49 protein-coding genes, 3 tRNA genes and 4 pseudogenes (1 of these 56 running past the window's edge) are annotated in these 56,423 nt (G+C 69.9%); 27 read left to right on the top strand and 29 right to left on the bottom strand.

Annotated features, from left to right (window positions below; genetic code table 11):
* The 6 genes from ACGFSA_RS02505 to ACGFSA_RS02480 all read left to right on the top strand — a co-directional run.
* Positions 1 to 624 carry the 3' portion of a hypothetical protein gene (locus tag ACGFSA_RS02505; protein ID WP_393298551.1) on the top strand. Its footprint begins 570 nt before the window's first position, so the window shows 624 of its 1,194 coding nt (coding positions 571-1,194); its start codon lies beyond the left edge, outside the window; the stop codon is at positions 622 to 624.
* On the top strand, positions 615 to 2,228 hold the full coding sequence (locus ACGFSA_RS02500; RefSeq protein WP_393298548.1) for a hypothetical protein: 1,614 nt from the start codon (positions 615 to 617) through the stop codon (positions 2,226 to 2,228). Before ACGFSA_RS02505 ends, ACGFSA_RS02500 begins: the two co-directional genes overlap by 10 nt.
* Positions 2,225 to 3,559, top strand: coding sequence for an AAA domain-containing protein (locus ACGFSA_RS02495; protein WP_393298545.1), 1,335 nt, complete (start codon positions 2,225 to 2,227; stop codon positions 3,557 to 3,559). Before ACGFSA_RS02500 ends, ACGFSA_RS02495 begins: the two co-directional genes overlap by 4 nt.
* Positions 3,560 to 3,943: 384 nt before the next feature.
* Positions 3,944 to 4,285 carry a hypothetical protein gene (locus tag ACGFSA_RS02490; RefSeq protein WP_393298542.1) on the top strand — a complete coding sequence of 114 codons (342 nt, stop codon included), beginning with the start codon at positions 3,944 to 3,946 and terminating at the stop codon, positions 4,283 to 4,285.
* Positions 4,286 to 4,497: 212 nt separating this feature from the next.
* Complete coding sequence (locus tag ACGFSA_RS02485) at positions 4,498 to 5,238, top strand: bifunctional DNA primase/polymerase (protein WP_393298539.1); 741 nt, start codon at positions 4,498 to 4,500, stop codon at positions 5,236 to 5,238.
* Positions 5,229 to 5,302, top strand: a tRNA-Lys gene (locus tag ACGFSA_RS02480). Before ACGFSA_RS02485 ends, ACGFSA_RS02480 begins: the two co-directional genes overlap by 10 nt.
* Before the next feature lie 59 nt (positions 5,303 to 5,361).
* On the opposite strand, the gene ACGFSA_RS02475 is transcribed toward ACGFSA_RS02480, so the two are convergent.
* Positions 5,362 to 6,603, bottom strand: coding sequence for a M6 family metalloprotease domain-containing protein (locus ACGFSA_RS02475; RefSeq protein WP_393298536.1), 1,242 nt, complete (start codon positions 6,601 to 6,603; stop codon positions 5,362 to 5,364).
* A gap of 490 nt (positions 6,604 to 7,093) precedes the next feature.
* Here ACGFSA_RS02475 and ACGFSA_RS02470 point away from each other — a divergent pair, with 490 nt between their 5' ends.
* Entirely contained in the window at positions 7,094 to 8,959 is a 1,866-nt protein-coding gene (locus tag ACGFSA_RS02470) for a putative bifunctional diguanylate cyclase/phosphodiesterase (RefSeq protein WP_393298533.1), read from the top strand.
* Between the two features lie 120 nt (positions 8,960 to 9,079).
* Here ACGFSA_RS02470 and ACGFSA_RS02465 read toward each other — a convergent pair whose 3' ends face one another.
* Positions 9,080 to 10,198 carry an LLM class flavin-dependent oxidoreductase gene (locus tag ACGFSA_RS02465; protein ID WP_393298530.1) on the bottom strand — a complete coding sequence of 373 codons (1,119 nt, stop codon included), beginning with the start codon at positions 10,196 to 10,198 and terminating at the stop codon, positions 9,080 to 9,082.
* Positions 10,199 to 10,298: 100 nt separating this feature from the next.
* Positions 10,299 to 11,042, bottom strand: coding sequence for a decarboxylase (locus ACGFSA_RS02460; RefSeq protein WP_393298527.1), 744 nt, complete (start codon positions 11,040 to 11,042; stop codon positions 10,299 to 10,301).
* Positions 11,043 to 11,210: 168 nt separating this feature from the next.
* Between ACGFSA_RS02460 and ACGFSA_RS02455 the strand changes: the two genes are divergently transcribed.
* The 3 genes from ACGFSA_RS02455 (at position 11,211) to ACGFSA_RS02445 (ending at position 13,323) form a co-directional block, all read left to right on the top strand.
* Positions 11,211 to 12,200 (top strand): D-2-hydroxyacid dehydrogenase, encoded by a 990-nt coding sequence (locus tag ACGFSA_RS02455; protein ID WP_393298524.1) that lies wholly within the window; start codon positions 11,211 to 11,213, stop codon positions 12,198 to 12,200.
* A 228-nt stretch (positions 12,201 to 12,428) separates the two neighbouring features.
* Entirely contained in the window at positions 12,429 to 13,187 is a 759-nt protein-coding gene (locus ACGFSA_RS02450) for an IclR family transcriptional regulator (RefSeq protein WP_393298522.1), read from the top strand.
* A 62-nt stretch (positions 13,188 to 13,249) separates the two neighbouring features.
* Positions 13,250 to 13,323: transfer RNA gene (locus ACGFSA_RS02445), tRNA-Lys, on the top strand.
* On the opposite strand, the gene ACGFSA_RS02440 is transcribed toward ACGFSA_RS02445, so the two are convergent.
* A complete protein-coding gene (locus ACGFSA_RS02440) occupies positions 13,289 to 13,522 on the bottom strand; it encodes a hypothetical protein (protein WP_393298519.1) in 234 nt (77 codons plus the stop codon). The genes ACGFSA_RS02445 and ACGFSA_RS02440 overlap by 35 nt on opposite strands.
* 197 nt (positions 13,523 to 13,719) lie before the next feature.
* On the opposite strand from ACGFSA_RS02440, the gene ACGFSA_RS02435 reads away from it, so the two are divergent.
* The 5 genes from ACGFSA_RS02435 (at position 13,720) to ACGFSA_RS02415 (ending at position 20,494) form a co-directional block, all read left to right on the top strand.
* Entirely contained in the window at positions 13,720 to 15,324 is a 1,605-nt protein-coding gene (locus tag ACGFSA_RS02435) for a glycosyltransferase family 2 protein (protein ID WP_393298516.1), read from the top strand.
* The gene (locus ACGFSA_RS02430) at positions 15,324 to 16,331 is read left to right on the top strand and encodes a glycoside hydrolase family 26 protein (RefSeq protein ID WP_393298513.1); all 1,008 of its coding nucleotides are present in this window, start codon (positions 15,324 to 15,326) and stop codon (positions 16,329 to 16,331) included. The genes ACGFSA_RS02435 and ACGFSA_RS02430 overlap by 1 nt, the downstream gene beginning before the upstream one ends.
* Entirely contained in the window at positions 16,331 to 18,277 is a 1,947-nt protein-coding gene (locus ACGFSA_RS02425) for an ArnT family glycosyltransferase (RefSeq protein WP_393298510.1), read from the top strand. The genes ACGFSA_RS02430 and ACGFSA_RS02425 overlap by 1 nt, the downstream gene beginning before the upstream one ends.
* 133 nt (positions 18,278 to 18,410) lie before the next feature.
* Positions 18,411 to 19,727 carry a UDP-glucose dehydrogenase family protein gene (locus tag ACGFSA_RS02420; RefSeq protein WP_393298507.1) on the top strand — a complete coding sequence of 439 codons (1,317 nt, stop codon included), beginning with the start codon at positions 18,411 to 18,413 and terminating at the stop codon, positions 19,725 to 19,727.
* Positions 19,724 to 20,494 (top strand): polyprenol monophosphomannose synthase, encoded by a 771-nt coding sequence (locus ACGFSA_RS02415; protein WP_393298504.1) that lies wholly within the window; start codon positions 19,724 to 19,726, stop codon positions 20,492 to 20,494. The genes ACGFSA_RS02420 and ACGFSA_RS02415 overlap by 4 nt, the downstream gene beginning before the upstream one ends.
* A 31-nt stretch (positions 20,495 to 20,525) precedes the next feature.
* Here ACGFSA_RS02415 and ACGFSA_RS02410 read toward each other — a convergent pair whose 3' ends face one another.
* The 3 genes from ACGFSA_RS02410 to ACGFSA_RS02400 form a co-directional block, all read right to left on the bottom strand.
* Positions 20,526 to 21,101 carry a GtrA family protein gene (locus ACGFSA_RS02410; RefSeq protein WP_393299442.1) on the bottom strand — a complete coding sequence of 192 codons (576 nt, stop codon included), beginning with the start codon at positions 21,099 to 21,101 and terminating at the stop codon, positions 20,526 to 20,528.
* 213 nt (positions 21,102 to 21,314) lie between these two features.
* Entirely contained in the window at positions 21,315 to 22,994 is a 1,680-nt protein-coding gene (locus tag ACGFSA_RS02405) for an SPFH domain-containing protein (protein ID WP_393298501.1), read from the bottom strand.
* A gap of 85 nt (positions 22,995 to 23,079) precedes the next feature.
* On the bottom strand, positions 23,080 to 24,468 hold the full coding sequence (locus ACGFSA_RS02400) for a peptidoglycan-binding protein (RefSeq protein ID WP_393298498.1): 1,389 nt from the start codon (positions 24,466 to 24,468) through the stop codon (positions 23,080 to 23,082).
* Positions 24,469 to 24,650: 182 nt separating this feature from the next.
* Here ACGFSA_RS02400 and ACGFSA_RS02395 point away from each other — a divergent pair.
* Both ACGFSA_RS02395 and ACGFSA_RS02390 read left to right on the top strand, forming a co-directional pair.
* Positions 24,651 to 24,724: transfer RNA gene (locus ACGFSA_RS02395), tRNA-Lys, on the top strand.
* Between the two features lie 476 nt (positions 24,725 to 25,200).
* A pseudogene (locus ACGFSA_RS02390) lies at positions 25,201 to 25,918 on the top strand (glycosyltransferase family 2 protein); the annotation flags it as partial.
* Here the strand turns inward: ACGFSA_RS02390 and ACGFSA_RS02385 are convergent.
* From ACGFSA_RS02385 to ACGFSA_RS02325, 13 genes and pseudogenes are all read right to left on the bottom strand, one after another.
* A pseudogene (locus tag ACGFSA_RS02385) lies at positions 25,914 to 26,315 on the bottom strand (glycoside hydrolase family 6 protein); the annotation flags it as partial. The pseudogenes ACGFSA_RS02390 and ACGFSA_RS02385 overlap by 5 nt on opposite strands.
* Before the next feature lie 29 nt (positions 26,316 to 26,344).
* Positions 26,345 to 27,028 (bottom strand): class F sortase, encoded by a 684-nt coding sequence (locus tag ACGFSA_RS02380; protein WP_393298495.1) that lies wholly within the window; start codon positions 27,026 to 27,028, stop codon positions 26,345 to 26,347.
* A complete protein-coding gene (locus tag ACGFSA_RS02375) occupies positions 27,025 to 27,612 on the bottom strand; it encodes a hypothetical protein (protein ID WP_393298492.1) in 588 nt (195 codons plus the stop codon). Before ACGFSA_RS02375 ends, ACGFSA_RS02380 begins: the two co-directional genes overlap by 4 nt.
* Before the next feature lie 186 nt (positions 27,613 to 27,798).
* Positions 27,799 to 28,587 (bottom strand): HAD-IIA family hydrolase, encoded by a 789-nt coding sequence (locus ACGFSA_RS02370; RefSeq protein WP_393298490.1) that lies wholly within the window; start codon positions 28,585 to 28,587, stop codon positions 27,799 to 27,801.
* 249 nt (positions 28,588 to 28,836) lie between these two features.
* Entirely contained in the window at positions 28,837 to 29,898 is a 1,062-nt protein-coding gene (locus tag ACGFSA_RS02365) for a 2-aminoethylphosphonate ABC transporter substrate-binding protein (RefSeq protein ID WP_393298487.1), read from the bottom strand.
* 80 nt (positions 29,899 to 29,978) lie between these two features.
* Positions 29,979 to 30,776 (bottom strand): ABC transporter permease, encoded by a 798-nt coding sequence (locus ACGFSA_RS02360; protein ID WP_393298484.1) that lies wholly within the window; start codon positions 30,774 to 30,776, stop codon positions 29,979 to 29,981.
* On the bottom strand, positions 30,763 to 31,602 hold the full coding sequence (locus ACGFSA_RS02355) for a 2-aminoethylphosphonate ABC transporter permease subunit (protein ID WP_393299439.1): 840 nt from the start codon (positions 31,600 to 31,602) through the stop codon (positions 30,763 to 30,765). Before ACGFSA_RS02355 ends, ACGFSA_RS02360 begins: the two co-directional genes overlap by 14 nt.
* A gap of 76 nt (positions 31,603 to 31,678) precedes the next feature.
* The gene (locus ACGFSA_RS02350) at positions 31,679 to 32,770 is read right to left on the bottom strand and encodes an ABC transporter ATP-binding protein (protein WP_393298481.1); all 1,092 of its coding nucleotides are present in this window, start codon (positions 32,768 to 32,770) and stop codon (positions 31,679 to 31,681) included.
* Positions 32,767 to 33,465, bottom strand: a complete 699-nt coding sequence (locus ACGFSA_RS02345) for a phosphonatase-like hydrolase (protein ID WP_393298478.1) — start codon at positions 33,463 to 33,465, stop codon at positions 32,767 to 32,769. Before ACGFSA_RS02345 ends, ACGFSA_RS02350 begins: the two co-directional genes overlap by 4 nt.
* Positions 33,466 to 33,470: 5 nt before the next feature.
* Positions 33,471 to 34,595 (bottom strand): TIGR03364 family FAD-dependent oxidoreductase, encoded by a 1,125-nt coding sequence (locus ACGFSA_RS02340; protein WP_393298475.1) that lies wholly within the window; start codon positions 34,593 to 34,595, stop codon positions 33,471 to 33,473.
* A 133-nt stretch (positions 34,596 to 34,728) separates the two neighbouring features.
* Complete coding sequence (locus ACGFSA_RS02335; RefSeq protein ID WP_393298472.1) at positions 34,729 to 35,493, bottom strand: GntR family transcriptional regulator; 765 nt, start codon at positions 35,491 to 35,493, stop codon at positions 34,729 to 34,731.
* Positions 35,494 to 35,548: 55 nt separating this feature from the next.
* Positions 35,549 to 36,661 (bottom strand): hypothetical protein, encoded by a 1,113-nt coding sequence (locus ACGFSA_RS02330; protein WP_393298469.1) that lies wholly within the window; start codon positions 36,659 to 36,661, stop codon positions 35,549 to 35,551.
* 157 nt (positions 36,662 to 36,818) lie between these two features.
* Positions 36,819 to 38,027 carry an ROK family protein gene (locus ACGFSA_RS02325; protein WP_393298466.1) on the bottom strand — a complete coding sequence of 403 codons (1,209 nt, stop codon included), beginning with the start codon at positions 38,025 to 38,027 and terminating at the stop codon, positions 36,819 to 36,821.
* Between the two features lie 56 nt (positions 38,028 to 38,083).
* Here ACGFSA_RS02325 and ACGFSA_RS02320 point away from each other — a divergent pair, with 56 nt between their 5' ends.
* Both ACGFSA_RS02320 and ACGFSA_RS02315 read left to right on the top strand, forming a co-directional pair.
* Complete coding sequence (locus ACGFSA_RS02320; protein ID WP_393298463.1) at positions 38,084 to 39,211, top strand: Gfo/Idh/MocA family oxidoreductase; 1,128 nt, start codon at positions 38,084 to 38,086, stop codon at positions 39,209 to 39,211.
* Positions 39,208 to 39,687, top strand: a complete 480-nt coding sequence (locus tag ACGFSA_RS02315; protein ID WP_393298460.1) for a heme-degrading domain-containing protein — start codon at positions 39,208 to 39,210, stop codon at positions 39,685 to 39,687. Before ACGFSA_RS02320 ends, ACGFSA_RS02315 begins: the two co-directional genes overlap by 4 nt.
* Positions 39,688 to 39,775: 88 nt before the next feature.
* Here ACGFSA_RS02315 and ACGFSA_RS02310 read toward each other — a convergent pair whose 3' ends face one another.
* From ACGFSA_RS02310 to ACGFSA_RS02295, 4 genes and pseudogenes are all read right to left on the bottom strand, one after another.
* Entirely contained in the window at positions 39,776 to 40,636 is an 861-nt protein-coding gene (locus ACGFSA_RS02310; protein ID WP_393298457.1) for a fumarylacetoacetate hydrolase family protein, read from the bottom strand.
* A 155-nt stretch (positions 40,637 to 40,791) separates the two neighbouring features.
* Entirely contained in the window at positions 40,792 to 41,562 is a 771-nt protein-coding gene (locus ACGFSA_RS02305; RefSeq protein ID WP_393299436.1) for a YidC/Oxa1 family membrane protein insertase, read from the bottom strand.
* A gap of 133 nt (positions 41,563 to 41,695) precedes the next feature.
* Entirely contained in the window at positions 41,696 to 42,031 is a 336-nt protein-coding gene (locus ACGFSA_RS02300) for a DUF6412 domain-containing protein (RefSeq protein ID WP_393298454.1), read from the bottom strand.
* Positions 42,032 to 42,128: 97 nt separating this feature from the next.
* Positions 42,129 to 42,828: pseudogene (locus ACGFSA_RS02295) on the bottom strand (class E sortase).
* A gap of 177 nt (positions 42,829 to 43,005) precedes the next feature.
* On the opposite strand from ACGFSA_RS02295, the gene ACGFSA_RS02290 reads away from it, so the two are divergent.
* Positions 43,006 to 44,004 (top strand): SEC-C metal-binding domain-containing protein, encoded by a 999-nt coding sequence (locus tag ACGFSA_RS02290; protein WP_393298451.1) that lies wholly within the window; start codon positions 43,006 to 43,008, stop codon positions 44,002 to 44,004.
* Positions 44,005 to 44,096: 92 nt separating this feature from the next.
* On the opposite strand, the gene ACGFSA_RS02285 is transcribed toward ACGFSA_RS02290, so the two are convergent.
* Positions 44,097 to 44,909: a hypothetical protein gene (locus ACGFSA_RS02285; RefSeq protein ID WP_393298448.1), complete on the bottom strand. Its 813-nt coding sequence runs from the start codon at positions 44,907 to 44,909 to the stop codon at positions 44,097 to 44,099.
* The gene (locus tag ACGFSA_RS02280; RefSeq protein ID WP_393298445.1) at positions 44,906 to 45,457 is read right to left on the bottom strand and encodes a SigE family RNA polymerase sigma factor; all 552 of its coding nucleotides are present in this window, start codon (positions 45,455 to 45,457) and stop codon (positions 44,906 to 44,908) included. Before ACGFSA_RS02280 ends, ACGFSA_RS02285 begins: the two co-directional genes overlap by 4 nt.
* A gap of 159 nt (positions 45,458 to 45,616) precedes the next feature.
* On the opposite strand from ACGFSA_RS02280, the pseudogene ACGFSA_RS02275 reads away from it, so the two are divergent.
* A pseudogene (locus ACGFSA_RS02275) lies at positions 45,617 to 45,829 on the top strand (hypothetical protein); the annotation flags it as partial.
* Between the two features lie 28 nt (positions 45,830 to 45,857).
* A complete protein-coding gene (locus ACGFSA_RS02270) occupies positions 45,858 to 46,388 on the top strand; it encodes a hypothetical protein (RefSeq protein WP_393298442.1) in 531 nt (176 codons plus the stop codon).
* Positions 46,389 to 46,516: 128 nt separating this feature from the next.
* On the opposite strand, the gene ACGFSA_RS02265 is transcribed toward ACGFSA_RS02270, so the two are convergent.
* Positions 46,517 to 46,936: a RidA family protein gene (locus ACGFSA_RS02265; RefSeq protein ID WP_393298439.1), complete on the bottom strand. Its 420-nt coding sequence runs from the start codon at positions 46,934 to 46,936 to the stop codon at positions 46,517 to 46,519.
* A 470-nt stretch (positions 46,937 to 47,406) separates the two neighbouring features.
* Between ACGFSA_RS02265 and ACGFSA_RS02260 the strand changes: the two genes are divergently transcribed.
* The 4 genes from ACGFSA_RS02260 to ACGFSA_RS02245 all read left to right on the top strand — a co-directional run bounded on the left by ACGFSA_RS02260 (position 47,407) and on the right by ACGFSA_RS02245 (position 53,346).
* Positions 47,407 to 48,936: an ATP-binding protein gene (locus tag ACGFSA_RS02260; protein ID WP_393298436.1), complete on the top strand. Its 1,530-nt coding sequence runs from the start codon at positions 47,407 to 47,409 to the stop codon at positions 48,934 to 48,936.
* Positions 48,937 to 48,960: 24 nt separating this feature from the next.
* Entirely contained in the window at positions 48,961 to 51,885 is a 2,925-nt protein-coding gene (locus tag ACGFSA_RS02255; RefSeq protein ID WP_393298433.1) for a Z1 domain-containing protein, read from the top strand.
* A 123-nt stretch (positions 51,886 to 52,008) separates the two neighbouring features.
* On the top strand, positions 52,009 to 52,827 hold the full coding sequence (locus tag ACGFSA_RS02250; protein WP_393298430.1) for a NaeI family type II restriction endonuclease: 819 nt from the start codon (positions 52,009 to 52,011) through the stop codon (positions 52,825 to 52,827).
* Between the two features lie 60 nt (positions 52,828 to 52,887).
* The gene (locus tag ACGFSA_RS02245) at positions 52,888 to 53,346 is read left to right on the top strand and encodes a very short patch repair endonuclease (RefSeq protein ID WP_393298428.1); all 459 of its coding nucleotides are present in this window, start codon (positions 52,888 to 52,890) and stop codon (positions 53,344 to 53,346) included.
* Here the strand turns inward: ACGFSA_RS02245 and ACGFSA_RS02240 are convergent.
* Both ACGFSA_RS02240 and ACGFSA_RS02235 read right to left on the bottom strand, forming a co-directional pair.
* Positions 53,281 to 54,606: a DNA cytosine methyltransferase gene (locus ACGFSA_RS02240; RefSeq protein ID WP_393298426.1), complete on the bottom strand. Its 1,326-nt coding sequence runs from the start codon at positions 54,604 to 54,606 to the stop codon at positions 53,281 to 53,283. The genes ACGFSA_RS02245 and ACGFSA_RS02240 overlap by 66 nt on opposite strands.
* 92 nt (positions 54,607 to 54,698) lie before the next feature.
* On the bottom strand, positions 54,699 to 55,508 hold the full coding sequence (locus tag ACGFSA_RS02235) for an HNH endonuclease (RefSeq protein ID WP_393298423.1): 810 nt from the start codon (positions 55,506 to 55,508) through the stop codon (positions 54,699 to 54,701).
* A 43-nt stretch (positions 55,509 to 55,551) separates the two neighbouring features.
* Between ACGFSA_RS02235 and ACGFSA_RS02230 the strand changes: the two genes are divergently transcribed.
* Positions 55,552 to 56,352, top strand: coding sequence for a DNA cytosine methyltransferase (locus ACGFSA_RS02230; protein WP_393298420.1), 801 nt, complete (start codon positions 55,552 to 55,554; stop codon positions 56,350 to 56,352).
* Positions 56,353 to 56,423 lie beyond the last annotated feature (71 nt).

Raw genomic sequence — 56,423 nt, 5'->3', positions numbered from 1 at the left:
ACGGTCGTGGAGATCAAGTCGTTTCCCATGATCGACAGTTCGGCGGACGCGGCGAAGGTCGGTGCGGCGGCCCGGCAGTCGGCGGTGTATGTGCTGGCGCTGGAGCACGTCGCGGCGGTCACGGCGGGGGCTGAGGTCGGCCACCGGGTGCTGCTGGTCTGCCCGAAGGACTTCTCCAACCTGCCGACGGCGTCGGTCGTCGACGTGCGCAAGCAGCGCGCGGTCACCCGCCGCCAGCTGACCCGGCTGACCCGGGTCGAGGACATCGCGACCGCCCTGCCCGAAGGCACCACCTTCGACCCGGAGTGCTCCGCGCAGGAGCTGACGGCCGCGGTCGACGCGGTCACGGCGGCGTACGCACCGGAGTGCCTGGCCGCGTGCGAACTGGCCTTCCACTGCCGGGCGAAGGCGCGTGCGGCCGGTGCGGTGGAGGCGCTGGGGCGGAGCGTACGGGGTGAGCTCGGCGGTCTGACGACGGTGGGCGCGGTACTGGCCGCGGCGGCGGGCAAGGAAGGCGATCCGGCCGACCCCACGGTCGCCGCCCTGCGCCGCGCCGCGGCCCTGCGCGCGGAGGCGCTGGAGCACCTGGGCGCGCCCCTGGAAGGAAGCCCGGCATGTCGCTGATCAGCACCCTGGCTCGGCTGGAGGCCGTGGAGAGCGGGCGGGCACAGCCGATGGCCACTGTCCGGCACCGTCATCTCACCGGTGCGCCGCTCGTTCTCGTACCGCTGACCACCGCCGGTGAGGCGGGCGCCCCGCTCGGCGCCCTCGTCGGAACGGACCGGGACGCGCCCCGGCTGCTCGCCGTGGCCCAGCCGCGCGACCGCGACCTGCGGTTCGCTTTCCTCGCCGAGCTGGCCGAGGTGGTCCTGCCGCACATCGAGACGTACACGGACGTGGTCGAGCCCGCCGAACGCAACGAGACCGATCCCGAGACCGGAAAGAAGGTCAAGGTCGAGGTCGAGTTGTGCACGGACGCGCCGCAGTTGATCGTGCCGAGCCGGGCGGGTCTCGACTTCGTACGGCTGCTGGGCCGGTCCATGCGGTTCCGGCGCACCGCCGAGGACGACCCGGACACTCCGTACCCGGCGCCGGCCAGGGTCCCGCTGCTGGGCCGCTGGCTCACGCATTACGGGGAGCGGGCCCGGGTGCCCGGTTCCTCGCTGCTCCTCGCCATGACCGATCTGCTGAACCGGCACTGGGCGACCGGGCAGTCCACGCTGGAGGACCAGCATCTGGGGGCGCTGCTCGCCTGGATCGACCCTGCGGTGGGCGAGTCCGGTGCCCAGGCCGCGCTCCGGGCGGAGCTGCAGCGGGACGCCGGTGGCCAGCTGCTCTGCCCGCCCGCCGGTCCGGCGACGGACCCGGCGTTCGACAACCGGCTGCTCGCGCCCGCGATCGAGAGGTACGACCGGGCGCGCACGTCGCTCGCGGCGGCCGAGGACGGTCTCGTGGCCGATGCCCGGCTCGCCGGACTGACCGCCGCCGAGCGGGAGATCAGGTCGCTGCTGGCCGGGGTGACGCGGCCGACCTGGGACGCGGTGTGGCGGGGGCTCGATCTGATGCGGCAGCTGCCGGCCGGGTCCAGGACCGAGGACCGGTGGACCCGGGACCGGTGGTCGTTCACCGGCCACCGGGACCGGGTGCGGGCCGGGGAGCCGCCGCAGCCGCGCCGGGACGACGCGGTGACGGCAGCGGCGAAGCTGGCTTCGCGGGAGACGGCGCAGGCGCAGTTGGAGGCGCAGGAGGCACTGGACGACCCGCTGGTGCTCGCCGGGCGCCGGCTGGCCGGTGAGGCGTTCGTCGGGGAGGTGGCCGAGGTGGTGATGGCGTACAGCGAGTCGAAGCGGCCCTCGCCGCGTCCGCTGGTCACGGTCCGGACGGGCGAGCGCCCTCATCTCGGTGAGCGCACGAAGGTGTACCGCACGCTGGACGGCAAGCCGCAGACCGCCGAGTTCGTGGCGTACGCCTGCGAGGATCTCCCGGACGCGGAGGAGCGGCTGCTGGTGCTGCGGATCACCGACCGGATGGGCCGGAGCAGGGAACCGGCCCCGGGGTCGCTGCCGGAGCCGGGCGACCGGATCGTCTGGACCCTGTTCGAGCACGACCAGCGCAGCGGCCCGAAGCTGCCGGACCCGGAGGAGACGCCGTGGACGCACGGCGGCCCGCCGGGCGCCGCCGGACATTCCGAGAACCCCGACCCCGTGACCCCGGAGGACCTGTTGTGACGGCCGTATCCGATCCGGGCGCCGAGGCGGGGCGGGCCACCGCCCAGATCCTGGACGACACGCTGAACGGCACGGCCCGCGGCATCGTGGTGGACTCCCCGCCGGGTGCGGGAAAGTCGACGCTGGTGGTGCGCGCCGCGCTCGAACTCGCCTCGGCAGGGCGCCCGTTGATGGTGGTCGCGCAGACCAACGCCCAGGTCGACGACCTGGTGGTGCGGCTGGCCGAGAAGGACCCGGGGCTGCCGGTCGGGCGATTGCACAGCAACGACGCGGACCCGTACGACAAGGTGCTGGACGGCCTGGTCAACGTACGGAAGTCGGCGAAGGCCGGAGATCTGGCCGGACTTGATGTCGTCATCTCGACGGCCGCCAAGTGGGCTCATGTGAAGAACGTCGAGCCGTGGGGGCACGCGATCGTCGACGAGGCGTACCAGATGCGCTCGGACGCGCTGCTGGCCGTCGCGGGGCTCTTCGAAAGGGCGCTGTTCGTCGGCGATCCGGGCCAGCTGGACCCGTTCTCGATCGTCGGCGCGGACCAGTGGGCGGGGCTGTCGTACGACCCGTCGGCGAGCGCGGTCTCGACACTGCTGGCGCACAACCCCGAGCTGCCGCAGCGCCGGCTTCCGGTGTCGTGGCGGCTGCCCGCGTCGGCCGCGCGGCTGGTCTCGGACGCGTTCTACCCGTACACCCCGTTCCGCAGCGGTACGGATCACGGCGACCGGCGGCTGGCGTTCGGGGTCCCGTCGGACGGCTCCGCCCCGGACCGGGTGCTGGACGAGGCCGCGGAGTCCGGCTGGGGCCTGCTCGAACTCCCGGCCCGGCACACCCCGCGCACGGACCCGGAGGCGGTGCGGGCGGTGGCCCTGGTGGTCCGCCGGCTGCTGGACCGGGGCGGCGCGGCGACGAGCGAGCGCTCCCCCGACCCGGCCCCGGTGACGGCGGACCGGGTCGCGGTCGGCACGGCCCACCGGGACCAGGCGGCGGCGGTGCGGGCGGCGCTCGCCGAGCTCGGTGTGACGGGTGTGGCGGTGGACACGGCGAACCGGCTCCAAGGCCGCGAGTTCGATGTGACGGTGGTCCTGCACCCACTGTCCGGCCGCCCGGACGCCACGGCGTTCCATCTGGAGACGGGCCGGCTGTGCGTCCTGGCGTCGCGCCACCGTCACGCCTGCATCGTGGTCTGCCGCGCCGGCGTCGCGGACCTGCTGGACGAGCACCCGTCGACGGAACCGGTCCAGCTCGGCGTCACGGTCAAGTTTCCCGACGGCTGGGAGGCGAACCACGCGGTCCTGGCCCACCTCGCGGAACACCGCGTCCGGTGGCGCCCGTAACGGCCTCCCCCGCGGTAGGGAGTGGATCAGCGAGCGGCGTCCTGCGGCTTCGACGGCAAGGCGGAGGACGGAGTCGACGCACAGGGGGTCCCACCATGCCTTTCGCGCTATGGGGGAGTCGGTGACCGACGACAACGCCGAAGGGGCCCCTCCCTGCTCGAGCGAAGCCGAGAGCTTGGGGGAGGAGCCGCAGGGCGTCGGGAGCCCACTCCCTACCCCGGGGGAGGCCGTAACACTGCCGAATCACGGGCGATGGGCCGTCGGGGGGCGTGCGCCGTGCCGGGCGGTGACCCGGCGCGCCCCGCGCACCGCCACCGAAGCCCACTTGCGGGCGGTTGGACAATGGAGGGTGGCCGTCGGGCCCACCGAAGGAGGAAACACCACATGGCACAACCCGAGCGGAAGGAGCAGCAGCGGCTGCGCCCCGCGCCCCTGCTCTTCGAGCCGACGGAGGCGGTCGCCGACCCCGAGCACTTCTTCGACCTGGAGTCGATGGACGACCCTGAGGAGCTGCTGGCCCGCGCCACCGAGCTGACGCTGGCCTTCCGCGCCGCGACCGACCGGGCGGCCGAGTACCAGGCGATCGCCGCCGCGCAGCTGGCCGATCCGCGCCGGTTCGACCGGCTCACCACGGCGGACATCGCACAGCGCGCGGAGTGGACCGAGGACTACGCGAGGAAGATGGTCGAGTTCGGCTGGAGTCTGCTGGGCGGCGCGCGGCCGTGACGCCGGAGCGTCCGGCCCCTGGCCGCCTCCGCTTCCGACTCCGAATCCGACGACGGGGACTCCGGGTCCGGCACCGGCTCTCGCTCCGGATCTGACTCCGGGCACAACCGGTGGCATATGCCCGCGGGCAAGATACTCCTCCTCACCCCACCCTGTCCGGATTTCCGACAACTCTTGCAATCCACAGCGTCACCACCGGTAAACCGGTAGTCATGAGCGCATGGCTGCCAGACGAGACCACCCTGCATCCCGGCACCGGAACCTGCGCCGGGCCCCGCGCCGGCACCCGCCACGGTGCCGATGTCTTCGCGGTCCTGCGGGACCGAGCCGGTGACCAGACCGCTCAGGTCACCGCGGCCGGAGCGGCCTGGCTGGCCGGTGCCGCCGCGTATCCGCGCTCCACGCTCGCCCAGTGGCAGGCCCACCCCGGCTCCCCCGGCGTGCTGCCGTGCGGATCGGCGTTCGACGTGGTCAATGTGCCGACGCTCTTCGGGCGGCGGATGCTGGAACACCTGTGGGCCGACGGCCCGGGTTCCGGCCCGGTCGCCACGCACTGCGGGCGGATGCTGCTGTTCGCCGCCCCCGGCACCGCCCAGCGGCTGCCGTCGCTGCTCGACTGGGAGGAGTGGGGCACCAGCCACGAGCAGGCGGGCCGGCACGGCCGCGAGGCGCTCCGGGAGAGGGAGGACCGCGAGTGCAGGGTCCCGCCGCTGCTCTGCCACGGCACCGGTGACGCGGTGACCGTCCCGCCCCTGGCCTGCGACTCCTCCTCGTCAGGGCCCCGCTGGGTGGTCGCCCCCGACACCCGTACCCCTTGGCTGCCGGGCCCCGACGTACTGCTCTGGGCCTGTGTGCGCGTGGCCCGCTCCGCGCCCACCGGGTCGGCTCGGATTTCGATTTTTCCTCCCGCCGATCAGGGTGCTAATGTCTACGACGTCAGCAGGCGCCGCTAGCTCAGTTGGTTAGAGCAGCTGACTCTTAATCAGCGGGTCCGGGGTTCGAGTCCCTGGCGGCGCACAGACGGAAGAAGCCCCTCGCGGAAGCGAGGGGCTTCTTCGTTTACCGTCACGGCAGCGTTACGTGCCCGTGGCGATACGGACTGTCCACGCACCCGACGGCGTCCGGTCCGCGACCTCGATCCGGGTGTGCTCACCGGGGACGGAGTACGTCTCGCCGACCCGCAGCGGGGCGTCCGCGAGCGGCGGGTAGACCGACCGGTCCCAGCAGGCGTCGGTATGGGGGTGGGTGTCGATGACCTGGATCGGCCCGCCGCCGGACGGTGTCTCGTTGCGGACCCGGTAGATCAGCACCCCCTCGCTGCACGTCGCCCGGTCGTTGCCGGTGGCACTGCGGGCCTCCAGCGCCACGGCACTGCCCTCACCGGTCCTGATCACCGCGAGCCGCGTGCCGATGGACGCGCCGGGCACCGGTACGGCGGCCATCGGCTCCAGGGTGATGTCCTGGTTGTGCTGGATACACGCCACTTGCCTGCGGTCCAGCCAGCCCAGCTTCCACTTGTGCCAGCCGAACAGGTCCGGCGAGAGACCGAACTGGCTGCCCATCACGTCCCAGTCGCCGACGTACGTGTCCCAGTCGCCCTTGCCGTCCGACGGCCGGTGATAGAGGTCCGGCAGGTCGAAGAGGTGCCCGGTCTCGTGGGCCAGCACGTTCCGGTCCGGCGGATGCTGCTCGAAGACGGTGACGACACGCCTGATGTCCGTGCCGTCGGCGTGCAGCGGCTGGTCGAAGTTGACGACCTTGGTGGCGTCGGAGTCGACGCCGGGCGCGTCCGGGTCGGCGACCAGATAGACGATGTCGTACTTCGAGAAGTCGACCTGGTCGTCGGCCGCGGCGATCGCGTCGCGCAGATAGGAACTGCGCTGCTTGTCGCCCCAGTCGCGCTTCATGCCGTACGACGTGGAGCTGTGGGGCATCTGGACCCACTGGTGCTGCGGGTGCGGGCGCAGGGTGAACTTCCCGTACGAGGCGCGCCGGAAGAACTGCGTGGTGGCGGGGAAGTAGTCGGCGGCGAGCTCGGCGGGGGTGGTGACGGGGCGGGCGTCGGGGAACGAGAGAAAGATCATGACCGCGTCGAGGGCGTGGTCGGGGCGCGGGTATGCGCCGTCCCATTCGTCCAGGCCGAGCGAGTGGTGTGCCCCCGTCCTGGGCAGGGCGCAGGGCCCGGCTTCACCCGTGGCCGCCACGGCCGGACCCGCAACGAGGGAGGTGGAGGCGAGCGCCAGGAAAGAGATCAGACCGGCCACCACACCACGCGGGCTCGGTCTCTCCCATCCCCCGAGCCTGCGCTGAGGCGGCACATCGACCTCCGGGTGCGGGATGCGGATACACGCAATCCACCCTGTGCCGGTTCGGGGGTATTCGCCCTGTTGTGCTGCCCCACTCGGGTCAGCGGTCAGCCTCTCGGAGCCCTTTCACGGACAGTCACAAATGATCACTGCGGCAACGTGAAGGAGACTCAAGATCGACGTGAGGGAACAGAGCCGAGCAGAAATAATCAATCACGGGCAAACCGGAAAGACGCGCGAATGACCCATGCGGGGTGCTCCCCGGGGTCACAACGGACGGGAAGCTGGAACGGGCCAGACAACAGCATCTATGCTTCACCACGCTTTCCTGCGCGGTTCCCGCCTCAGACGACGGCGCTCCGCGCGGCGGGCCAGTCCGACCACAACTGTTCAGGACAGAACTGCACGGCGGGAGCGAGCGGTGAGCGGAACCTCCGAAGGGCCGAGGCCCGCGGCAGGCACAGCGCCCCCTACCGTGCGACCGTCCATCACGGAGCGTCACATGGAACCGGTCGGCCCGGGAGCCGTCGACTCCCGTCCGGCCGATTACCGGGCCGCCTTCCGGGGCGCCATGCTGCCGATGGCCGTCGTCGACCACGAGGGCCTGGTCCTGTGCGCCAACGACGCTCTCGGCGGGCTGCTCGGCGCCGACGCAGCGGCGCTGACCGCCCAGTCCGCGTCCGATCTGCTCGACCTCTCCGCCGACGTCCGGACCTGGCATGCGTACCGCGAGGTGCTGCGCGGCCGGCGATCCCGGTTCCGCTGCACCCGCAGGCTCAAGCACCCCGACGGACGCTCGTTGTGGGCCGAGATCACCGTCGTGCCGATGCCGGAGGCCGGGGCGACAGGCGCGAAGACGGGCGCAGGGACAGAGCCGGGGGCCGGGACGGGCGCGCAGACCGGGACGGGCGCGGCAACCGGGACGAGGATCACTCCGGGCGCCTCCCCCGTGCTGCTCTCCGTCGCCGACATCAGCGATCGCCGCGAGCTGCAGAAGCGGCTGCGCCACCTCCAGACGCACGACCCGGTGACCCGGCTGCCCAACCGGACACTGTTCTTCGAGCGGCTCTCCGCCGCCCTGGAGACTCCGCCGTACCAGGACGACAGCCTCCCGCGGCACGGCCGGATCGGGCTCTGCTACCTCGACCTGGACGGCTTCAAGGCCGTCAACGACACGATGGGGCACCGGATCGGCGACCGGCTGCTCGCCGCCGTCGCCGCCCGGCTCACCGACTGCGCCGAGCAGGAGAGCCTGCACCGCACCGGCGGCACACTCGTGGCGCGCCTCGGCGGCGACGAGTTCGCGATCCTGGTCGAGGAGTCCGCCGGGACGCAGCAACTCACCGATCTCGCCCGCGCGGTGCTCGCCGCCCTCCAGAAGCCGTTCGACCTGGCCGGGACACGGCTGGCCGTGTCGGCGTCGATCGGGGTGGTGGAGCGGGGCGTCGCCGGGACCTCGGCCACCGGTCTGATGCAGGCCGCCGACACCACGCTGTACTGGGCGAAGGCGGACGGCAAGGCACGCTGGACCCTCTTCGACCCCGAGCGCAACGCGCACCGGATGACACGGCAGGCGCTCTCCTCCACGCTCCGGCCCGCCGTCGAGCGCGGCGAGTTCACCATCGAGTACCAGCCGCTTGTCGGGATGGCCGACGGAGTCGTACGAGGGGTGGAGGCTCTGGTCCGCTGGAACCACCCGCAGTTCGGCATGCTCTCACCGAATCGGTTCGTCGCGATCGCCGAGGAGGACGGCTCGATCGTCCAGCTCGGCCGCTGGGTGCTCCGGTCGGCCTGCCGTCAGGCCCGGCGCTGGCAGCTGGACCATCCGGCCGAGCCGCCGCTCTTCATCAGCGTCAATGTCGCCGTACGGCAGGTCTGGGACTCCGACCTGGTCACCGATGTCGCCGAGATCCTCGCCGAGACCGGCCTGGCCCCCGGACTGCTGCAACTGGAACTGACCGAGTCAGCGGTGATGGGCTCGGCGGGCCGCCCGCTGGAGGCGCTCCAGACGCTCAGCGACATGGGCGTCCGGATCGCCATCGACGACTTCGGGACCGGCTACTCGAACCTCGCCTATCTGAGCCGGCTGCCGGTCTCCGTACTGAAGCTGGACGGATCGTTCGTACGCGGCTTCCGGTACGAGGACGGGGCGCACCCCAGCCCGGCCGACGAGACGATCGTCGAGGCGATGGTGCAGCTGGCGCACCGGCTGGGGCTGACCGTCACCGCGGAGTGCGTGGAGACCGTGAGCCAGGCGGAACGGCTGCGGCGGATCGGCTGCGACACGGGGCAGGGCTGGCTCTACTCCCGGGCGGTGGCCCCGGAGCGCATCGCAGAACTCATCGGGACGAGCCCCCTGGGGCTCTGAGAGAGCCACGCCCCGGAACCCGGAGCCGACTCCGTGCCCTCGAGCGCCGGGCGGGCCGGTGTTCAGGCCCGCCCGGCGCTCGAGGGCAGAACGGTCAGCACCGACCGGCCCGCACGGACCTCAGCCACGCAGCCCGTACGCGTCCGCGATCAGGTCGTAGCTGCGCAGCCGCGCCTCCCCGCCATGCGCATTCGCCGTGATCATCAGCTCGTCCGCCCCGGTCCGCTTGGCCAGGTCGTCCAGACCGCTGCGCACCTCGTCCGCCGTCCCGTGGATGACGTTGCCGAGCCAGCTGTCGACGAACTCCCGCTCCATCGGGCTGAAGACATAGGCCTCCGCCTCCTCCGGCGTCGGGATCAGACCGGGCCGGCCGGTGCGCAGGCGGACCATCGACAGGGCACCGGTCAGGACCTGGCGGCGGGCCTCGCGCTCCTCGTCGGCTGCCAGCGCCGAGACGCCGATCAAGGCGTACGGGGCGTCCAGCACCGCGGACGGCTTGAACGAGTCCCGGTACAGGTCGAGCGCCGGAATCGTGTTCTGCGCCGAGAAGTGGTGGGCGAAGGCGAACGGCAGACCCAGGACCCCGGCCAGCCGGGCGCTGAAGCCGGAGGAGCCGAGCAGCCAGATCGGCGGGCGGCCCGCGGGACCCTGCACCGGGCCCGGAACCGCGTGGATCCGGGCGTACGGGTGGCCGTCCGGGAAGTCGTCGTCCAGGAACCGGGTCAGCTCGGCGAGCTGCTGCGGGAAGTCTTCGGCGCCCTCGCCCAGCCGGTCCGTGCGGCGCAGCGCGGCGGCGGTCGCACCGTCCGTGCCGGGAGCCCGCCCGAGGCCGAGGTCGATGCGGCCGGGGGCCATGGCCTCCAGCGTGCCGAACTGTTCGGCGATGACCAGCGGGGCGTGGTTGGGCAGCATGACCCCGCCGGAGCCGAGCCGGATCCGCTCGGTGCGGGCGGCGAGGTGGGCCAGGATCACGGCCGGGGACGACGAGGCGACGCCGGGCATGGAGTGGTGTTCGGCGACCCAGAGGCGGTGGTAGCCGCAGCGCTCGGCGAGCTGGGCGATGTCCACGCTGGTGCGCAGCGCCTGGGTCGCGGTGCGGCCCTGGCCGACGGTCACCAGGTCGAGCACCGACAACGGCACCGAGGCCGTTCCCTCGGCCCTGCCCCGAATGCCGTCGCCGCGACTCTCGTCGCCTCGGTTCTCGTCGCCTCGGTTCTCGTCGCCTCGGTTCTCGTCCACGTGAAGGCCTCTCCAGTGATGCTCGTGCGTCCGGGGAGACCTAACAGGAGGTTGTCTCCGTTTATTCCCGGCCGGTCACGGCCTACCGCGGGGGAGGCCGTCACCTCCCGACCGGTGCGGGCGGCGCCTCCCGGGTGGCGAACAGCGTGCCGAGCTGGGGCGCCCAGGTGCGGCGCCGGGCCAGCCGCAGAGCCTCGTACACCGCCACCTGGTTCGCGGTGAGGACCGGCTTGGCGAGGAGTTCCTCCAGGTCACGGACGTGCGCGGCGGTGTGCACGGCGTTGTCCGGCAGCAGTACCGCCTCCGCGTCCGGCCGGTCCGCGGCAACCGCGAGCTCCTTCAGCCGGTCCAGCCCCCACCCCGCGGCCGCGGCCGCGGAGGTGACGCCACCGCCGCGCACGGCGACCACCTCGACGCCCGCGGCGGCCAGGAAGTCGCCGAAGAGCCCGGCGATCTCCTCGGCGTACGGAGCGGCGACCGCGACACGCGCGGCGCCCAGCGCCCGTACCGCGTGGACGAAGGCGAGCGACGTACTCGACGCGGGCAGCCCCGCCGCCCTGGCCAGAGCGGTGCTCTGCTGATGGGCGCCCTCCCACCCGTACACGAGACTCCCGCCGGTGCTGGCCCAGACCACCGACTCGGCACCGGCGCGCCGCAGCTCCTCGACTCCTGCGGCGAGGCGTTCGGGTGCGCCCCGCTGCCGCAGAGTCTCGGTGCGGCGGTCGTCCTCGCCCGGCTCCGTGCGGTTGACGACGAGCCTGATGGTGGTGTCGAGGATGACCTCCGTGCGTGGGAAGTCGTCGTCCGCGAAGTGGCCCGGGTAGAGGAAACCGACGGTCGTCATATTCACGCTCCTGCACTGCTGGACCGGTGCACTGCCGCTGCCCTCCCCACTGCCCAGTATTCCTCCGGCGCCCGCACCCCTGCCGACCTTGGCGTTGACGGGCGCGGCCCCGGGTGCAAGCGTGGTCAATCCGCACATCTCAGACGTTGACGAGGTGACCACTCCCTGATGTCAGAGCCCACCCTCCTCGTACTCGACGCCGCCCCGTCGCCGCGCCTCGGCCGGCTGACCGGCCGGGTCCGGATCCGCTACGTGGACGAGGCCGGCCTCGCCGGGGAGCTGCCGCACGCCGACGCCCTGCTGGTGTGGGACTTCACCTCCGACGCGGTACGCGCCGCCTGGCCCGGCGACGGACCGCGGCCCCGGTGGGTGCACATGGCCAGCGCGGGAGTGGACCGGCTGCTCTGCCCGGAGCTGGCCGGGTCCGACACCGTGCTGACCAACGCGCGGGGCATCTTCGAGCGGCCGATCGCCGAATACGTGCTGGTCCTGGTGCTCGCGTTCGCCAAGGACGTCCCCGGCACGCTGGAGCTGCAGCGCCGGCGGCGCTGGCGCCACCGTGAGTCGCAGCAGCTCGCGGGCACCCGAGCGGTCGTCGTCGGGGCCGGGCCGATCGGCCGGGAGATCACCCGGCTGCTCAACGCGCTGGGCGTCCAGGTGGCGCTCGTGGGGCGTACGGCGCGGCGCACCATCCATGGCGCCGAGGATCTGGACCGGCTGGCGGCGCTCGCCGACTGGGTGATCTGCGCGGCGCCCCTGACGGAACAGACGCGCGGGATGTTCGACGCGCGGTTCTTCGGGCTGATGCAGCCTTCGGCCCGCTTCATCAATGTGGGGCGAGGCCCGATGGTCGTCGAGGACGATCTCGCCGACGCGCTGCGCCGACGGTGGATCGCGGGCGCGGCGCTCGACGTCTTCCAGCACGAGCCGCTCGCTCCGGGCAGTGGACTGTGGGACGTACCGGGGCTGATCGTCTCCCCGCACATGAGCGGCGACACCATGGGCTGGCGGGACCGGCTGGGCGAGCAGTTCGTGGAGATGTACGAACGGTGGGCGGCCGGGGAGCCGTTGCCGAACGTGGTCGACATGCGGCGCGGATACGTTCCCTCCCCGGATGTCCCCGACGCCCCGAACGGCGTTGGCATGTCTCCGAGTTGAGAGGCGGAGAGGCCACCTTCCGGACACGAACGTACGCGCGAGCTCCTCGACGCGGTGCCGTGACCTCGCCGTCCGTCGATCATCATTGACTCTGACATATGCCAATCGGGTGCACTCCTGCTGACAGCGCCGGGGCACACCGAGAACTCATCAACAGGCCCCCATCAAAAGCCTCTTGGCGGCTATCGTGGTACCAAAGCTTGCGGTCACAACCTGGTGGGGGAAACCGTGACGTTGAAGCCCGAACCGACCGCACCGTGCCACTCGGTGCAGTACGCCTTTCGTGTTCTCGAAACGGTCTCCAAGCACGGCGCCGGCGTGACGGACACCCAGATCTCCCGGGAGACGGGACTGCCGGTGGAGCATCTCGCCCCACTGCTGCTGACGCTGCGCCGCGAGGGCTACGTCGTGCAGGTGTCCGACGGCGCCTATGTGATCGGCGCCTCACTCCTGCTGCTCGGCTCCGGGGCCGCCCGCAGGCAGGCGCTGGAGAACAAGCTCCAGCAGATCCTGGACCAGCTGCGCGATTCGGTCGGCGCCGCGGTGTACATAAGCCGGTACGTCGACGGCGAGGTCCGGGTCACGCAGTACGCCGACGGTCCGCGCACCCCCGCGGTCAACGAGTGGGTGGACTTCCGGTCCGCCGCGCACGCCAGCGCGATCGGCAAGTGCCTGCTGACCCAGCTCGACCAGAACGGCCGCCGCGACCATCTCGCGCGCCACAAGATCGCCCGGCTCACCTCGCGGACCATCACCAGCGAGAAGGTCCTCTTCTCCAAGCTGGACAGCCAGCCGGCGACGGTCCCGGTGCTCGACCTCCAGGAGTACGCGATGGGCACCGTCTGCGCGGCCGTGCCACTCACGGCGGGCTCCTCGGCGGGCTGCCTGGCACTGTCGCTGCCGATCGAGCACGCGCACCGGCTGCGCTCGGCGGCGGACACGCTGAACCGGCGGGCGGTTCCGGTCCTGCTGTCACTGGCCCTCTAGGGCCTCGGTCGGCACGTGTCATCAGCACCCCTGAGGACCAGGTATTATTTTCGAGTCAGCAGGCGCCGCTAGCTCAGTTGGTTAGAGCAGCTGACTCTTAATCAGCGGGTCCGGGGTTCGAGTCCCTGGCGGCGCACAGACAACGCCCAGGGCGGTTCACGTACACACGTGGACCGCCCTGGGCGCTTTTCGCCGGACGACACCAGGTGGGCGCGCCCGTGCGCCTCGTAGGAGCCGAGCAGGGCAGCCAGGTCCTCGCTGTCGGCTCGCAGCCGGTCGTCCGTCCGGCCCACGCAGTAGAGGAAGCCGGCCGCGGGATTGATGCGGTCCGCCATGTTTAGCCTTCATGAACAAGACTTCAACTGATTCCTTTAATCTTCATGCAATATAAGGTCAAATTACTATTTATTGCCCATAGGGCCCCTGGCGCCCGTTGAAGGTTTAGGTATGCTTCCGCGGATCGGCCTTTTGTTCGACATGGGGTGGCCGGGGCAAGGTGGCGGTATTGCGGCCATTCGGGCCGGGGGGTTTTATGATGAGTTCAGTCGAGCATGCCCGCGCGGGCAGGCACAGGGGGCGACAGCCCGGCCAGGACGGAGGGCGCGGCGGGGCCACGCTGGGGTTGCTTCCCAAGCCGCCGTCGGACACGGAGAAATACGCGTACGCCAGACGGCACCTGTGGATCCTGACCATCAGCTCGCTGGTCAGCTTCTGCTGTCTGACCGTCAGCCAGTTCAAGCTGGCGCAGTCCACACCACTGCTGTGGATCTATACGCCCCTGCTGGTTTTCACGGTCATTTACTATCTGGTGTCGCTGCGGGTCAACGCGTTCACGCGGGACTTCGACATCAAGCACCACCGCAAGCTCGTACTCGGCTGGCGGCCCGAGGTCTATCCGTCCGTGGACGTCTTCCTCCCTGTGTGCGGTGAGCCCATCGAGGTGCTGCACAACACCTGGAGCCATGTTCGTGCGCTGGCCGACAGGTATCCGGGCGTCTGTGTACCGTTCGTCCTGGACGACGGGGCCAGTCCCGAACTGGAGGCCATGGCCGCCGACTTCGGGTTCCGTTACGGCACCCGCCCCAACCGCGGCTGGTACAAGAAGGCCGGCAATCTGCACTTCGGCTTCGGCCAGTCCGACGGGAAGTACGTCCTCATCCTCGACGCCGACTTCACCCCGCGCGCCGATCTGCTGGAGGAACTACTGCCGTACATGGAGGCGGACGACCGGATCGGTATCGTCCAGTCCCCCCAGTACTTCCGCGTCCTCGACTCACAGAACTGGATCGAGCGCGGCGCCGGCGCCGTACAGGAGCTGTTCTACCGCTCCGTGCAGGTCTCCCGCCAGGGCAGCGACGGCGCGATCTGCGTCGGAAGCTGCGCCGTCTACCGGCGTGTCGCGCTGGAGACCAACGGCGGTACGACGCTGATCGAGCACTCCGAGGACGTCCACACCGGATTCGACCTCCGCGGTCTGGGCTGGGACCTGCGCTATGTGCCGGTCGCGGTTTCGACCGGGGTGTGCCCGGACAGCGCGGGGGCCTTCTTCAACCAGCAGTACCGCTGGTGCTCCGGCTCTATGAGCCTGATGGGCAGCGCGAAGTTCTGGAAGGCCAAGATTCGGATGTCCAGCCGACTTTGCTATATGTCCGGCTTCTTCTACTACATCCACACGGCGCTGTTCACCTTCGCCGCCCCGGTGATCCCGATCGTGCTGCTGCTGACCATGCCGGAGAAGCTCAAGGTCGAGCATCTGCTGCTGGTGCTGCCCAGCATCGTGTACACCACCATCATCTTCCCCATGTGGCACAAGGCGCCCTACCGCCTGGAGGCCTGGGCAACCCGCATGATGTACGGCTGGGCCCATGTCTTCGCCATCTGGGACATCCTCCGCAAAAACCGTATGGGCTGGCAGCCCACCGGATCCTCCGGCGCCAAGAAGAACAAGACCCGCCGCTTCTGGATCGGGATGTGGGTGTGGAGCGGCGGGACCGCACTGGTCTGGGTCTGTGCGTCGGTCTGGCGGATGTTCTCCATGAACGCCCCGGACTTCGCCCTGATCCTGTCCTCCGGTCTCTTCTACGCACTGGTCGTCGGCCGGGTACTCGTACAGCCCCGAGTGGAGAGCGCTGCCTGATGACACGTTCCGGAATCACCCTTGCCGGCTGCTCACTGCTCGCCGCCGCCCTGCTTGCTCTCACCGGGTGTTCGTCCTCGGGCGACACCCCCGGTACGGGCCATCAGCCGGCCCAGGGCACGACTGCGCCGCAGGCCGGCGAGGCAGACCTCCCGTTCGACGTCCGTCCGCTGCTTGCCCCGAAGAAGAAGTACTTCGGCGTCGCACGCGAAGGGGCGCCGAACTCGATGGCGCCGATCGACGAGTACCGCACGATGGTCGGCAAGCAGCCGAATCTGATCGAGTACTACGCGGCCTTCGGCGACGGCTTCGATGCCAAGGGCGTACGCAATGCCTGGAACGCCGGCGCGCTCACTGTCATGTCGTGGGAACCGTTCGACGCCCCGCTCGCCGACATCGCCGACGGCAAGTCCGACGCGTACCTGAAGAAGTACGCGGCCTCTGTGCAGAAGCTGAATCTTCCGGTGGCGATCAGCTTCGCGGACGAGATGAACGGCCAGTGGGAGAAGTGGGGTACGAAGTACGCCACTCCCGACGACTACGTCCGTGCCTGGCGCCATATTCACAACCTCTTCATCGAGGCCGGTGCCGCGAACGCGATCTGGGTCTGGTCGCCCAACATCATCAATCCCGTCAAGTCCGTGGACGTGGAGAAGTACTACCCGGGCGACGCGTATGTCGACTGGGTCGGCATGGTCGGCTACTTCACACTGCCGGAGGACAACGCCTTCGACAGTGTCTTCGGGCCGACGATCGAAAAGATCCGCAGCTTCTCGAAGAAGCCGATCCTGATCCTGGAGACCGCCGCCGAACCCGGCCAGCGCCGCCGCGAGGACATCCACCAGCTCTACACCGGTGTCAAGGACGACGACGGGATCATCGGTTTCGTCTGGTTCGATTACCGCAAGCGAGGCGACTGGCGGCTTTCTGCCAGTCCGCTGGCACTGGCCGAGTTCAAGAAGCTGGCCGCCGACGGCCAGTTCGGTTTCGACGTCCGAGAGCCGTGATGACTTCTCCGTACGACTCGCACAACGCGCAGAACGCGCAAGACCCGCACGATCCGCGTAACGAGGAGGAAGCCTTCACCTGGTTCAACACCAACGACCAGCCGCCCACGATGTCCACGCCGGTCGTCCCCGAGGAGTACTACCCGGGTCAGCGCGGCGAGAAACCGGCCGTCCCCGACCAGCGCGGCCAGGACCCGCACGGGCAGGACCGGCGCGCCGGGTGGCACTATGCCCAGCCTCGTTACGACCAGGGCCGGTACGGCTCGGACCAGGGCGCCCATCAGCAGATCTCAGGCGCCCTCGTCCCCGCACAGCGTGACCAGGAGACCCACGCGCTGCGCACCGTGGCAGAGCCGGTAGCGGCCGGACCGGCCACTGCGGAGCCGGCAGCGGCCGAGGCCGCGTACCACATCCCGGAGACCCCGGAAGCGGGCTGGGACATGGGCGCCAGCTCCCGTCGAAGCTGGGTCAGCCGGTGCATCCTGCTCTGCGTCCTCGCCATTCAGGCCGTGCTCTCGCTCCGTCTGTCCAACACGGCCTTCCAGGACGAGGCGCTGTATTTGAGTGCGGGGCACGCCGAGTTGGCGCACCTCCTGCACGGGGTGCCACTGCCCGTGGACTACGGCAGCTACTTCTCGGGGGCACCTCAGCTGTATCCGGTGGCCGCGGCGCTGGCAGACGACAGGTTCGGGCTGACCGGGGCGCGGGTTCTGAGCCTCGTGTGCATGCTCGGGACGACGGGACTGCTGTATTCGTTCGCGCGCCGCCTGTTCAACGAGCGGGCCGCCCTCGCCGCCGCGGCGCTGTTCGGGGTGACCCAGTCGACGATTGTCCTCGGCTATTTCGCCACGTACGACGCCCCGGCCGTACTGCTGCTCGCCTTTGCCGCCTGGCTCGTCGTCCGCCTGGACCGGGCCCCGATCGTCGCGGTGCTGCTGGCCGCGCCGCCTGCCGTCCTCGCGGTCGGTGTCAAGTACGCCTCCGCGTTGTATCTGCCGAGCCTGGTGGGGATCGCCCTCCTCGTGGCCTGGCCGCACCGGGGCAAGGCTGCGTTCGGTCGGGCGGTGCTGCTCGCGCTCGGCATGGGCGCGCTGCTCGGATGCGGCCTGTACTTCACCGACGTATTGGACGGTGTACGGGCCACGACCACCGCGCGTGAGCACGGCACCGACTCTGCGGCCGAACTGCTCAGGTCGTCGGCGCTGTGGAGCGGCCTCGTGGTCGCCACGGCGGTCGGGGGCGCCATCTCCTACGTCCGGCGCGGCCGCATGTTCGAGTCGCCGCTCTCGCACAATCTCGCCGGGCCCGGCTGGCGCTGGCGCCTGCTGGTGGGCCTGTTGCTGTGTGGCACAGCCCTGCTCGCCCCTGCCTACCAGATCCATCTGTCCACGTCGGTCGCGCTCTACAAGCACCTCGGCTTCGGTCTGCTCTTTGCGGCACCGATGGCGGGCGTCGGTGTGACCCGGCTCATGGGCGCGCACTTCCGATACCCCCAGTTGGGCATCATGCTCTGGGTCGCCACGCTGTGCCTGGGTATTTCGCAGTCGCAGGAGCGCTTCTCGTCCTGGGCGCCGCAGCCGGACGCGTACACCCAGTTGCTGCGCAACCTCGTCAAGCCGGACAAGGGCCGCTATCTCGCCTCCACGCCGAACGTCCCGGTGTACTACCTGAGTGACATCACGGACCAGTCGCACTGGACCTCGCTGTACGGCATCGGCTACAAGGACGTCAAGGGCGTGACGCACCGCGGCAACGACGGATACCGCACGGCGATCAAGGACGGCTGGTTCGACCTCGTCGTCCTCGACGGAGTGGCCACACCCGAGGAGGACAAGGTGGTCGCCGCCGCACTGAAGGCCAGCGGTCGCTACCGGCTGATGGGCACCGTCCCGTTCACCGCGGGCGGGATGCCCGGCGAGTACCGGGTCTGGTCCAAGACCGGCTGAGCTCTCGTCCCTGCCACCGGCGCCGTACCGCATCGGTGTCCGACCGGGGCGCCCCTTTCCTTTCCTTACCTCTCTCCTCCTCTCTTCTCCTGTGTCTTCTTCCGTTCTGGGCACCGCTGCTGGAGGCATTCCCATGAGACTCACCGTCATCGGCACCGGCTATCTCGGTGCCACCCACGCCGCCTGCATGGCGGAGCTCGGCCACGAGGTGATCGGTGTCGATGTCGACGCCGACAAGATCGCGGCGCTGAGCTCGGGGCGTATCCCTTTCCACGAACCGGGACTTGAGAAGCTGCTCGGCAAGCACCTCGCGTCGGGGCGACTGCGCTTCACCACGTCGTACGAGGAGGCGGCGGCTTTCGGGCAGGTGCACTTCGTGTGCGTCGGCACGCCACAGAGCTACCGGTCCGACGCCGCCGATGTGCGGTACGTCGACGCGGCGTTCGCCGAGCTCGCCCGGCACGCGGCGCCCGACGCAATACTCGTCGGCAAATCGACCGTGCCGGTGGGGACTGCGCGACGACTCGCGGACGCGCACGCCGTAGAGGTGGCCTGGAACCCGGAGTTCCTGCGCGAGGGCTTCGCCGTGCAGGACACACTGCGGCCCGACCGCCTGGTGTTCGGGGTGGAGTCCGAGCGCGCAGGCGCGCTGCTGCGCGAGGTGTACGCGCTGGTACTCGCGGCCGGGACGCCGCTGGTCAGCGTAGACTTCCCGACCGCGGAGCTGGTGAAGACGGCCGCCAATGCCTTCCTCGCCACGAAGATCTCCTTCATCAACGCAATGGCGGAGGTGTGCGAGGCGGCCGGTGGCGACATCGGCAAGCTGGCCGAGGCGATCGGGCACGACGACCGCATCGGCGCCAAGTTCCTGCGCGCGGGTGTCGGCTTCGGCGGCGGCTGTCTGCCCAAGGACATCCGCGCTTTCGCGCACCGCGCCGAGGAGTTGGGGGTGTCGCTCGGCTTCCTGCGGGAAGTCGACGCGATCAACATGCGTCGCCGCGACCGGGTCGTGGAGCTGACCCGCGAGCTGTGCGGGGGCTCGGTCATGGGGGCCAGGGTCAGCGTGCTCGGCGCCGCGTTCAAGCCGGACTCGGACGACATACGCGACTCGCCCGCGCTGAACGTGGCCGCGCGCCTCCAGCTCGACGGCGCCGACGTCACGGTCCACGACCCGGTGGCGATGGACAACGCCCGCAAGGCGTTTCCGCTGCTGGGCTACGCCCTGTCGGCCGAGGAAGCGATCCGTGGCGCGGATGCCGTACTGCATCTGACCGAGTGGGCGCAGTACGGGGAGCTGGATCCGGTCCGGCTGACAGGGCTCGCCCGCACCCCGCGGCTCGTGGACGGCAGAGGCACGCTCGACGGTGCCCGTTGGACCGCCGCCGGATGGGACTTCCGCGCGCCGGGCCGACCGGCCCACCCCCACGCCGCGGTGATCAAGGAGAGATGATGGACCGTCACATGCCCACGGTGTGGGGGGGCACGCCGCTCACTGTGGTCATGCCGACCTACAACGAGGCCGCCAATCTGCCGCGCATGGCGGAGCTGGTCATGTCACTTGCGCTGCCGGGGCTCCACCTCAAGATCGTGGACGACTCCAGCCCCGACGGCACCGGCCGGATCGCTGAGGAACTGGCCGAGAAGTACAACGCCGACGGGCAGCGCCGGATGAGTGTGCTGCACCGCACCGCGAAGGACGGACTGGGCAGGGCATACGTGGCCGGGATGACCGCGGCCCTGGACGAGGGCGCCGCGTTCGTGATGCAGATGGACGCCGACGGCAGCCACCCGGTGGAAGCGGTGCCGCGGATGCTCGACACGGCGCTGGCCACCGGCGCGGGGTTCGTGGTCGGCAGCCGCTATGTCGAGGGCGGCTCGCTCGCCGAGGACTGGCCGTGGCACCGGCAGTTGCTGTCGCGGTTCGCGAACCGGTACGCCCGTACGATCCTGGGCGTCAAGATCCGGGACATCACGGCGGGGTTCAATCTCTGGAACGCGCGGACCCTGCGCAAGCTGGACATGGCGGTGATGGACAGTGCCGGTTACAGCTTCCAGGTGGAGTTGAAGTACCGGGCGGTACGGGCCGGTCACCGCGGCGTCGAGATCCCGATCCGGTTCGAGGAGCGCACCGAGGGTGTCTCGAAGATGAGTCTCTCGACGCAGTTCGAGTCCGCGCTGGTGCCGCTCAGATTGCGGCTGCGGCTGCGCAACCGCTGACCGGACGGGACCGGTGGCGGGGAGCCCGGAGTTATCGGGGCTGGGCTTCCCGCTGTCCGGCCGGCCGGACCCGGGGCACTGTACGGAGGGCGAGGGTTTCCACTTCCTCGAAGACACCGTGTGCTACATCGGTGAACACGCCGTGGACCGCGCCCGCGAGTACGGGAGTGGTCACGGCGGCCGCCTGGAAGATCCATGTCCGGTAGGACCAGAAGCGAAAGAGCGTCGCGACGCCGATGCCCACGAACTTGAAGAAGTTGTTCAGCAGCGGGCTGTCCAGCCCCAGGCCGTACGTCGCGGCGAAGAGCACCCCGTTCTCGATCAGCAGACCGATCGCGCTGAAGAGAAGGAACAGGGTCAGCTCGCGCCGCCGGCTGCTGTGGACACGGTCACGGTAGGTGAAATACCGGAAGCCGATGTAATTGCCCAGAATCGCGGCCCCGGTGGCTATGACGCTCGCCCTGACGGTCTGTACGTCCGTGGTGGCCCGGACGAGATTGAACACCGCGATGTTCACCACGATGCCGGAAAGGCCCACCAACCCGAATTTCGCCACCTCGCGATAGAGCTTCCCCAGCTGCGAAGGCAGCGCATGCCGACCACCTATTCCTGCTGCCCCACCCCTGGAGTCCGCACGCACGTGTGTACGCCTATAGGCGTATCGCATGGATGCTACGGCTTACGGCTGGGCTTGTGGTCGGGCTTTCGACCGGACTCACGGTCGGGCCTTCGGCGGCGCGGCGGTACGGGGTATACCTGCTGTGCTCGCGCGGCCGACGGCCTGGCCCTGGCCTTCACCGACGGTTTCGGCAGCATGGATTCAGGCCCCGTCCCCACCACCGCGCCCGGTGTAGAAGGCCACCGTCAAGTCCTTGACCAGCGCGTTCCGTTCGTAATCGTCGAGCTCCACGAGGCCGCGGGCGGTCAGTCGGCTGACCGTGTCGTCCACCGCGTCGACCACCGAAGTCAGCACACTGTCGCGGTGTCGGGCGTCAATGGCGGCAATCCTGCGACGCTGCATCGCGGCGGCGAGCTCCGGTGCGTACTCGATGCCGGTCGGCTGCGCTGAGTACACCTCGATGCCCACCGGCTCGCACTCCGCCTTCAGCATCCCGGTCAGCGCGTCACCGACCGCCTCCGCGTTGCGCAGCGTGTGGGCGTCCTCGTGGAACGCGTCGGCGGGGAGCTGCGAGAAGACCCGAGCCATCGCCGCCTCGACCTGCTCGCGCAGATACTTCTCGTGGTCCGCCACCCCGAGCATCGCCCGCACGGTGTCCTTGATCCGCCACACGACGAGGACGACGACGCGCAGCGCCGTACCGTTCGCATCCACCGCGGGCAGCGGTTCACTGCGCCAGTGCCGGAGCCGTACGTCGACCCGGCGACGCCGCAGCAGCGGGCTGACCCATACGAGCCCCGTCCGCCGCACGGTCCCCCGGTAGTCGCCGAAGAGCGTCATCACCCATGCGTGCCCGACGCGGCCGCGAGTCAGACCGCCGAGCGCGAAGAACACCACGGTCACCAGGGCGGCGAGCGACGCCCATGCCCCGATGCCGATGCCGTCGTGCGCGTGCGAGCCGATCCCGAGCCGGGCGAGCACCCCGGCGGGCAGTGCGCCGGCCCACCACAGCACCGCCCCGCCGCCGGCGATCCCGGCCAGCCCGGCGAGCACCCCCGCCCACCCGGGCAGCGCGGTCCACGGCTTCTCGGTCAGCCGCGGATCGCCCACCGGCGCGGGCCTGGTGGGCGCCTGCATCCGCGCCTCGTGCGCCACGGGCACCCGCCGCGGGCCCGCCACCTGCTCGCCGGCACCGGCCCCCAGGGCGAGATCGGAGGCGAGAGCGGCGGCGCCGGCGTGCTCGGACGCGCCACGGAAGGGGAGGTGCAGGGGGGTGGTGTGCTTATGGGCGATGACGATGCGCCGCCGCCCGGTCACGGCGTCGTCGGGTTCCGGCACCGACACGGGGGCCGATTCGGATTCCTGTACGAGGATGGCTTCGGCGGCCGAGGCGGGCGCCGGCTCCGTGGGGGGCGGTGTGCCGTGCGGCGCGTCGGGGCCGGGTTCGGTCCGAGCCAGCTCCGCGGTGTCGGACAGGGCGTCCAGGAGCGGGCGGGCCGGCGGGCCCGAGTCCGGGTCGAGGGCCGGCGCCGAAGCCGCGGCCGGAACCGACACCGAGGCCGTACCGAGGGCGGGGTCCGTCGCGTCAGCCGGGAGCAGGTCGAGCACGAGGTCGAGGGCAGCATCCGAGCCGGCTCGCGCCTCCGCCCCCGCACCGGAGCCGCCCCCAGCCTCCCTACCCGCAACCGATGCCGGACCGGAGCCCGGCCACACATCCGCACCCGCCTCCGAGCCGGCCTTCGCCTCCGTCCCCGTACCCGAGCCGCTCCCGGCATCCGTGCCCGGGACCGATCCCGGGTCGGCGCACGGCCGGGCGGCACCCGCCTCCCAGTCGGCCCCGGCGCCTCCGGCACCCTCCGTGTCGCCCAGTACGCCGCTCATCGGCTCCCGTTCCTTTCTGTCCTCCGGGTCTCCGGAGCTGTCCGCCACCGTGGATCGCATTCCCGCCTCCGTCATGTCCGTGTTCTCACGCGAAGAGTCGCCGCCAGGTCTCCGGGCCGGGGTAACCGTCGGCCTCGGTGCCCCGCCAGCCCTGGGCCCGTTGGAAGGCCTCGACGTTGCGCCGGTCCGCCTCGGTCCACCGGGGTCCGGGGCCCGACGTGTAGTACGTGCCGTATCCCTTCTTCACCAACTGCCTGCCGAGCCTGTCGACATGGCTGTTGGACCGACCCGGCCGGAAATGGACCCGGCCCGGGAAGGCCGGGGCCGCATGCGAACCGCCCCCCTGACTGCCGCCGCCCGTGCTTCCGCTTCCGCTCACCGGAATGTCGCGGCCGGTCCCGTTCATCAGCAGGCGCCAGGTGTGCGGGCCGGGGATGCCGTCGGCCTCCTTGCCCTTCCAGCCCTGCGCTCTCTGGAACGCCCGGGTCGCACGCCGGTCGGCGTCGCCCCAGCCCGGCCCGGGTCCGACCTTGTAGAAGCGCCTTCCGCCGCGGTCCACGAGCATCCGCCCGAGCTGGGTGACGTACGTGTTGCTGACGCCCGGACCGAATGTCCTGGTGCCCGGGAACGCCGACGCCGACCCGCCGCCTCCCGCTCCGGTTCCGCTGCCCTCCGCTACGGTTCCGGTGGTCAGCCCCTTGTAGCGGTACGGGACGTACTTGCCCGAGTTGGTCCAGTAGGCCATGGGCGTCGTCTGCTTGCGCGTGTGCGCGGGAGTCTGTTCGTAAGCCGTGTAATGGATGTGCGTGTAGTCGGTCCAGCCTCCGAAGATCGTGACGTGCGAGCCCTTCGAAGGGTTGGCCAGGTTGTGGAAGAGCAACATGTCGCCGGGCTGCAGCTCCGCGCGCGCGATCCGGGTCCCGTACTCGGCGAGGCTGCCGGTCCACTCGTTGCGCTTCAGTTTCCAGGCCATCGACAGATAGCCGGAGCAGTCCTGCCGATACCCGTCGGACCAGTATTTCGCCACGTCGTACGGGACCTTCGCGCTCACCCACTTCTTGGCCCGGTTGATGATGTCCGCCCGGGTCACCTTGCTCAGTGCCGGTTTCGAACCGCCGGACGACGGCGGTCCCGGGCTCCCGGCACCGCTCAGCGGACCGGGCACGCCCTGCGGATTACCCACATCCGGATCGGCCGGACCCGGATCGCCCACATCGCCCGGATCCGTCGTCCCATCCGTCGAGGCGGACCCGGGCGCGAGCCCGGCCACCGCGCTCACCGACTCGGCCGCGCCGGCGCTCAGCACCACGCCGGCCGCCGCGGCCAGCACCAGCGCGCGCCGCGCACCATGCGCCGCGGGGTGCCCTCCGAACCGCGTGGGCAGGGCGCGAGCGGCGGCGCGCCGCCCGGCGGCGCACCCCGCGCAGGAGCAGTCGACGGCGGGCGCGTACTCCTCGAAGGCCGGCACGGTCATGCGTATCCCCTCCGCACTCGTCAAGATCTTTGGGCGCATCTGTACGGGCGTCAGTGTCCAACTCTCCTGACATATTGCATTTTGACTTATAAAACAGACAAAACGACCATCCGACAGGCCGTGACGGTCCGGAAATGGTCAGGAGCACCCCTTGGATCGGGTAGAGTTATCCAGGTCAGCAGGCGCCGCTAGCTCAGTTGGTTAGAGCAGCTGACTCTTAATCAGCGGGTCCGGGGTTCGAGTCCCTGGCGGCGCACGCAGAGTCAAGGCCCTCTCACTTCACGTGAGGGGGCCTTGTTCGTACGCCATCACCCCACCCGCGTCCGGCGGGCGACCCCCGAGCCGTCTCCCGAGGGTCGAAAAGCTCCCCCATGCACCCCCATGCGCCCCCTCCGCTAGAGGCACCCAAATCGCACATATGATCGACAACTAGCCCATTTCACCCTTGCGATCACGACCTGGGTCATACAACCTGTCATGGGGTCATCAGCCGCAACCGAGCTGATGACGCCCGCAGTTGGGGGCAGCAACAGGGGGAAGTTCCGGTTTGCGCGTACCGCGGGATGGGGGTCCCGCTCATGGACGGATGCCGAAGGGGCACCGGGCGACCGGAAGGCCGCCTTCCCGCGAGGGGAAGGCGGCCGCCAGAGAGGTCGTCCGCCGCGATCGAGGGGATGCGCGGCGGACGAGACGACCGACCGCGCAGCCGGCATGCGCGCAGGGGGATGACCCATGACGTCGACGCCGACAGGCGCCCGGCAGGACAACGACCCTTCCCGGACCACGCAGCTGCGGATACTCCCGCAGCCCCGGACCGGGGGCCGGCGCCACCCGAAGACGGCGCTGCCCCGCTACGACTACGAGCACTACAGCCGGCTCGCCGGGCCACTGACCCAGCCCGATCCGAGCAGACCGTACTCCGTACCGCTCGCTGCTCTCGCAGGAACCGCACAGACTCCGCGCGGCGCTCCTGCTCGGCGCCGCACCGCTCGTCTCGCTCGGCCTGTTCGCCTGGCTGATGCAGCCCGAACACTGGACCCAGCGCGATCCGAACCTCAAGAACGACACGCTGCTGATCCTCGACATCGTCATGCTCGTCTCGATCGGTCTGATCGAGCAGCAGTTCCTCTTCCACGCGCTGATCCAGCGCGCGGGCAACCGCTACGGCGCCCCGATGTTCGTCGGGACCAGCAACGCCGTGCGGATCTCCGCCCTCAAACAGATCGGCGGTCTGTACGACTCGATCACCGAGGACATGGCGACCGGCTTCGAGATGCACCGCGCGCGCAACCCGCACACCGGCCGGAAGTGGCGCTCGGTCCACACCCCGGACGTGCTGGCCGTCGGCGAGGGCCCGACCGCGTGGACGGACTTCTTCACCCAGCAGCTGCGCTGGTCACGGGGGACGTACGAGACGATCCTCAAGCAGTACTGGAGAGGGATCGGGACGCGTTGACCGCGAAGCCGTCCGCGTCCGCGATGCCCGCCTGCCGGAGCGGCCGGAAGAGCGCGTCCGGAGTGTGCCAGCCCGCGTTGCCCGCGTCCATGTACACGCGTGTGTGCGGCAGTCGCTTCAGCCGTTGCACGGCACCCCCCAGCAGGTCGTACCGCTCCTCGTGGAACTCCTTCGGGGTACAGCCGTCGATCAGGTGCAGCAGCGCGTCCGGCTCCAGGATCACCGTGGTGCGGCGGTCGCCGATGCCCTTCGCCACGCCCTCCAGCCAGGCACGGTACGCGTCGCCGTCCGCGGCTCCGCCCTTCGAGAACTGGCCGCAGTCACGGTGCGGGATGTTGTAGAGAACCAGCAGCGCCTCCCGGTCGGCCTTCCGGGCCGCCTCGGTGAAGCCCAGGTGCACCTCATCCACCGGACGGTCCGCTACGCGGACTTGCCCACGGACGGCTTCTCGCCGGTCAGGTACGCCGAGACGACCACATTGGCGTTGTACTCGTGCGACGCGCGGTCGAACGTGCCGCCGCAGGTGATCAGCCGCAGCTCCGCCCGGCCGTCCTTGTGGGGCCCGTAGGCCTTGTGGGCGTCGAAGCGTTCCCGGGTGAAGACCTGGACGTCGTCGATGGTGAATTCGGCGACCGAGCCGTCCGTCCGGACGACCCGGATCTTCGCGCCGGGGCGGGCCGCGCTCAGTCCGTAGAAGACGGCCGGTTTGGTCTCGGTGTCGACGTGGCCGACCAGAAGCGCGGCGCCCGCCGCACCGGGTCGGGTGCCGCTGCCGTACCAGCCGACGGTCTGCGGTTTCGCGAACGGTGGCGGGTCGATCGCTCCCGCCTTGTCCAGGCCGCGGGCGACGACGGGGGCCCGGACTCCTATCGAGGGAATCTCGATGCGTTCCGGCGCCGCACCCTTGATCGGGGCGTGCGCCGCGGGCAGCGGTACACCGTGGGGGCGCCCGACCGCCGCGATGTCACCGGTGGTCGGGGCGGAGCTCGCGCCGGAGCCGTCGGCGATGCCGCGGCCCCAGAGACACAGGCCCAGCAGCAGGATGGCCCAGGCCACTCCGGTGAGCAGCCGGCCGGTCCCTGCCGGGCGGTCCGAGGCGGTCATCTCGCTCGGTCCGCGGCCGGGCGGCGGCGGGCGCTGCGGAGGGCCACGGCGACGGCCGCGACAGCGGCCAGGGCCAGCCCGAGCACGGCGTGCGCGGTACCGGGGCCGCCCTGCTCGGCCGTCTGGTCGGAGACGGCGGTGCCTCCGCCACCGGCCCGGACCGGGGCGATCGGGGCGAGCGGTCCGGAAGGGTCGCCTGCGGCGACGGTGACGGTTCCGGACACCCTGGTGGCGTTGTCGCCGTCACAGGTCACCCAGATGTCGTACGCGCCGGGCGTGGCGTCGGAGCGGATCCTGGCCCGGGTGGAGAACCCGCCGCGGTCGTCGGCCGTGAGGCGCGCATCGGAGGCGAAGGCGTCGGAGACCCCTTTGGCCTCCTTGCCCTTGCAGCCGTCGACCTGCAGGTCCACGTCGTCGCCGGGGGCGAGGGAGGACGGGGTCACCGAGAGGGTGGCGTGGGACTTCGAGTCCTTCTCGGAGCCGGAGCCGGAGCCGGAGTCGGAGCCGGCCAGTGCGGCGGAAGCGGGTATCAGGGTCGCCGCGATCACCGCGGCCCCACAGAACGTGAGGGGTATGGAACGCATCGTGAACCTCCTGATGGCAGGTTCACGCGTCCGGCGGCTTTTCGCATCCGCAGGGGTGAGGGAATGGGCCGTGCGGGTGCAGGGCCTGCCCTTCGGATCCGGCCTGAATCCGAAGGGGAGGCCCTGGGCGGTGCCGGGAACGAGCGGGGCGGGGAAGGCGCGCAGACGGTCTTCCCCGCACGGCACTCAGCCCACGTCGACGAGGTCGACCAGATCGGCGATGGAATCGACGACCGTGGACGGCCGGAAGGGGTATTTGTCGATGTCGGCCACTGTGGTGAGACCGGTGAGGACCAGGAACGTCTGCATCCCCGCCTCCAGGCCGGCCAGCACATCGGTGTCCATCCGGTCGCCGATCATGGCGCTGGACTCGGAGTGGGCGCCGATCGCGTTGAGCCCGGTGCGCATCATCAGCGGGTTGGGCTTGCCCGCGAAGTACGGGGCCTTGCCGGTGGCCTTGGTGATGAGGGCAGCGACGGACCCGGTGGCGGGCAGGGGGCCCTCGGCGGACGGGCCGGTCTCGTCCGGGTTGGTGCAGATGAAGCGGGCGCCGCCGTTGATCAGCCTTATCGCCTTGGTGAGCGCCTCGAAGCTGTACGTACGGGTCTCGCCGAGGACCACGTAGTCCGGCTCGTGGTCGGTGAGGACGTAGCCGATGTCGTGCAGAGCGGTGGTGAGCCCGGCCTCTCCGATGACGTACGCCGTGCCGCCGGGCCGCTGGTCGTCCAGGAACTGGGCGGTGGCCAGGGCGGAGGTCCAGATGTTCTCCACGGGCACGTCGAGACCCATGCGGTCCAGGCGGGCGTGGAGGTCGCGGGCGGTGTAGATCGAGTTGTTCGTGAGGACCAGGAAGGGCATCCCCGAGTCCCGCAACCGCTTGATGAAGGCATCCGCCCCAGGGATCGGCGTCCCCTCGTGGATCAGGACTCCGTCCATGTCGGTGAGCCAGGATGAGATCGGCTTGCGCTCTGCCATGCGGGACTCCTGCCGTACGCCGTGTGCGGGGACGCCGGCGGCACCGCGTTGTGCAGCGCCGACATCCCCGATTTTAGGCCGCCCGTTCAACCAGCCGATACGGCCGGAACGCCCGGTACCGAATCACCCGGTGCCGGATCACCGGTGCCTGGACCGTCCGGTGCCGCCCTCGGGACGGTCCAGACCCGTTACCTTTGCGCGATGATCCGTCCAAGTCCCTTTCCCTCAAGGTGAATCGCCGGCCGGCGGTCAGCTGCCGGTGGCCGACTTCCAGGCTTCGACATACGTGTCCAGGTTGGCGCCGAGGTCCGACCAGTCGGGCTCGAAGACCTCCACCCCGTTCATCAGCTTGCTGAGCGCGATGGCGTTCGCGTCGGTGGCCTCGACGTCCTTGCGGGCGGAGAAACCGCCGCCGACCGCGCTGACGTCCTTCTGTGCCTGCTCGGAGAGCATGAAGTCGAGCAGCTTCTTGCCGTTGGCGCTGTGCGGGGCCTTGTTGACCAGGCCGGCCGCGTACGGCAGAGCGAAGGTGGTGGGCTTGCCGCCCTCCTTCGCGGGGAACCAGATGCCGAGGTTCGGCATGTCCTTGGACTGTGCGTAGTTCATCTGGACGTCACCGTTGGCGGCGAGCAGTTCGCCCTTGTCGACCTTGGGGGCGAGCTTGCCGGTGGAGGCGGACGGGCCGACGTTGTTGGCCTGGAGCTTCTTCAGGTACTCCATCGCCGGCTCCTTGCCGCCGAAGTCGTGCATGGCCTTGATCAGTACGGCCGTGCCGTCACCGGCGACTCCGGGAGTGGAGTACTGGATCTTGTTCTTGAACTTTCCGTCGAGCAGCTCCTCCCAGGTGGTGGGCGCCGACTTCAGCTCCTTCTTGTCGTAGATGAAGCCGAAGTAGTTGTTGACGACGGAGGTCCACTTGGAGTCGGACGCCTTGTCGGCGCCGTCGACCTTGTCGGAGCCGGCCGGCGCGTACGCCGTCAGGAGGCCCTTGCTGTCGGCCTGCTGGATGAACGGCGGCAGGGTGACAAGCACATCGGCCTGGGTGTTGGACTTCTCGCGGACGACGCGCTGCACCATCTCGCCGGAGCCGCCCTCCACGTACTTGACCTTGATGCCGGTCTTCTTCTCGAAGTCCTTGAAGACCTTGTCGTACCAGCCGTCGCCGTTCTCACCCTTGAGGCCGTCCGCGCTGTAGACGGTGACGACCTTCTCGTCGGAGGCGGCCGAGGAGCCACCGCAGGCGGAGAGGGTGGCGGCGAGGGCGAAGCAGCCGGTGACGGCGGCTACGGGCTTGAGGTGGTTCTTGCGCATGGCAGTCGTATCTCCTGGATGTCGGCCGGAAGCCGGCCGGAGTCAGTACGGGGGTATCGGCCGATCCGCGGATCGGCCGATCAGCGGTACGAAGCCCTGGTGCGGATGCGGGCGACGCCGAACAGCACGAGCAGCGTCGTTCCCATCAGGACCACGGCGACGGCCGCTCCGGTGAACAGCGAGCCACGGTCGGTCGCCGAGAAGATCTGCACCGGAAGCGGTGTCCAGTCGGGCGGGTAGAGCATCATCGTGGCGCTCAACTCACCCATGGACAGGGCGAAGCAGAGCCCTGCGGCCGCTGTGAGGGCGGGCAGCAGGAGCGGCAGTCTGATCCGCCACAGGACATAGGACGGGCGGGCGCCGAGACTGGCTGCCGCCTGTTCGTACATCGGGTCAAGACGCACTATTGCGGCTGAAACCGACTGATAGGCAAACGCTGTGACAAGAATGGTGTGCGCCAGGATCACGATCCAGCGTGTTCCGTTGAGCAGCATCGGCGGCTTGCTGAACGCGACGAGCACGGAGAGACCGACGACGACGGACGGCACGGCGACCGGCAGCATGAACAGCCCGTCCAGGAAGCGGCGTCCGCGCCTTCGCAGCGAGGCGGCGGCGAGCGCGGCCCAGGTGCCCACGGTGAGGGCGAGCAGGCTGGCGCTGACGGCGGTGATCAGGCTGGTGGTGAGGGCCTGGAGCGATTCGCCGCTGGTGGCGGCCCTGTAGTGCTCGGTGGTCGGCCCCGACGGGAAGGCGCCGGACCAGTTGGTGGTGAACGACGCGGCGACGATCACCAGCAACGGCACCGCGAACAGCGGGACGAAGAGCAGGAAGAACACGGCCCAGGTGGCCCACTTCCCGGTACGGCTATGCACCAACACGGCGGCTCACCATCCGATACAGGCTGTAGAGACCGACGGAGATCGCGATGTTGACGACGGCGACGACGCAGGCGGCCGGGTAGTCGGACTCCAGGATCGCTTTGCCGTAGACCAGCATCGGCAGGGTCGTGACGCCTTTCGCGCCGGTGAACAGCACGATGCCGAACTCGTTGAGGCACATCACGAGGACGAGGGAGCCGCCCGCGGCGAGCGCCGGGAGCGCCTCCGGGAGGATCACCTGCCGCACGATCCGGGCCGGCCTCGCGCCCAGGGAGGACGCCACCTCCAGTTGTGCGGTGTCGAGCTGGGAGAACGCGGCGAGCAGCGGCCGCATCACGAACGGGGTGAAGTACGTGATCTCGGCGAGGAGAACACCCCACGGGGTGGTGAGGAAGTGGAAGGGCCCGTCCGCCGCCCCGGTGACATCCGTCCAGACGCCGTTGGCCATGCCGACGGTGCCGTAGATGAACAGCAGGGCGAGCGTGATCAGGAAGGACGGGAAGGAGAGGAAGACGTCGATGAACTTGGCGACCGCCCGGCCGCCGGGAAACGGCACGAAGGCGATCACCAGCGCGAGGACGAAGCCCAGCACCAGACAGCCGGCCGTCGAGCCGACGGCGAGCCAGACGGTGGTGGTCAGTGCCGAGCGGAACGACGCGGAGGCGAAGACGTCGCTGTACGGGGCGAGCGAGGTGCCGCCCGCGTCCGGGCTGACGGACTGCTGGACGACGAGGGCCAGCGGGTAGAGGAAGACGAGGGCGAGGACGGCGACGGGCGGGAGCGCCCAGACGAGATTGCTGGGGCCCGTCGAGGGGGTCCCTCCCATGCCCTTGGGGCTATGGGGGAGATTGAGGACAGGGCGGCTGCCGGACGCACCCGAGGACACGTCTCCGGCTACGGCGCTAGCCATGAACCCCTCCCCCGAAGCCGGCGCCCGCCGGCAGCAGCACCGCGTCCTCGGCGGCGAAGTGCACGGTGACCTTGTCGCCGAGCACCGGGGTCTCGCGCAGCTCGGGCAGGTCGGCCTTGATCCGGTGGCCGTGAATGTCGACGTACAGCCGGTGGGTGGAGCCGCGCCACTGGACCTCGGCGAGAGTGCCGGTCAGCGCGTTGGGGCCGTCGCCGAGTCCGACCAGGTGGGGCCGGACGCAGAGGGTCGCGGTGACGCCGCCCGCCACCTCGCCGGTCGGTACGGCGAGTGCGTGCCCGGCGAAGTCCACGGCGCCGGTGGTGCCTGCGACGGTGACCGGCAGCAGGTTGGCGTTGCCGACGAACGACGCGGTGAACTCCGTACGCGGGCGGCGGTACAGCTCCTGCGGGGTGCCGCAGTCCTGGAGCCGCGCCTTGTCCATGACCGCGATCCGGTCGGCGAGGGTCAGCGCCTCGACCTGGTCGTGCGTGACGTACAGGATGGAGACGTCCGGCAACTCCCGGTGCAGCCGCGCCAGTTCGGCGAGCATCCCGGAGCGCAGCTGGGCGTCGAGCGCGGAGAGCGGTTCGTCGAGCAGGAGCACGCCGGGGCGGATGGCGAGCGCGCGGGCGATGGCGACGCGCTGCTGCTGTCCGCCGGAGAGCTCGCGCGGGTAGCGCGTGGCGTACGCGGTCATGCCGACGAGTTCGAGGGCTTCGGCGACCCGCTCGGGGATCTCCGCCTTCGCGACCTTGCGGGCCTTGAGGCCGAAGGCGACGTTGTCCCGGACCCGCATGTGCGGGAACAGGGCGTACTGCTGGACGACCATGCCGATGCCGCGCTTGTGCGGCGGCAGGCCGGTGACGTCCCGGTCGCCGAGCCGGACCCGCCCGGAGACGGGCTGGACGAAGCCGGCGACGGCCCGCAGGGCCGTGGTCTTGCCGGACCCGGAGGGCCCGAGCAGGGCCATGACCTCGCCGGGTTCCACTGTCAGGTCGAGCCGGTCGAGGACGATGTTCCCGCCGTACGCGACGCTGACCTGGTCGAACCGGATGCCGCTGCCCGCGGTGTCCCCGCCGGTCATGCTTCCGCCCGGGCGATGAGGTCCGGCAGCTCGGCGACCGAGCCGAGTACGTGCGTGGCGCCGTTGCGCCGCAGCTGTTCCTTGTCGTGTGCGCCGGTCAGCACGCCGGCGACGATCCCGGCTCCGGAGCGTACGCCACTGAGCATGTCGTACGAGGTGTCCCCCGCGACAACGATCTGCTGGACGCCGTCCACGGCCCCGGTGCGCAGGAACGCGGCGAGGACCATGTCCGGGTAGGGGCGTCCGCGGCCGCCCGCGTCGGCCGGGCAGAGGGTCAGGGCGACCAGGTCCTGCCAGCCGAGCGCGGTGAGGATCGCGTCCTGGGTGGTGCGGGCGAAACCGGTGGACAGGACCACGGTCCGCCCTTCGCCCGTGAGCCGCTCGATGGCTGCGCGGGCACCCGGGACCGGCGCGATGCGGCCGCCGTCGACCAGTTCCCCGTAGGCCTCCTCGAAGGCGAGGTTGGCCCGCTGGGCCTTGCTCTCGTCGCCGAAGAGGTACCGGAAGACGGAGATCTTGGACTTGCCCATGGTGGCGCGCACGTAGGCGAGCTTCTCGGCGTGGTCGGCGGAGCCGGGCGTCACGCCGAGGCGCCGGGCGGCGGCGCCGAAGGCCTGCTCGACGAGACCGCCGTCGGCGACGGTGGTCCCGGCCATGTCGAGGACGACGAGATTCAGCTTGTCGGTGTTGCTCAACTTCTTCACCAGCCCAGTTCGTTGGCGGTTGTTTCGGCGATGGCGGGCGAGCAGGTCATGCCGCGGCCGCCCGGCCCGGTGACCAGCCAGACGCCGTCCCGCACCTGCTGGCGGTGGACGACCCGGCTGGTGTCGGTGCACTGGGCGTAGACCCCGGCCCAGCGGTGGCGGATCCTCGGCAGCGGGCGGCCGAGGAAGGACTCGACGACCCGGGTGAGGTGCTCGTACGGCTCCTCGACGACGTCGAACGCGAACGGGTGCTCGTACTCGTGGGTGTCGCCGATGGTCAGTCCGCCGTCCCGGCGCTGCACCATCAGCAGTTGCATCCCGTGCTCGGCCGCGGTCGGCGCCTGGGCCTGGCCGGCGTTGAGGGCGTCGAGCGCCTCGCTCCGGTACGCCGGGTAGTAACGGAAACTGTCGGCGTCGGCGACGGACGTGGTGAGCGTTTCGCCCAGCGGATCGGTCTGCATCATCTGGAGGCGGACGCGGCGGACGGGCAGCTCGGGTCCGGCCAGCTCGCGGACGAGGCCGCCGAGCCAGGCGCCGGTGCACAGGATGACGGCGTCACCGGTGTGCACGTCGCCGTGGTCGTCGCGGACGGAGGCGGTACCGACGACCTCGCGGACCTCGCGGCCGCCGAGGAACGTGTACCGGCCGGACGCCATCAGCTTCTGCTTCAGCGCCAGTTGCGCAGTGCGCGGCTCGACGGCGGCGTCCCGCTCGCACCACAGGGCGGCGACGAAGTCACCGCGGAGCGCGGGATTGATCGCGCGGGCCTCGTCGGCCGTCAGCAGCTTGTAGCCGCGGGCCGCGGCGTCGGGGCGGGCGACGGCCGCCTCGGCGACGGCGATCTCCAGCTCGGTGCGGAGCGGGGTCAGCGAACCACAGGGCCGGAAGCCCAGGCCGGGCACCTGCTCCCCGATGCCCTCCCACAGTTCGCGGGCGCGCAGCGCGGTCTCCAGCTCTTCGCCGCCGGCCCGGCCGCTGACCCATATCTGTCCGAAATTGCGGAGTGATGCTCCGCGCGCCTCGCTCTCGCGCTCGATCTGTACGACCTCGTGGCCGCGGTTGACTGCGTGCCAGGCGTGCATGGTTCCCACCACGCCGGCTCCTACGACGATGACTCTCACGACGGCAACGCTCCTGGCGGCGAATGACTCGCACGGATCGGCCGGGCGACGGGAGGGTGAACCAGGACCTAATGTTGGCCTAGACCCGTTACATTTTCGTGATCAATGCGCGTCGATTGCCGCGCGGTGTCGCTCAGCCCTGGCGGCCCAGGTGTGCGGTGAAGGAGAACCGGTCGCCGCGGAAGAGCGTGCGCACCCGCTCCAGCGGCTGCCCGCTCGCGTCCCGCGAGATGCGGTGGAGCAGCAGCATGGGCAGGGCGGGCGGCGTACCGATCAGCAGCGCCTCGCGCGGGGTGGCGAGCACGGTCTCGATCCGCTCGTCCGCGTCGCCGAAAGCGATCCCGAGCCGGTCGTGGAGGTAGGCGTAGAAGGACGAGTCGGGGTCGAACTCCGTGTCCAGGTCCGGTACGCGGGCGACGGAGACGTATGTGCTCTCCAGGCCGACCCGGTCGTCGTCGGCGAGCAGCACACGTTCCAGGTGCCAGACCGGTTCGCCCCGCTCGACGCCGGTCTCGGCGGCGAGTGCGGCGGGACAGGGGAACTGCTCCAGGCCGATGAGGTGGCGGCCCGGTGTCCGCCCCTGGCGGCGTACGCCCTCCGTGTAGCTCGCGAGGGAGAGCGGCTGCTCCAGTTTGGGCCCCGCGACGACGGTGCCGCGGCCCTGACGGGCGAGGCGGCCCTCCAGCAGGAGTTCGCGCAGCGCCTGCCGCACGGTCTCGCGCGACACCTCGTAGCGAACCGCGAGATCACGCTCGGTGGGCAGCATGCCGCCCTCACCCAACTCCTCTATGAGGACGGAGACATGGGCCTTCACGGCGTAGTACTTGGGGATACGGCCGTGCTCCGGGATGCCGGAACGGATCGGTGCGCCAGGTGCCTGGTCGTGCAGGTAGTCCACTTCCCGATGGTGGCAGACGGACATGAACGACGGTGAACGTTTCGGGGCCCGCAGGTCAACGACGGGTGCGGCGGAGCCGCCGCGTCCCTCTCAGGGCAGCCACACCGCCGGCCAGACAGAGCCCGGCGGCGAGACCCTCGGTCCAGATGACGGCCCCCGCTCCGGTCCTGGCGAGCTCGGGCGGGCCCTGCGGATCCCGGGCGGTGAGCGGCGCCTCTCCGGAGGCGCTGAGGCTGGGCGTGTCACCGGTTCCGCCGATGCCGTCGCCGCCGTCGACCCCACCCGCGTCACGGGTTCCACCGACACCACCACCGCCACCGACGACACCGACGCCGTCGACCCCACCCGCCTCGCCGGTACCCGGAGTGGCGCTGTCGAGCGGCGGTTCGGACAGCACGCCCCCGTCTCGGCTGATGCCGCCGACGTCACCCGTACCTCCCGTGTCTTCCTCACCGGTATCGCCACCACCGGTGTCGCCACCGTCGCCCTCGTCCTCGACCACGCCGAAGACGTAGTCGTCGGACTCACCGACCCAGTCCCCGTCGTCACCCGCCGGCGTCTTCTTGGCGCCGTCGTCACCCGCGGCCTGCTTGCGCTGGACGATCGCGGCCTTGGCGGTGATCCGATTGGGGTCGGTGTCGGAGGTGAACGCCATCCGGACCAGGACGGTGACGGTGCGCCCCGCAGGGACGGTGAAGCCGCCGAAGGTGTCGGCGCCGTCGCCGCCGAAGACGCCGATGTGCTCGTCGCGGTCGGTCGTCTCCCAGGTGACGCGGTGCGGGAGATCGTCGGGGCGGTCCGGGTCGGAGAACTCCAGCTGGATCTGGTCGGAGGTCAGCTTCCGGTCCTCGTCGGTGAGGACCAGAACCGGGTGGATGGAGTCGCAGGGCTTCGAGGTCGTATTGGTCAGATCCAGGAACCAGGTGCCGTATCCCCCGCCGGACCCATACGTCTGCGGGCCGCCGTGGATCCGGGTCGTGATCGGGAAGTCGACCGCCGTCGGGTCACCGCAGGTGGGCTGCTGGTCGGCGGTGACGGCGACGGGCACCGCAGCGGCGGCGGATGCGGCGGGCGCGCCGCCGAGCACGACGGCGGGGACGACGGACGCCGCGGCCAGTCCGAGGGCGACTCCGTGGCGCGGCCGGAGAGGAGGAGGCGTGGGAGGCATTGGGGGGACACCCTTTGCTGCTCGCGAAACGGCCGGATCGCCCCGTGCCCGGAGTTCACCGGTTGTGGGCGGCGACGCTGCCACACGCGCGCGACCCGGAGGGCGCCGACATGCCCGGGGGCCGCCCGGTCGGGTGACCCGAACCGCTCGAACAGCCCTACGCCCCGGCGCCGCCGAGTCGCCCGAACAGCGGGGCGAGGACGAGCTGGGCGGCCCCCTCGGCGACCGGCCGGTCCCCGCCCGCGGTCATGACGAGCGGCACGGCCGCACCGATGCCGTCACGCCGGACGCGCTCACCGATCACGGCCCGGACCCCACGGACGTACGTATCGGGGTCGGCGTCGACGGTGCGGCCGCCCAGCACCACCCGGTCGATGTCGAGCAGCCCGACAAGGTTGGCGGCGCCGGTCCCGAGTACCCGCGCGGCCTCCGCGGCATCGCCGCCCGAGACGGCGGCGAGGCAGAGCGCCTCGATACAGCCGCGCCCGCCGCAGCTGCACAGGGGCCCGTCCAGCAGCACGGTCTGATGCCCGAACTCACCGGCCCCGGTGCGAGCCCCGCGGTGCACGGCCCCACCGAGCACGAGCCCGGCACCGAGCCCGGTCCCGAGGTGCAGATACGCGAAGTCCCCCGGCCCGTCGGCCCGCAGGGCGAGCCCGAGAGCGGCGGCGTTGGTGTCCTTGTCGACGACGACGGGCAACCCGGTGCGCGCGGTGAGAGCGTCCCGGAGCGGAAACCCGTCCCACTGCGGAAACCCGGTGACGCGATGCAGCACACCCCCCCGGTGATCAAGCGGCCCGGGCACGGCAACACCCAGCCCGAGCACGGTGGACGGCGGAGCCACGGGGGAGGCCGCGTGCGGTCCGGAGCCGGTCCCGTCGGGGGCGGTGGGCGCGGAGCCGCCCGGCCCCGCTTCCGCGGCCCCGCCCGAGCCCGACCCGCCCGGCCCGCCGAGCACCAGCCCCACCTGCCGCGCCGCGGCGGCGACCACCTCGCCCGCCGGTGCGCCGAAGTCCAGCGGCGCCCTGCGGCTCGCCACGACCGTGCCCGCGAGGTCGACCAGGACCACCGTCAGTTCGTCCCGGTCCAGGTGCAGCCCCACCGCGTGTCCCGCGTCCGGAACCAGGCGCAGCACCGTGCGCGGTTTGCCGCCCGTGGAGGCGCGGTGGCCCGCCTCCGTCGCCAGCCCTTCCGCCCGCAGCCGGGCGGTGATCTTGCTGACGGCCTGCGGGGTGAGCCCCGTCCGTTCCGCCAGCTCCAGCCGGCTGATCCCGCGCTCGCCCGCGACACGCAGCAGGTCCAGCACGAGCGCCGCGTTGTGGCTGCGCAGTGTCGGTAGGTTCGCCCCGGCGTTACTCCTGTTCACTGCCCCATTGTCTCCCTCGCTTGCACTTTGGCAACAGCGTTGCTTAAGTGGATTGCATGACTGGCATCACGACACCCGGCAGGCCCGGCTCCCCCCTTCGCGTCGGACTCGTCGGCTACGGCCTGGCGGGCTCCGTCTTCCACGCCCCGCTGATCGCCGCGACCGAGGGACTGGCCCTCGACACGGTCGTCACGTCGAACGAGGAGCGTCGGGCCCAGGTCCGCGCCGAGTTCCCGGACGTCCGGTTCGCCGCGTCGCCCGACGAGCTGTGGGCGCGCGCCGACGAGCTGGACCTGATCGTGATCGCCTCCCCCAACAGGACCCACGTCCCGATCGCGACCGCCGCGCTCGAAGCCGGTCTGCCGGTCGTCGTGGACAAGCCGATCGCCGGCACGGCCGCCGAGGCGCGCGAGCTCGCCGCGCTGGCGCAGGAGCGCGGGCTGCTGCTGTCCGTCTTCCAGAACCGCCGCTGGGACAACGATTTCCTGACGCTCTCCCAGCTGATCGCGGACGGCGAGCTCGGTGACGTACAGCGCTTCGAGTCCCGTTTCGAGCGGTGGCGCCCGCAGCTCAAGGGCGGCTGGCGCGAGTCCGGCGACCCGGAGGAGATCGGCGGGCTGCTGTACGACCTGGGCAGCCACGTCGTCGACCAGGCGCTCGTGCTGTTCGGCCCGGCGGTGCGGGTGTACGCGGAGTCCGATGTACGCCGACCCGGCGCCGTCACCGACGACGACACGTTCATCGCGATCACCCATGCGAACGGGGTCCGCTCGCATCTGTACGTCAGCGCCACCACCGCTCAGCTCGGGCCGCGCTTCCGCGTGCTCGGTTCGCGGGCCGGTTACGTGAAGTACGGTCTCGACCCGCAGGAGGCCGCCCTGCGTGAGGGCCACCGCCCGTCCGCCGCCGCTTCCGGCTGGGGCGAGGAGCCCGAGGCGCTGTGGGGCCGGACCGGTTCGGGCGAGTCGCCGCTGACCGGTGGCGGCATCCCGGTCCGCACCCTGCCGGGCGACTACCCGGCGTACTACGCGGCGGTCGCCGACGCGGTGCGCGGAAAGGGCGAGAATCCGGTGACGGCGCTGCAGGCCGCCGCGGCCCTGGACGTCCTGGAGGCCGCCCGCCGCTCGGCCCGCGAGGGCGTCACCGTAACCCTGTCCACCGCTTCCGAGGAGCAGCCCGCATGAACCCCACCGCTCCGACCATCTCCGAGCTCATCGCGCAGGAGCGCCGACTGACACTGCCGCATTTCAGTTACGACGACGCGTACGCGCTCGGCGGGCTGCTCGTCTCCATGGCCCGGGAGCGCCACGCGCCGGTCGCGATCGACATCCGGCGCGGTGCCCAGCAGCTGTTCCATGCCGCGCTGCCCGGTTCGAGCGCGGACAACGACGCGTGGATCGACCGCAAGCGCAAGGTCGTCGAGCGGTACGGCGAGAGCTCGTATCTGGTCGGGACCCGGTTCCGGGCGAAGGGGACGACGTTCGAGGACTCCTCGCGGCTGGACCCGGGCACGTACGCCGCGCACGGCGGTTCGTTCCCGATCGCGGTCGAGGGCGCGGGCGTGATCGGCTCGGTCACGGTGTCCGGGCTGCCGCAGGCGGAGGACCACGCGCTGGTCGTCGAGGCGCTGGAACAGTTCGCCACCACGATGTCCGACTGAGACGGCTGAGGCGACTGAGGCGACTGAGACGACGGAGGGGTGGCTCGCCGCACCAGCGACAACCACCCCTCCGACCTTTACGTGACGGCTACGCGTCCTTCAGCTCCTGCCGCTGCCGCCCCAGCCCCTCGATCTCCAGCTCGACGACATCCCCCGCCCGCAGATACGGCTTGGGATCCGGCTGCCCCATCGCCACGCCCGCGGGCGTACCGGTGTTGATGACATCGCCCGGGTACAGCGTCATGAACCGGCTGAGGTAGCGGACCACCTCGCCCACCGGGAAGATCTGGTCGGCGGTGGTGCCGTCCTGCTTCAGCTCGCCGTTGACCCAGAGCTTCAGCGGCAGCGCCTGCGGGTCGGCGACCTCGTCGGCCGTCACGAGCCACGGCCCCAGCGGGTTGAACGTCTCGCAGTTCTTTCCCTTGTCCCAGGTGCCGCCGCGCTCGATCTGGAACTCGCGCTCGGACACGTCGTGCGCGACCGCGTACCCGGCGACGTGGCCGAGCGCCTCCTCGGCGGAGTCCAGGTAACGGGCGGTGCGGCCGATGACGACGGCGAGCTCGACCTCCCAGTCGGTCTTGACGCTGCCGCGCGGCACCAGCACCGTGTCCTCGGGTCCGACGACGGTGTCCGGCGCCTTGAAGAAGAGGATCGGTTCGGCCGGAATCGCCGCTCCGGTCTCGGTGGCGTGGTCGTGGTAGTTCAGCCCGATGCACACGATCTTGCCGATGCGGGCGAGCGGCGGCCCGACCCGCAGCCCCTCGGCGTCGAGTGCGGGCAGCTCGCCGGGCGCGGCCGCGGCGGCCCGTACCCGCGCCAGCGCGGACTCGTCGGCGAGCAGGGTGCTGTCGATGTCGGTGACGATTCCCGACAGGTCACGCAGGGTTCCGTCCCGGTCCAGCAGCGCCGGCCGTTCCGCACCTGCCGTACCCACACGAAGCAGCTTCAACGGTCTTTCTCCCCTTGGTCGAGATCGGGCCCGTCGGATGGGTGGCGGCCATCGCAGGCCTGGCCGATCCTCCAAGACATCGGATCACTCTGCAAGGCCCTGTTCACCCACTGGACCGGCGCACTCGCCCCGCCGGTTACGGCCGGGGGAGGCCGTTACGCCACGGTGGCCACGGCGGCGCCCGCGGCCGGCATGTCGCGGTAGAGAACGGTGCGCTCGACCGCGGTCCAGGTGGTGCTCGTGACGATGTAGAGCGCGGCGGCGAGCGGCACGTACGCCACCGAGATGAGCGTGAAGAAGGACATCAGCGGCATCAGCTTCGTCATCGCGCCCATGCCCGGCACCGGCTGTCCGTCGGGACCGGTGGCGGGGGTGGCCGGGGCGGCCGCGAGCTGGCGCTTCGTACGGCGGTAGTTGAACGTGGCGACGACGGCGACGATCGCGAAGAGGCTGAGATAGACGACGCCCTGGGTGCCGAACGGTCCGCCGGCCGCGAGCGCGTCGTGCCAGTGCTCGCCGAGCGGGGCGCCGAAGAGATCGTGGCTGAGCAGTTCGTTGGAGTTGCCACCGATCGTCGGACTGGAGAAGACGTGATACAGCAGGAAGAAGGCGGGCATCTGCATGAGGCTGGGCAGGCAGCCGGACAGCGGCGAGACGTTCTCCTCCCGGTGCAGCTCCATGAGCGCCTTCTGCATGCGCTCGGGGTTCTTGGCGTGTTTCTTGCGCAACTCGGCGATCTGCGGCTGGAGCTTGGTGCGGGCCTTCTGCCCACGCGCCGCGGCCCGCGAGAGGGGGTGCACGGCGAGTCGCACGAGCGCGGTGAGGAGGACGATCGCGGCGGCGGTGGCCGCGCCCTGGAAGAGCGGGTGCAGCAGGTCGGCGAAGGAGCCGACCAGGGCGGCGAAAGCGGACATGATCGTGGGCATGAACGTGGACATGGGTGAGCCCTCCGGGGGTCTCGTCGTGCCGGGAGAAGGACGATCTGGCTCGGCATGACGACCCGCGTGGGGCATGCCCGAGCACACGTACTGGTGCTCGGGCGGAGAGGGTGCGAAGTCCCTACGCGGCCGTCAGGAGGGCACGGCCGGGGGCTCGGGGCCGCCTGCGCCCCTTGGCGTCGGGATCGCGCTGCGGCAGGAACGCGGTGCGTTTCTCGCGGTCGCGCATGGCGGTACGGACCCGGGTGCGGGGCACCGGGGCGGCGCAGCGGGCGCTCATGACCGAACAGGCGACGAGCGCGGAACCGGCGGCGGCGGTGGCGGCGAGCGCGACCGCCGCGGAGAGGCTGCCGCTTTCGGCGAGGAGGACCTCGGTGAGCAGGACGAGCAGGATTGCGACGGGCCGGGGCAGGCGGGCGATGCCACCGCGCAGGCGGTTGTCGATACTGCCGCTCATCGATCCCTCCCCCGCTCGGTCCGGTGGGCTCGCTTGTTCGGCCCTCCATTTTTTATACACGATGGCTCCGGGAGCCGGTCGGAGTCAGACGGTGGGCCTACCGCGCCCTGGCTCCCGTCAGCCTCCCCCACACGACGAGCCGGTACCGGGAGGTGAACTCGGGCGTGCACGTGGTCAGCGTCACGTAGGCACCGGGCTCGCTGTACCCGGCGTGGGGCCGCACATTGCTGCGTGGAACGGCGGCGATCACCCCGCTGTCCCGCGGCGACGTCCGGGACAGCGTCTTGTCGACGACGTACGTGTACACCCGCTCCCGGGTCTCGACGGTGATCCGGTCACCCCGGCGCAGCCGGTTGATGTACCGGAACGGTTCGCCGTGCGTGTTGCGGTGCCCGGCGAGCGCGAAGTTCCCGACGCCGCCGGGCTGCGCGGTGCGCGGGTAGTGCCCGACGTACCCCTTGTCGAGGACGCCGCTCTTGCTGATGCCCTGGGCGACGGGGGCGGTGAGCCCGAGGCGCGGGATGCGGATGACGGCGTACGCCTGATACCGGCGAGGCGCGCGCGCCGCAGCCGTCGTACGCCCAGCTCGCGCCACCACCACCCCGCGACACCGGGGCCGAGCCGTCGTCCCCGTCCCCGCCCTCCGAGGGCGCCACCGGCTGTCCGCCCCCGTCCGTGCCCCGGCCCCACTCCTGCTCCAGGGCCCGCACCTGATCCTCGGCTCCCGCCCGGGCCTGCCGATTGGTCCACCACAGCTGATGGACGACGAGAAGCAGCAGCACGACACCCAGGGTCATGACCGCCTCGGCGCCGGTCCACAGCGCACGGGCGGCGACGCGCCGCCCACGCGGGTTCCGATGCACCGCGACCGGTATCCGCTCCCTCACGGCCCGCACGATAAGGGCACGACCCGTAACTCACCAGGGCCGGATCAACCCTCCGCCCCGTAGCCGTACAGCAGTACGGTGTGGTTCATGCGCCCCGACACGCCTGCTGACCACATCGCCGAAGCCGAGCGCCTGCTGCGCACCGCGGCGCAGTACCCCGACGACCGGGAGCCGCTGCTCCTGCGCGCCGCGGCCCACCTGGAGCTCGCCGACCAGCGCCCCCGCGCCACCACCCTCTACGACGAACTGCTCGTCGCGGATCCCGCCGACCCGTACCTGATCAAGGCCCTCAAGGCAGCGAATCTCTGGGAATACGGTCACGAGGCCGAGGCCCGCGCGATCATCGACGGCCTCCGCGCGGCGGGACCGCGCGAAGCGGCCCCCTGGAGGATCGCGGCCGAGACCCTCGAATCGCACGACGAGCTGGAGTCGGCGCACGACTTCTTCTCGGCCGCGCTGACCCTGCTCCTGGCTCCGGGCGAGGAGGTCCCGTACGCCACGCAGTCCCTGCTGTTCGGCCGCCACCGCGTACGACGTCTGATGGGCCTCGGCCACGACGCCTGGGACGAGCTCGCCGACACCCTCCACAGCGCCACGGTCCCGCTGGACGAGCTCCACGACCCGAAGCGCCTGTGGGCGCTGGGCTCGTCCGACCCGGACGAGCTCCAGGCCGAGATCACCCGCCTCCGCGCGGAACTGGGCACCTACCGCACGGCGCTGTCCCGCCCGTTCCCGGTGGCGGTCCTGCACTGGACGGCGGCGGAACTCGACGAGCTCCTGACCGCGTACCCGGCCCTGCGCGCCGAGTACCCGTCCCACCCCGAGCACCTGACCCGCCTGGAAGCCTCTCTCCGAGACCTGCACGCGGCAGGGACCCCGAACCTCGGCATCGTCACCGGCACGGTTCCGTCGTACGAGGCCTTCGCCGCCTCGGAGGCCGCGTCGCCGTCCGACCCGGCCCTCCTCCCCCAGTACGCCACCACCCTCGCGGCCCGCGGCCGCGCGGTCCCGTGGCCGCCGGCCCGGAGCGCGGCGTGCTGGTGCGGGTCGGGGCGGGCGTACCGGGAGTGCCACGGGGCGGCGTGAACGACCGTGCCCCGCACGGGTTCGGCGTAACCCCGGGTCCGGCCCCGTCCCGGTCCGCATCGACAGCAGCCGGGGCGGGGCCATGCCGCAGGTCAGAACTTCCAGGCGGGGTCGTTCGCGATCTTCAGCATTGCGGTGGTGCCCAACTGCGGCTGTGACCGCGTGTTGCGTGTCCCCTTCGCGTCCGGACGGCCGGCCCACTGCTGAAGGGTCACCGTTCGGCCGTCCTTGCGCAGCACCCGGACGTACCAGGACGGCTGTCCGTCCCGGGGCAACCGCAGCGTGACGGCCTCCGCCCGTGCGCCGTCGGCGAGTTCGACCACCTGGCAGTTGCTCGCCGGGGCGGTGTCGCGCGGAGCCGGTGCGCCCGGCCGGGGTGCGACCTTCGGCATCGTGATGCTCGCGCAGAGCGGCACCTTCGGGCCCTTGGCCGTGTATTCCGCTCCGCCGACGAACTCCACCGGGCCGGTGCCGCTGTCCCACTGCACGCGGTAGGTCCGGCCGGGGAAGTCTCCCTCCCGGACGGTCGCCTTCCCCGGCGGGAGCAGCCTGACCAGAGTGCCGGCGAGCTGCTCGCTGCTCCACCGGGTCGTGTGCTCGGTTCCCGGCCCGAAGGCGTCGGGCCGCACGGTCTGCGGCGCCGCGCTGCCGGCCGCGGCGGGCACCAGCGGGCCGACGAGCGGGTCGGCCGCGGCCGACGGGGTCGCACCCGGACCGGCGCCGGGCGTGACCAGCGCCAGGGCTGCCACCGCCGCCCCCGCGGTCAGGCCCGCTCCGGCAAGTGCTCCGCGGCGGCGGACACGGCTGCGCCGTCCGGCCGCGACCACCGTGTCCACGCTGGTCCGCAGAGGCGGCTCGTCACGAAGCCCGGCCTCCAGAAGGGTCTTGACATCGTGGTTGTTCATCGCAGTGCGACCTTCCTTCGAGTGGAATCGGCTGGAGGGGCGAACGCCCCGAACGTGTCGGAGTCGGCGTTTTCTCCCAGGAGGGAGCGCAGGCGGACCAGTGCCCGCGCGGTATGGCTCTTCACGGTGCCGGTGGAGCAGCCCATGGCCGCGGCGGTCGCGGCGATGTCCAGATCGGCCCAGTAGCGCAGCACCACCACCGCCCGCTGCCGCGGCGGCAGGACGGCCAGCGCGGCGCGTACCTGGAGCCCCAGTGCCGGGTCCTCACAGGGTTCGGCGCGGTCGGGCAGTACGCAGGAGGGCTGTTCGCGACGCCAGCGCCGCCGCATGTGGTCGACGCAGGCCCGGGTCAGTACGCGGTGGGCGTACGCCTCCAGGTTCCGTATCTGGCGCCGCCGCCCCCACACGGAGTACAGCTTCGCCAGTGCCGTCTGCGTGATGTCCTCGGCGTGGTGCCAGTCGCCGCACATCAGGTAGGCGGCGCGGCGCAGGTGCACCAGCCGCTCCCGGGCGAAGCTGCGGAATTCCTCCAGGTCACCGGTACGCAATGCGTGCCTCCGTTCGTCTCTGCCCCCTTCGACGGAGTGGACGGGGTGCGGGGATGTCACGGGCCGTCAGTTCTCTCCGAATATTTTTTCTGACGCCCATGGCCCCCGACGCCGAACTGCTGGTCGGCAAGGTGCTGGACGACAAAAGCGGCGCACGTCGCCGGCGCCGCCGCGCTGCTCGCCCAGGCCCACCCGGACTGGAAGGGGCCGCAGCTCAAGGCCGCACTGACCTCCTCGGCGAAGCCGATCGCCGGGCAGGGAGCCTACGAGCAGGGCGCCGGACGCCTGGACGTGGCGCGGGCCACCGCCCAGAGCGTGTTCGCCGCCGCCGAGGACCCCGGCGTGTACTTCACCGACCCGAAGGCCACCTAGCCGGTCACCCGCACCGTCACGTACCACAATGAGCATCGCCGAACCGGACTTTGCGCTGCCCGCGGCACGCACCGAGTACATGACCGTGCGCTGCCAGCAGCGCGAGACGTACTTCAGCCAACAGGTCGGCGAGGGTGGCGAGTTCGTGCCGCTGCCCGTCACCCAGACCGGCATCGTCTCGTGCACGGCCGGCAGCACCTGCGCCGACCGGTGGAACGCCTCGGTCATCGGCCCGGGCCTGGCGCCTGTCAAGAACGACGCGCCGTCGATCGGCCGCGCCAGTGACGGCACCATCAGCGCGGAACCGCAGCTGTTCAGCGATGCGGCCCCCAGGCACTACGGCGGCCCGATGCCCGACTGGCAGCAGGACACCGTGCACATCACCCTGGCGAAGGACGGGCAGAAGCTCGGCTCCAGCGACTCTCCCAGGGCCACCTTCGCCGTCCCCGAGGACGCGGCCACCTATCGGCTGACCGCCCGGGGCAACACACCTTCCACTCTCCGAGCCGCCCCGGCGGACCCTGACGCTGCCGGCGAATTCAGCCGGATCTCGGCGTGAGCGTGTGCTCACGCCGAGATCCGGCTGTTCCGCGCGCAACAGGCCCGGTTGGCCATCCGATATCGGCCGGCCTGTTCACGACCACGCGTGCTGGGCGGTGCGACGGGCAAAGCTTGCCGAGAGGGGCACTAGCTTTCGGGTCCCTCGGCCGGACGGACCGCGACCGCGTCGATCTCGAAGAGCATCCCGGGCAGCGCGAGCGAGGCGACCCCACTGAGCGTCTGGGCGGGCAGCCGGTCGGCCCAGGCGCCGTGCAACGCCTTGCCGAGGATCTCCAGCTTCTCCAGGTCATGGTCGACGATGTACGTGCCGAGCCGTACGACATGTTCGAAGCCAAGACCGACACCGGCGAGCGCGATGCGCAGGTTCCCGAAGGACCGCTCGACCTGTGCGGCAAAGTCGCCGGGCACGACCTGGCCGGTGTCGTCGGAGGCGTACTGCCCACCGATGAACACCAGCTCGCCGGGTGTGGAAGCGGCATGGCTGTAACCGAACGGGGTGGGGTCGTGCAGCCCGGCAGAGTTGGTGATGGTGCGGCTGTCGCTCATGTGGCGAGTCCTTCAAGTGTGGTGTTTCCACCCGGTGAAGCTCCCCCCAGCGGAGTGGACACTCGATCTCTGCGCTGCGAGGGCGTTGTCGTGACTCTACTTGAGGCGCTTCGTGCGGGTTTCGGCAGCCGAGCGTGGAGTGCAGCCGTCGGCGGTTGCAGTGCACTGCGACGAAGCGGAAGACGTCGGCCCGAGCCGATTCCCGGCCGTCCAGAAGGGGGTCGAATCCTTCAGCTGATATCGCCCTCGCGCCGGCCTGGATCGCACTGCCGATTCTGCTGATCGTCCGCCCCCGACCAGCCGGAATACCTAGCCTGGTTCGAGCGGCGACCCCTCCAACTCCCGGCAGGAGTTTCGTCAACAGGATTCCCCTCTGCCACACCTTTGCAATACCATCACATTTCAACTACCCATCTCAGGGCCACACCTCCGCACGCGAGTCTCAGCTCTGTGTGCGCGAGGACGTTCTTATGCCGCCTTATCAGCCGTCCGCCGACTGGCAGTTCGAGATCCCGACTTCCGGCAGCAAGCGGCTCCCGCCCGCTGCCCGCTACGTCGAATCGCTGACACACCAGGGCTACGGTTTCGAGGCGGCCATCGCGGATCTCGTCGACAACTCCGTCGACGCGGGCGCCCGCAACGTCGTGGTGAGCTTCCTTCGGGACGAGGACCGGCTCGTCAGCCTGCTCGTCATCGACGACGGATGCGGCATGAACGACGAGTCCCTGGACACCGCCATGACAGTCGGCGGCCGCGAGGTGTACTCCGAAACGGCACTCGGTCACTTCGGTGCGGGTCTCAAGGCCGCGTCCCTCTCCCATGCCGACTCACTCACCGTCATCAGCCGTACCAAGCGCAGCCCATCGACCGGCCGCCGCTGGCTGACGGTGCGCGCCCAGGCCGACTTCACCTGCGACGTCGTCGACCCCCGCTATTGCCAGGACCTCGTCGACCGCTACGACGGACTGATCGAATGGCACGGCACGATCGTCCGCTGGGACCGGGTCCGCGCCTTCGACACCGTCACCACCGGTCAGGCCGACCGTTTCCTCAACGACGCGATCGAGAAGCTGGAGACCCATCTCGGGCTCTATCTGCACCGCTTCCTCGCCCGCGAGGACTTCAACATCGACATCGTCGTCGAGGACGTGCGGACCAAGGAGGAGCTCGACCACCGCGGCGTCGAACCGCTCGACCCGTTCGGCTACCGGGTGCCGGGCCGAGCCGGCTACCCCCGTACGTACACCGCACCGATCGAGGGCGTCGGCGAGCTCGCCCTGACCGCGCACATCTGGCCGCCGAAGTCACCACTGGTCAGCTTCCGCGGCATCGGTCCGCTCGCCGAACGCCAGGGCTTCTACATCTACCGCAACGACCGGCTCGTCCAGGCGGGCGGCTGGAACAGCACCCGCAGCGCCGAGGGCCACCTCGCCCTGGCCCGGATCGCCGTCGACCTGCCGACCGAACCGAACGACGTCTTCAGCCTCACGGTGAAGAAGGACGGCGTGACGGTCACGCCCGCCTTCGCCCGCGGTCTCGAACAGGCCACCGACGACACGGGCCATACATTCGCCGCGTACCTCCAGGAAGCGGAGACGACGTATCGGGAGGCGGCCCGCCGCTCCACCGAACCGACCCGCAAGGCCGTCATCCCGGCCGGCAAGGGCCTGGACCCGAAGCTGAAGCGGGCCCTGCGGGACGAACTGCCGGAACTGGACGGCGAGGACCCGATCACCTTCCGCTGGGACACGCTGCCGTCGGAGGTCTTCTTCGAACTCGACCGGGAGGAGCGGGAGGTCAGGCTCAACAAGGAGTACCGGCTGGCCTTCAACGGAGGCCGCCGCGGCGGCCTGAACGACGCCCCGGTCGTCAAGAGCATGCTCTACCTCATGGTCAACGAGATCTTCCAGAAGGAACGGGTGCGGGCCGTCCACACCGACAACGTGGCGCTGTGGAACAGCGTCCTGGTGACCGCCGCGCGCTGCGAACTCTCCCGCTGACCCGCTGAAAAGAGCCCTTACGCCATGACCGACGCTGCCGATCACCTCTACAACCTGCACGGCGATGTCCTGGCCGCGATGCGCCGCGGCCCCAAGCCCTTCGCCAAGCTGACGTTCGTCCTGTCCGAGGCCGAGGAACCCGCCGACACCGACTTCGGGCACTTCCGGGACCGTATCGTCGCCGCGGGCCCCGGCGACGAACTCACCGCGCTCTGGCACCGCACACTGACCACCTGGGACCTCGCGGAACACGCGGACTGGTCGACCGCCGCCGCCCGCACCGACGAGCGCCGCGCGGACACCTACGCCTGCCTCGGCTTCGGACCCGACCTGCGCAAGGCACTGGACCAGGCGGTCCCGGTGTTCAAGGAGCCCGGCGCGACGGTCATCAGCAAGGACTTCACGTCCTGGTACTCGCGCGACGCCGCCGCCGCCCGCTCCTTCTACTGGAACTCGTACGAGCAACTCCTGCGCCGCAAGGGCTGGTCGGACGCGGCCGTCTCCAGCCTCGACGAGGCGAGCCACGCCGTGGTCGAGCGCCTCTCCGACCCCACCCGCACCGAGGCGTACGGCGCCCGCGGCCTGGTCGTGGGCTACGTCCAGTCGGGCAAGACCGCCAACTTCACCGGAGTCACGGCAAAAGCCATCGACGCCGGCTACCGCCTTGTCATCGTCCTCGGCGGCACCCTGAACCTCCTCCGGGGCCAGACCCAGCGCCGCCTGGACATGGAACTGATCGGCCAGGAGAACATCCTGCGCGGCGCCGACCCTTCGGACCTGGACGCCCTGGTCGGCATCGACTACCAGGACGACGAGGACTGGCCGGAGAAGTTCGTCAGCCACGGCCACCGACCGTTCAACATCGAGCGGCTCACCACTCGGGACAACGACTACCGCAGCCTTCTGCAGGGCATCCGCGCCCTGGAGATCGAAAAGCGCGAACCGCACCTCCCGCTGTACGTCCCCGAGAACCTGCATCGCGCGTCCGCCCGCGTCATGGTCGTCAAGAAGAACAAGTCCGTCCTGACGAACCTGGTCAAGGACCTCAAGAAGATCGGTCCGATCCTCCGCGAGATCCCCACCCTGATCATTGACGACGAGTCCGACCAGGCATCCGTGAACACGTCCGACCCGAAGAAGTGGGAGTCGTCCCAGACGCAGCGCACGGCCATCAACGGCCTGATCTCCCAGCTCCTGAGCTTGCTCCCGCGTGCCCAGTACGTCGGCTACACCGCCACCCCGTTCGCGAACGTCTTCATCGACCCGAGCGACGGCGAGGATATCTTCCCGCGCGACTTCCTCATCTCCCTGCCACGACCGGTCGGTTACATGGGCGTGCAGGACTTCCACGACCTGAACGGCGAGGGCGCGGCGGAGGAGACCCACGTACGCGGCATCTACGAGGACACGGGCGACCGCCTCCAGGAGGCGATGGACGCGTTTGCCCTCACGGGCGCCCTGAAGCTGTACCGCGCCGATCACGGGGTTCCAGCGGCCCCGTTCCGCCACCACACGATGCTGGTGCACGAGTCGGTGAAGATGGACGACCACGCGGATCTCGCCGAGCGCATCAAGACGATGTGGGACAACGCCGACTTCAAGTCCCGCCGTGGACACGCCCGGTTGGAGGCCTTGTTCGCCTCCGACTTCCAGAAGTACGCAGCCGATGGTCTTCCCACGCCCGATTCATACGACGCACTCAAGCCGTACATCTCCGCCACGCAGCAGCACGTGTCGTCGGGCGGGTCCCCCGTCATCGTCGTCAACGGCGACACGGACCGCTACTTCTCGCAGATCGACCTGGACTTCGACCGCACGCCGAACGTCTGGAAGATCCTGGTCGGCGGAACGAAGCTGTCCCGCGGTTTCACCGTCGAGGGCCTCACGGTCACCTACTACCGCCGCACCACCCGCCAGGCCGACACCCTGATGCAGATGGGCCGCTGGTTCGGCTTCCGCCCCGGCTATCGCGACCTGGTCCGCCTCTACATCGGCCGCGAGGAGCCGCTGACCAAGACGCAGACGGTCGACCTGTACGAGGCCTTCGAGGCGATCTGCCGCGACGAGGAAACCTTCCGCTCCCAACTGTCGCGCTACGCCGAACTGGTCGACGGCAAGCCGCACGTGACCCCAGCCCAGATCCCGCCGCTGGTGTCCCAGCACCTGCCGTGGATCAAGCCGAGCGGTCGCAACAAGATGTTCAACGCGGAGCTGGTGGAGATCCGGTCTCCGGGGCAGTGGGTCGAGCCGACGGCGTATCCGACGGAGGCCGCGGACCTGCGGCACAACACGGAGGTCTGGCTGCCCGCCCTTGAGTCGCTGAGGATGAACCCGGCCGTCTTCGTCACCCTCCCTGAAGGAGACCGGGGAAGCTACACCCGATACCCCGCGAAGACCGTGGTCCTCCCCCACAATCAGCTGCTGAACATCATGAGCAGCCTTACCTGGGGTCGCCCCGACCTCTTCGCGCCGCACCTCGCGTATCTCAAGGACCCCAGTGACACCGGGTGTGCCACCGACGACTGGCTCCTCGTTCTGCCGCAGACCTCCGGCCGTACAAGCGTGGAAGCACGGATCCTTGGATCTGATCCGCTCGCTCTTGTCCAGCGCAAACGCAGCGCCCGCGGCGTCTTCAACCGCATCTCCGGTATGGCGCACCGTCAGTCTGCGGAACGCATCGTCGGCCTGCATCCCCTGAGCGAGGACGATCCCTTCGCCACTCAGTTCCACAAGCCACAGCGGGGGGTCGTGCTGCTCTACCCGGTCATTGCTCCCGAGCTTGGCCCACTGGCCGATGTCGTGTCAGGCGGTCATATCGATCCGGCCAAGGTCGTGTTGGCCGCAGCCTTCATCCCGGCCGCCAGCCCAACAACCAAGCAGGTACCCTTCGTTCGTTTCCGCACCATCGACTCATCGCGCGATGGGGAGGCGATCGTCAGCGCCCCTTGATGTCGATCTGCGCGGCAGGGATTCGGACCAGAGAGCGGGAGCTTGCGAGTGGGACGACTTGTTCTTCAAAAGCCCGGGGAAATCTGCACGAACGCGGATACGGCTCCAGAACACCTACTTCGCATGCCAGAGGATGACCTCGGCCTGCAGGCCGTGCGGGGCTGGTTCAGCGACCAGCCCATTGGGCAGCTCTACACCGAGGCGATCCGTAACTCGATCGACTATGTCCTTGATGGCGGCAGAACAGGCCGGTTTGATCTGCTGTCGCCCGACGTGCATCCAGGCGAGCGGGCCTCCGTTGGCGCAAAGCTGGAGTATGAGGTTCTGCGGATCTTCAACCTGCCGAAGACCAAGCCTCTGGATACGCTGATCGCCGGCGCCCCGGTGGACATCAAGGCGACGGTCGGGGACAACTGGGCTATTCCAACAGAAGCACACTGCCAACTGTGTATCTGCACCCAGATTCAGCTGAAGAAGAATCGCCATAGATCCTGGCTCGTCCGGGCGCATCGGTCTTGGCTGTACCGAGGCAAGGGCAATAAGGACGGCAAACGCGGACTGGCTGTTGACGCTCGCACCAATTGGAGCGTCCCGCTTTACGACTGGGAAGACCTGCCCATCAACCCTCTGCGGTACTTGTCTGAAGAACAAGCTGCCCAGGTTCTGGCGAAGAAGCCGGGACAGGTGAAGCGACTGCTGATGATGTTCCGATTCCTGGAGGGTCGCATCATTCCCCGGAACGTCATCCTCACTGTTGGAGCGGGCAAGGACGACCCTATGCGCCGAGCCCGGCAAGCCCGGGATGCGGCAGCCAAGGAAGGTCTGACACTTCTGTGCGGCGACTGGGTTGAATCCCGCGAACAGGCTGCGGCACAAAGCATCGCCCTCGGCGCTGGCGAGTGGATTGCGCTGCGGAATGGTGTCGCAAGCTCGGTCAGCTAGACCGTCGCCATCCACGTGCCACACTGCAGATAACGCACCAGATGCCAAGGTTGGATATCAGTGCCTGAACCCGAAGCCTGGACGCCGCCTGAAGGATCCTGGGCATCCTCAGCCGCGCGGCGGAAGAACATGCAGGCCATCCGGAGCCGCGACACGAAGCCCGAACGGCTGATCCGTCGGCTCGTCCACGCCAGCGGACTCCGCTACCGAGTCGCGGCAAAACCTCTGCCAGACCTTCGCCGGACGGCCGACATGGTCTTCCGCCCGGCCAAGGTCGCAGTGTTCATTGACGGCTGCTACTGGCATGGCTGTCCCGAGCACTACGTCCCACCCAAAACCAACCCTGGGTACTGGTCAGACAAGGTGGCACGGAACATGGCCCGAGACCGTGACACTGACCAGCGCCTCGCTGAGGCCGGCTGGTTGGTACTGCGCTTCTGGGAGCATCAGGACTCAGACACCTGCGCGCTCACGATCGTCAGTGCTGTCCGCGAGCGACGGCACGCTCTGGCCCGGTAGCAGATCCCGCGTCTCCGCCTTGCGCTGCTTGTCGCGTTTGTGGGCGGCGTGCAGTACAGCAGCGATCGCCCTCCCCACCGCCTCAGCGACAGGCGGGGGAAATGCGTTTCCCACCTGCCGGTACTGGGCAGTTTTACCTCCACTGAACTTCCAATTTTGCGGAAACCCTTGAATAATTGCTGCTTGTTCGACCGTCAGCATAGGGCCATCCGGACGGAAGAGGTCACGTCCTCGACTACCCTTTTTCTCGCTGTTTTCGTAGTCGTTAGCGACACCCAAGCCGGACACACCCAACTGCTTCCAAGACGCCTTTGCGCGACTCGGCCCCAGGTCAGCCCCGCCGTGCTTCTTTGAGCCGCCGACGAGTGTAGGCGCGATGCCGCCATCCCTCTTATCCGCAGCAGCCTTGGATGCCTTGTCTTTCCAATCATCGAGGCACTTCCGCGCCTCGGCTGCAATGTCTCCACCCATTTTCAGGTACGGCTGATACCTGGCCTCCATAGAGTCGTTGAGTGCCTCGAAAACGCTCTTCGGGGCGGCTGTCGCAGTGGGCCACACGAATTCGAGATCACCGAGTACATCCTTACGGATAGCCACAAGAACAGCTCGCGGACGCAACTGAGGCACACCAAAGTCACTGGCCTCTAGAACCTCCCACTTGCACACTTTGTATCCGAGGCCCTTGAAGTCTTCCTCCATACCCGTCTCGGGCCGCCTAGCTCGGCCGCCCTGAAGCCTCGCTTCGATGTAGGTACGATATTCCTCGAACTTCGCGTCTTTAATCCCTCGAACATTTTCAATCATCACTGCTTTAGGGTGAAGCTCATCAACGAGCTCTAGCATCCTAGGGAAGAGATCTCGCTCGTCATCCTTCCCCAGCTGCTTGCCGGCATGCGAAAAAGGCGGGCACGGAACACCCCCTGCAAGCAAGTCAAGCTTGCTACGCAAGAGAGGGCCACCGAGGAACCTGGACGGCTTCTCCAATCCCGCTTCAGGGTATTTCTCACTAGGCAGCGGACGGAATTCATTGACATCATCATTAATTACGTCACAATGCTCCCGCTCCCAGCTCCACCCGTCGAGAGCATCAATGTTATTCGTCAGGGTAGTCGCGGCATGCTCATCAATTTCAACAAGTGCAAGGTGCTTAAAACCGGCCGCATGGAGACCGATGGCTTGCCCCCCGGCACCCGCGCAAATCTCGATCGAGGTCAACACGTGCCCCTCGCTCAAGGTCGGCGTGTAGTCGCTGAGCGTCATCGGCTCCTCCTGGCGTGGCTGATACAGACACGCCAGTGTCGCATCTACCACCGACAACACTTACGACGCTCGCCCCATCCCACCCGGCCCAGTCAGCTTTCCAGCAGGTCTCGCAGCCCGTGCCGCATCTCGTCTCGCAACGCGGCCGGAAGCTGCCGGTACATGCCCCACGCCTGATCGATTGGCTTCAGAGGCCTGCCGTCTGCCTCCATCCATTCGAACAGCTCTTGCTTGCTCCGGCGAGGAAGCGCCTTCACCCGCTCCCAAACCTGCGCGGAGTCCATCTGGACGCCAGTCAGATTCCTGACCAGCTCATTGCACCGCGCGCACTCGGTGATCAGATTCTCGGCATGAGCACCGCTCCCCGACGCATGCGGGTTCACATGGCCAAGCGTGAGCCGGGCGTGCGAGTCAGGCTCTCCTGGGTACGCCTCGGCCGCACCAACCCCACACCGCCGGCACATGTGCCTGTCACGCTCGTACACATAGCGACGCGTCTTCGCGCTGATCTGGCGGAGTCCAGCCGCACGGTGCTCCCGCTCCCAGACCGGTGCCCCGACCTCCTCCAGATACAGCTGGTCCGGCTGCAGACTCGGCCTGTCCAGGTTCGTCCTGATTACCCAGCCCGCCGGACGAAGATCCCGCATGCGGCGATCCACCTGCTCAGCACCCGTGATGGCCGCTCGCAGCGCAACCTTCGAGAAGGTGCCGCCGACACCGACTTCATCCCGCAGCCACAGGGCCACACGCACTCGCGTGCCAAGCGTTGCATTACGCCAGTCCTGCTCCGATGACGGCACGATCCATCCACTTCCGTGCGAATGCACATGCGAGTAATGAGCGATTTGAGTGATGACGTTAGCTTGCCGCCATTTGCCGCGGCAAGTGGCGGCAAGCTGCACTTGACGACAACCGCCATAGGCAAGTCAGCGAGAGGACACCCAGATGATTCCGCCGAGCGACAGCCACCAGCCGCCCCCAGGCCTCACATGCGTCGAGATCTGTGCCGGCGCCGGTGGTCAGGCCTTGGGGCTGGAGCGTGCCGGATTCCAGCACACCGCCCTCGTTGAACTGGACGGCGATGCAGTACGAACGCTTCGCACGAATCGCCCGCACTGGAATGTCCTCCATAGCAACGTCCGCGGCCTCTCCGTTGCCAGGCTCTGGCCAGGTGGCACCGAACAAGAGGTAGCGCTCCTCGCAGCCGGCGTGCCGTGTCCTCCGTTCTCACTGGCAGGCCAGCAGCTGGGGGCGGCTGATGAACGAGATCTCTTTCCAGATGTGCTGGCGCTCGCTGCATGGCTGAAGCCGAGGGCTGTTCTGATTGAGAACGTCAAAGGAATCCTGCAGGCAAAGTTCGACGGCTACCGCGCGAGGGTGCTTCGGCGGCTCAAAGAGCTCGGGTACGCGACCAACTGGCAGCTTCTTCGCGCCTGCGACTTCGGAGTGCCGCAGCTGCGCCCACGGGCGGTTCTTGTCGCTATGCGGCCCGCTTCTTTTACGAAGTTCGCCTGGCCGACACCGACTACGTGCCCGGACACCGCCCCGTCAGTGGGCAGCGTGCTCTACCAGTCCATGGCCTCACAAGGCTGGGAACTCGCTCATGAATGGGCGGACGCCGCCACCCGCATCGCACCGACGCTCTGTGGCGGGTCCCGTAAGCACGGCGGAGCCGACCTTGGCCCGTCCCGGGCAAGGCAGGCATGGGCGGAACTGGGCGTCAACCTCGATTCGTCTGCGACCTGATGGGTCCCGCTGGTCCGGCGTCTTGCCCTGATTTGTCCGTCCGGCCGGTGCAGGGGCCTTCGCATGCGCTG

It is taken from the genome of Streptomyces sp. NPDC048496 (assembly GCF_043200055.1).
Taxonomy (GTDB): Bacteria; Actinomycetota; Actinomycetes; order Streptomycetales; family Streptomycetaceae; genus Streptomyces.
The sequence above is the reverse complement of the archived record's forward strand: the minus strand, read 5'-3'. Positions and strand labels throughout refer to the sequence as shown.

Coding starts and splice junctions, on each gene's coding strand:
- ACGFSA_RS02240 (WP_393298426.1), bottom strand. CDS start 54,606: ATGACGCTCAGCGACTACACGCCGACCTTGAGCGAGGGGCACGTGTTG.
- ACGFSA_RS02470 (WP_393298533.1), top strand. CDS start 7,094: ATGGAACCGGTCGGCCCGGGAGCCGTCGACTCCCGTCCGGCCGATTAC.
- ACGFSA_RS02260 (WP_393298436.1), top strand. CDS start 47,407: ATGCCGCCTTATCAGCCGTCCGCCGACTGGCAGTTCGAGATCCCGACT.
- ACGFSA_RS02230 (WP_393298420.1), top strand. CDS start 55,552: ATGATTCCGCCGAGCGACAGCCACCAGCCGCCCCCAGGCCTCACATGC.
- ACGFSA_RS02370 (WP_393298490.1), bottom strand. CDS start 28,587: ATGGCAGAGCGCAAGCCGATCTCATCCTGGCTCACCGACATGGACGGA.
- ACGFSA_RS02425 (WP_393298510.1), top strand. CDS start 16,331: ATGACTTCTCCGTACGACTCGCACAACGCGCAGAACGCGCAAGACCCG.
- ACGFSA_RS02500 (WP_393298548.1), top strand. CDS start 615: ATGTCGCTGATCAGCACCCTGGCTCGGCTGGAGGCCGTGGAGAGCGGG.
- ACGFSA_RS02265 (WP_393298439.1), bottom strand. CDS start 46,936: ATGAGCGACAGCCGCACCATCACCAACTCTGCCGGGCTGCACGACCCC.
- ACGFSA_RS02435 (WP_393298516.1), top strand. CDS start 13,720: ATGATGAGTTCAGTCGAGCATGCCCGCGCGGGCAGGCACAGGGGGCGA.
- ACGFSA_RS02320 (WP_393298463.1), top strand. CDS start 38,084: ATGACTGGCATCACGACACCCGGCAGGCCCGGCTCCCCCCTTCGCGTC.
- ACGFSA_RS02255 (WP_393298433.1), top strand. CDS start 48,961: ATGACCGACGCTGCCGATCACCTCTACAACCTGCACGGCGATGTCCTG.
- ACGFSA_RS02305 (WP_393299436.1), bottom strand. CDS start 41,562: ATGCCCACGATCATGTCCGCTTTCGCCGCCCTGGTCGGCTCCTTCGCC.
- ACGFSA_RS02270 (WP_393298442.1), top strand. CDS start 45,858: ATGAGCATCGCCGAACCGGACTTTGCGCTGCCCGCGGCACGCACCGAG.
- ACGFSA_RS02300 (WP_393298454.1), bottom strand. CDS start 42,031: ATGAGCGGCAGTATCGACAACCGCCTGCGCGGTGGCATCGCCCGCCTG.
- ACGFSA_RS02490 (WP_393298542.1), top strand. CDS start 3,944: ATGGCACAACCCGAGCGGAAGGAGCAGCAGCGGCTGCGCCCCGCGCCC.
- ACGFSA_RS02285 (WP_393298448.1), bottom strand. CDS start 44,909: ATGAACAACCACGATGTCAAGACCCTTCTGGAGGCCGGGCTTCGTGAC.
- ACGFSA_RS02405 (WP_393298501.1), bottom strand. CDS start 22,994: ATGAGCGGCGTACTGGGCGACACGGAGGGTGCCGGAGGCGCCGGGGCC.
- ACGFSA_RS02380 (WP_393298495.1), bottom strand. CDS start 27,028: ATGACCGCCTCGGACCGCCCGGCAGGGACCGGCCGGCTGCTCACCGGA.
- ACGFSA_RS02440 (WP_393298519.1), bottom strand. CDS start 13,522: ATGGCGGACCGCATCAATCCCGCGGCCGGCTTCCTCTACTGCGTGGGC.
- ACGFSA_RS02375 (WP_393298492.1), bottom strand. CDS start 27,612: ATGCGTTCCATACCCCTCACGTTCTGTGGGGCCGCGGTGATCGCGGCG.
- ACGFSA_RS02455 (WP_393298524.1), top strand. CDS start 11,211: ATGTCAGAGCCCACCCTCCTCGTACTCGACGCCGCCCCGTCGCCGCGC.
- ACGFSA_RS02420 (WP_393298507.1), top strand. CDS start 18,411: ATGAGACTCACCGTCATCGGCACCGGCTATCTCGGTGCCACCCACGCC.
- ACGFSA_RS02460 (WP_393298527.1), bottom strand. CDS start 11,042: ATGACGACCGTCGGTTTCCTCTACCCGGGCCACTTCGCGGACGACGAC.
- ACGFSA_RS02415 (WP_393298504.1), top strand. CDS start 19,724: ATGATGGACCGTCACATGCCCACGGTGTGGGGGGGCACGCCGCTCACT.
- ACGFSA_RS02250 (WP_393298430.1), top strand. CDS start 52,009: ATGCCAGAGGATGACCTCGGCCTGCAGGCCGTGCGGGGCTGGTTCAGC.
- ACGFSA_RS02290 (WP_393298451.1), top strand. CDS start 43,006: ATGCGCCCCGACACGCCTGCTGACCACATCGCCGAAGCCGAGCGCCTG.
- ACGFSA_RS02315 (WP_393298460.1), top strand. CDS start 39,208: ATGAACCCCACCGCTCCGACCATCTCCGAGCTCATCGCGCAGGAGCGC.
- ACGFSA_RS02485 (WP_393298539.1), top strand. CDS start 4,498: ATGAGCGCATGGCTGCCAGACGAGACCACCCTGCATCCCGGCACCGGA.
- ACGFSA_RS02430 (WP_393298513.1), top strand. CDS start 15,324: ATGACACGTTCCGGAATCACCCTTGCCGGCTGCTCACTGCTCGCCGCC.
- ACGFSA_RS02330 (WP_393298469.1), bottom strand. CDS start 36,661: ATGCCTCCCACGCCTCCTCCTCTCCGGCCGCGCCACGGAGTCGCCCTC.
- ACGFSA_RS02355 (WP_393299439.1), bottom strand. CDS start 31,602: ATGGGAGGGACCCCCTCGACGGGCCCCAGCAATCTCGTCTGGGCGCTC.
- ACGFSA_RS02400 (WP_393298498.1), bottom strand. CDS start 24,468: ATGACCGTGCCGGCCTTCGAGGAGTACGCGCCCGCCGTCGACTGCTCC.
- ACGFSA_RS02365 (WP_393298487.1), bottom strand. CDS start 29,898: ATGCGCAAGAACCACCTCAAGCCCGTAGCCGCCGTCACCGGCTGCTTC.
- ACGFSA_RS02350 (WP_393298481.1), bottom strand. CDS start 32,770: ATGACCGGCGGGGACACCGCGGGCAGCGGCATCCGGTTCGACCAGGTC.